The sequence below is a fragment of the Acinetobacter sp. UBA6571 genome, from assembly GCF_002434085.1.
In the GTDB taxonomy this organism is placed as follows: Bacteria; Pseudomonadota; Gammaproteobacteria; order Pseudomonadales; family Moraxellaceae; genus Acinetobacter; species Acinetobacter radioresistens.
Genome location: NZ_DJJJ01000060.1, coordinates 1 through 57671, shown reverse-complemented (window position 1 = coordinate 57671; position 57671 = coordinate 1). Strand labels below are relative to the sequence as shown.

Genomic DNA, 57671 nt, shown 5'->3' with positions numbered 1-57671 from the left:
TATTACGGAAGGATAGATGGATACAAGTATGATTCCTACAAATTTTATGCTAAAAAAGGGCAAAAGTTAAAAGTGAGGTTGACTGGAGGAAATGTTGAAACTTACTTATGGGGTAATCAATTAAAAGACTCCATCAATCTTGGAGAATATTCTCCAGAGCTTGATGATAATGGTATTTATATTTTACCTGCTTCAGGTGAGTATGAAATTAGAGTATTACAACCTAGATCACAGGCAAGAAAAGATAAAAAACCTCAATACTGGATGAGTATTAACATTAAATAAAGACTTGCTAGATTCGTTTAAACTTTTATACAAGGGTTCAAAAACTATTGCCAGTTAAACGGAGCGTGATTTTTACGCATATGTTTTTATGTTATTAAAATGATATAGATTACTTGTTTAATAACCCGAGGAATAATTTAATCTTGCTGTGCGTTAGTCACGTTTCTTTTTTTCAAAAGTTGATTATATCTTTCAACGTAACCGTCGAGATATTCAAACTCTTTTGATAGGAATTTGAAGGGGAAGAATAGGCGAAACTTGTCATAAATAATGGTAATTCCTTATCTTTAAAATAGAGAACGCCCGATGAAATTCATTAGGCGTTTACTTTAAAAAAGTGTCAGCTTATTTTATAACTAGATGTACTTGTCAATGACGATTCTTTTTCTCAATTGCCTTAAAAAAAAACAATCTTGCTATTTTTGACTTTTCACACCATTTTGTTCAATTTGTACTGCGGCTTGCCAGCTAGGTAGTTGGCTTAAACCTGCTACATAACGTTGGATATGGGGATAATTTCCACCTTGTCCCATATGATAAACTAAAGCATGTAGTCCAAAGCCCATCATAAAGTCAGCACCGGTTAAACGGTCTGCCACTAGAAATTCTTTATCTTTTAAATATTCATTTAAATGGCCAAATACTTTATCGAACTCAACTTGAGTATAATTTTCTAGAAATACCAACTTCGTGCCCTGCTTGGTTTCTATCGCATTAAACGTTTTTAACAAAAATGGCAGCATGGCAGAGCTTTCTGAGAAATGAATCCACTGTAGATAATCGACATAGGTAGGTTCATCCATATCTGGTGCTAAATCCGGCGCAAGTTTCTGAATTAATAACTCAACGATTGCGCCTGACTCTGCAATAACTTTGCCATCCCATTCCAATACTGGAGATTTCCCTAAAGGATGAATGGTTTTTAAAGAGTCAGGGGCCAAATGCGTGTTTGAGTCACGATAATAGCGTTTCAGCTCATAGGGCTGCTTGATTTCTTCAAGTAACCACAAAATGCGAAAAGAACGTGATTGATCTAAATGATGTAGTGTGATCATGATAATTCCTATTTTTTTAGATTTTTACAACCACTTTGCCAAAGTTTTCGCCTTTCAACATACCATTGAAAGCATTGATCGTGTTATCTAAACCTTGCACCATATGCTCTTTATATTTGATTTTTCCGTCTTTCAACCATTCAGACATTTGCTGATAGAATTCCGGATACTGACTGCCATAATCATCAAAAATAATAAAGCCTTGCATGCGAATACGCTTTTTTAAAAGGGTGGAAATAAAGCCCGGTAAACGGTCTGGCCCTTGTGCTTGCTCGGTAGCGTTATACTGGGAAACCACACCACACACCGGTACACGTGCCGCAGAGTTAAGCAATGGCCATACCGCATCAAACACTTTACCCCCCACATTCTCATAATAAATATCAATACCGTTGGGAGCTGCTTGTTGTAATTGCTCTGCAAAATTTTCATCATGATGATTGATACAAGCATCGAAGCCTAGTTCTTCTACAGCATAACGGCATTTTTCAGGCTCACCTGCGATGCCAACCACGCGACAACCTTTAAGTTTGCCAATCTGTCCAACCGTAGCACCAACAGGTCCCGTTGCAGCTGCAACGACTAAAGTTTCACCGGCTTTAGGCTGACCAATGTCCAACAGCCCCATATAAGCAGTAAATCCTGGCATTCCCAAAATACCCAATGCCCAAGATGGATGTTCAGGTTGCATACCTAAGCTTTGACATGCAGTCCCATTAGAAATTGCGTAGCCCTGCCAGCCATTTCCTGAAAGAACCCACTCGCCTTCTTTGAATTTTGGGTTTTTAGAGGCCACCACTTGACTGACTGTTCCACCGACCATCACTTCACCAATTTCAACCGGTGCTGCATATGAAGGAGCATCACTCATGCGACCACGCATATAAGGATCGAGTGACAAGTAAATGGTTTTTAACAATATCTCGCCTTGTTTAAGTTCATTGAGCTCAACTTGCTCAATACGAAAATCGCTGTGTTTTGGCTCACCCACTGGCCGTTTAGCTAAAACGATGCGTTGATTAATAACTGTTTTCACACATATAACTCCATGTTTTATTTAAAAGTATTTCTCTTCATAATCAAAAATTATGATTAAAATTTCTTTACATCCATTGTAGATGAGTTATAATAAAAAACAATACGACTGGTCTATTTTTTATAATAGAGTAAATAATTAATATGAAGCCTACTCCTATTAAAAAGTCTGAAGCGAAGCGCTTACACATTCTTAACACCAGTTCAGACCTGATTTTGCATAAAGGTTTTACTGGCGTAGGATTACAGGAAATTTTACAGAGCTGTGAAATCCCTAAAGGCTCGTTTTATCATTATTTCCAATCCAAGGAAGCTTTCGGATGTGAATTGGTACAGCATTATGTAGATAATTACCAAGTCCGTTTAAATGATGTATGGCGTAGCGATAAATCCCCTTATCAAAAGCTGATTGAGTATTTTAATTTATGGATAGAAGATCCTGAAACACAGTGTGGTTGGGCGGATAGCTGTTTAATTGTGAAACTTGCCGCAGAAGTTGCCGATCTATCTGAAGATATGCGCTCCATTATGTCCGCTGGCGTCGATGATGTAATCCAACGGATTGCTGCTTTAATTGATTTGGGAAAACAGGATCAGTCTATCCAAGCAGATACTGAGGCCTCGACGTTGGCACAAGTACTTTACCAAATGTGGTTAGGTGCAGCATTACTGAGTAAGTTGCAAAAAGATAAAACACCATTACATCAAGCTCTGAGAGCAACTAAATTTCTATTAAAAAGTGAAGATTCATAAAAATTAAATATCAACTACATAATTAACTTTTCATGATAGCAGTCCAATGATTACTTATTCATGTATTGCTATTAGATCGATTTACAATCCATGAGTATAGCGCACAATGAATTCTCCTTCTAAAGCCCTCATGACTCGTATTTTAGTCGAATATTTAGGCTTATATCCCACGCTATTACTGGTACTCACTTTATTAAAGCCAATTACTCAGCATCAAAGTTTCCCGATGATGGTGTTGATTGAAGTCATAGTATTTGTGCCAGTAACGCAACTGATTTCTTTCCCACTGGCAGGTTGGCTCATTACACAGCTAAAAAATTTTAAGAATTTGTTTTAACAAGAAATTGTGCTGGCAACAGCAATCCTAAGCCCTTATTTTGCCAACCACAAAGGTTGGCAAAATAACTCACTTAGTCGAGATTAATCTGCGTAAGCTGGATAATCAATATAGCCTTTTTCCGTCCCACCATACATAGTGCTTGCATCTACTGCATTCAATGGCCAGCCATTGGCGATGCGATCGGGTAAATCTGGATTCGCAATAAATGGGCGTCCAAATGCAATTAAATCGGCCAGTCCTGCCTCTAAAATTCGAGTCCCTCTTTCTGCCGTATATCGACCTGCATAAATAATCCGACCACTGAAAGTGTCTCTGACATCTCTACGAAAATCATGAGGAAGTTCTGGTGCATTATCCCAATCAGCTTCTGCAATCGATAAATAGGCAATCCCAACTTCTTCAAGTATTTTTATGGCTTCAATATAAGTCACATGTGGATCATCTTCAACCAACCCTATGTAAACACGATCTTCCTCTGTACTTTCAAATAGCGGGGCAAAACGCACTCCTAAACGATCTGCACCAACCACCTCAGCAACTGCCTCTACTACTTCACGTAAAAAACGCAAACGATTGTTTAGTGATCCACCATATTCATCTTCACGGTGGTTACTATGTGCAGAGATAAATTGATTCACCAAATAACCATTTGCACAATGAATTTCAACCCCATCAAAACCAGCAGCCAAGGCATTGCGTGCTGCTTGAGCATAGAGTTGCACTAATTCTTTAACTTCTGCATTGCTTAAAGCACGTGGCATTGAAGGATCAGCCAAGGCCCCTGCATTGGGCCCGGTCTCAATAAACACTTTAACGTTACTATCAGCCCTAATAGCCGAGGGTGCGACCGGTGATGCATGATTGGGTTGCAAAGATGTATGTGAAACACGCCCAACATGCCAAAGTTGTGCAAAAATAATGCCTCCTTTAGCATGCACTGCTTCCGTCACTTTACGCCATCCAGCAATCTGTTCAGGGCTGTAAATACCAGGAGTCCAAGCATAGCCTTGACCACGTGGCTCGATTTGCGTACCTTCGGTGACCATAAATCCTGCCCCGGCACGCTGTTGATAATAGGTTGCCATTAATTCATTTGGAATATTCCCTGGCTGAGTACTGCGCGACCGCGTTAATGGTGGCAATACAATATGGTTTCGCAAAACATAAGGGCCTAAGCTTAAGTTTTGAAAAAGTTTGCTGTCTTTCATTTCATTGTATCCAAGTCATCATGACTTAATTGATCTAAATTAAAAAAATACCCTTCCTTCCTGTATATAGAAAAATAAAGGAAGTAAAGCTATTCACTCAGGCCCTTCACCATTAAATGAGGGTTATTTTGCTTATTGCGCCAGTTGCTCAGAGTCAGAAGTTTTATTCACTGCTAAGCACCACAACACACACTAGCTACTCTTTATTTCAACAATTGAAGTAATGCTGTAGCGGTTGCAGCAGAAGAGGCTGGATTTTGTCCAGTAACCAGCAAGCCATCTACTTGAACATATACTTGCCAATCATCCACTTTAGAATAATGACCACCGTTTTGTTTAAGCATGTCTTCGACTAAAAATGGTACAATTTCAGTCAAACCTACAGCGGCCTCCTCAGTATTGGTGAAACCAGTCACTAATTTACCGCTAACTAAAGGCGCTCCATTACTCGCTTTCACATGACGAAGAACACCCGGGGCATGACACACTGCTGCAACAGGTTTGCCAGACTGAATCGCCTGTTCAATCAGAGAAATTGAAATCGGATCTTCTGCTAAATCCCACAATGGGCCATGCCCGCCTGGATAAAACACTGCATCATAATCAGCTACAGAAATTTCGCTAAGTTTATGCGTCTGTGTTAATGCTTGCATTGCAGTTGGATCTGCTTCAAAACGATGAGTGGTTTCAGTTTGAGCATCGGCTAAATTACTTTTCGGATCTAGTGGTGGCTGCCCACCTTGAGGCGACGCCAGCGTAACTTCAGCACCAGAGTCAATAAAGGTGTAATACGGTGCAGCAAGTTCCTCTAACCAAAAACCTGTTTTCTTACCAGTATTGCCAAGTTGATTATGTGAGGTTAAAACGATTAAAATTTTCATGTTATTTCTCCGATAATTTTCATGATTGAGGAGCATTGTTACAGGGTCAGAGCATGCCAGATACGCGCATTTAGCTTAGATGCTCATCTCGAGAATTTGGCGACTGAGCTCTAATGAAACATTTTTATGTTCGCCTAGCTGTGTAAGATTATGTGATTTAAGTTGCGTAATGATGATCTCAATATCTGTCTCCCCCAGTCCATAATCGCTAAGACGAGTCGGCAATCCAAGTTGCTCAAAGAAGGCTCGAGTACGAGCAATAGCAGTATCAATACGTTGTTCTTCATCACCTTCGACAATCTGCCAGACTTGAGCTGCATACTGTAGTAATTTTTCTCGCTTCTCTTGACGACGCACTTGTAGATTGGCCGGCAACACAATGGCCAAGGTACGAGCATGATCAATACCATGTAAAGCCGTGAGCTCATGCCCAATCAAATGGGTTGACCAATCTTGTGGTACACCAGCTCCAATTAGCCCATTCAGTGCCATGCTAGCAGCCCACATCAAATTCGCACGCGTGTCATAATCTGCTGAATCGTCCAAGATTTTCGGTCCAATCTCAATCAGAGTTTGCAATAGACCTTCGGCAAAACGATCTTGTACTTGTGCATTGACAGGGTAAGTTAAGTACTGTTCCATGACATGAACAAATGCATCGACTACGCCATTTGCTAATTGGCGCGTCGGCAAGCTAAAAGTTTTATTCGGATCGAGTACGGAAAATTGCGGAAAAACAAAGGGGCTGCTAAATGACAATTTGGCTTGGGTCGATTTTCTGGTGACTACCCCACCGCTATTCATTTCTGAACCAGTTGCCGGAAGGGTGAGTACACTCGCAAAAGGCAAAGCTTGAGTAATTTTAGTACCATGGGTTTCTAAAATCTCCCATGTATCCCCTGTATAATTGACTGCTGCTGCAATAAATTTAGTACCATCAATTACCGATCCACCACCGACAGCCATCAAGAAATCAATCTTTTGTTCTCGAATCAGCTCTACAGCTTTCATGAGGGTTTCATAACTCGGATTCGGCTCAATTCCGCCAAATTCATGAATTTCTCTTGCACCTAATCCTTCACGCACTTCAGCTAAAGTACCATTCTTACGTGCACTTTCACCGCCAAACAACATTAATACTTTTGCTTCTGTAGGCACATAGTCATTGATTTTAGCTATTGTATCGCCACCAAAAATAATGCGGGTCGGATTATAAAAGTTAAAATTCAGCATATTTTTATCCTAGGATAATCAGTTAATTGATTTGAAAAACCACCGTTATTCATCAAATAAACTTTAAAAAATTGGACAATACTGCGGCTTTTGAATGCACTATTTGCTAACTATACATAAAAATAGACCAGTCGTCTATTTTTTATAAAAAATTATTTCAACTTGGCGACTTGAGTGATGGTTAAACACATTCAGGCTTGTTCTATACCACTTTTATTATTGATGTATTTTCACGAGCGATTGTTGGATGGAAGGTATAAACATGTATGACTATTGACATGGTCGTGAACGCATTGGCTAAAACAGTGAATGGCTCATACAAAATAGCAATGATTGAATATTTTAAAAGCAGATTGGCACGGTTTAGCAGATGTACAAATGCGACAGTAAATTAGATAGATTGGTTCAATATAAAGCATGTAAATAGTTGCATTCGTTTATTTACCCTGCCCTGTTTTGGATATTGACCCATTTAAATGATGAGATTAAGCCAATAAATAAAGTAGCCCAACTTGAATAAAAAGCCTCTGACAAACCTCACAGCGATAAAGTGCTGCCTTTCATTCAAAATTTCAGGCAGCACACTCATACATTTAAGCGTCGGTTTAACCTGGTAGTTTACTCGCCAAAACATCTACTTTCTCAATAGACGGTGGCTCTGAAAATAGATCATCGGCCTGAGCCATCAACGCAGCTGCAACCTTGCCAGATAAATGTGCTTGGCGACCCGCCTCATCAGGAAATGCATCAAAAATACCAAATGTTGTAGGTCCAAGACGTAAGCCAAACCACGCAACTGTCGCAGGTTCTTCCATTACAATAGGTAAACCGGCTTTAAGGAAAGCTTCCACTTCGTCTTCTTTACCTGGTTTAGCTTCAAGGCGGACATATAAAGCTGTTTTAAGCATGACTAAAACTCCACAATTGATTAGAATTCAAACTGATTCTGACATTGCTAATGTATGCATGTCAGAAAGTTTTGTTGTATAAAAGTTAAAAAAAAATCCCATAGCTGAGCCAAAATTTAGGTTTTTATTTCGACATAATGCTATGAATTTATTCAAGTTAATATCATTAACATTTGAATCAAAAAATCAAGATATGAGATGATTAAATTCAATCTTAGTTATATAAGGACCAATTGACTCTACCTTAGATTTATAAGCTGATCTCTTCATCTGGAAATTATATTGCTCAAGAAGCATTCAAGAACAATATTGTACATCCTCATATCTATGAAAGTTATTTAGCTAGGAATTTGCTGTGAAACTCTATATGTTTCTCTATAAAGCTCGCAATGAAGTAATAGCTATGGTCATAGCCTTCTCTTAGGTTAAGTGTAAGAGGATATTCTTGTTCCAAACAAATATCACTAAGAAGCTTAGGCCTTAACTGTTCTTCAAGAAAATCATCAGCTGTTCCCTGATCGACTAAAATAGGTAAATGAACTTCTGCGTTTTTGATTAATTCAATCGCATCATAGCTTTTCCATAAAGTTTCGGTTTCACCTAGGTAGTGTGTAAAAGCCTTTTTCCCCCAAGGTACTTGGCTAGGTGCAACAATTGGTGCAAAAGCAGAAATACTTTTATACAGCTCAGGATTTTTTAACCCAATGACTAATGCACCATGACCACCCATGCTATGACCCATAATACTTTGGACTTGATTGGTCGGAAAATTTAGGTCAATCAGATTTCTGAGCTCTTCCACAATATAATCATACATTTTGAAATGCTGTGACCAGGGTGCTTGTGTTGCATTCACATAGAATCCTGCACCTTGGCCTAAATCATAATCTGCATGATCTGGTACATCCTCTCCACGTGGGCTGGTATCTGGTGCAACAATAATGACTTTATGTTCAGCCGCATACTTTTGTGCTCCGGCTTTAGTAATAAAGTTCTGTTCGTTGCAAGTCAGTCCTGATAACCAATATAAAACTGGCAACCGCTCATCTTTGTCATGAGGTGGCAGATATATTGAGAATTTCATTGAACAGTTTAATGCTGTTGACTGATGGCGATACACTTCTTGCGATCCACCAAAAGAAGCATGTTTCTCAATTATTTCCATAATCAATTACCTATGTTGAGCAAGACTTCATGAGAAATCGAGTAAACAAAGAGTCTGACATTCTCCACAGAGAATAGTGATAAAGAATTAAAATGTAGGCAGGTTTATTGAACCTATACACGATGCCTACACAGATAAATCTGTTTACAGATAATGTACCGTTTTAGAGGATTCCATGCATGTCAATCATGATTCACATGCATGGAAAAGCATAAGGTCTGACGCAATTATTCGTAATGAATTACAGTACGAATTGACTTACCTTCATGCATTAGATCAAAGGCTTCATTGATCTGATCCAAGCCCATCGTATGTGTCACAAATGGTTCTAATTGAATTTTACCTTTCATGGCATCTTCAACCATTCCTGGAAGTTGCGTACGACCTTTTACGCCACCAAAGGCAGAACCTAGCCATTTACGACCAGTAACCAGTTGGAATGGACGGGTAGAGATTTCCTGACCTGCGCCAGCTACACCAATAATTACGGATTGTCCCCAGCCACGGTGTGCACTTTCAAGGGCTGCACGCATCACATTCACGTTACCAATACACTCAAATGAATGATCTACACCCCAGCCAGTCATTTCGACAATTACTTGCTGGATTGGTTTATCGTAGTCTTTAGGATTCAAGAAGTCCGTTGCACCAAATTCTTTTGCCAGCGCAAATTTGTCTGGATTCATGTCAACCACAATAATACGTCCTGCTTTAGCTTGACGTGCGGCTTGTACGACTGCCAGACCAATACCCCCTAAACCAAAAACCGCAACACTATCACCTTCTTGTACTTTAGCCGTGTTGTGTACTGCACCGATACCCGTTGTTACCCCACAACCCAGTAAGCATACATGTTCATGATTGGCTTCAGGATTGATTTTAGCCAATGATACTTCTGCCACTACCGTGTATTCACTGAACGTTGAGCAGCCCATATAGTGATAAATCGGTTGACCATTGTAGGAAAAACGAGTGGTACCATCTGGCATTACACCTCTACCTTGAGTTTCGCGAACGGAAATACACAAGTTCGATTTTCCAGATTTACAGAATACGCACTCGCCACATTCAGCAGTGTAAAGTGGAATAACATGATCACCTGGTTTGACGCTAGTCACGCCTTCACCAACCTCAACTACAACACCAGCACCTTCATGCCCGAGAATAGCCGGAAAAACACCTTCAGGATCATCGCCAGATAAAGTAAATGCGTCTGTATGACACACACCGGTATGGGAGATCTTAATTAATACTTCACCTTTCTTCGGTGGTGCAACATCAACTTCAACAATTTGAAGAGGTTGACCAGGACCAAACGCAACGGCAGCACGTGACTTCATGGAATAATTCCTTATACAGATCTATTTTAAATATGATTTTAGAATCTTGGCGATTTCAGCCAGTTCTTCTTTTCGTTGTTGTTCTGTGGTTTCACCTGATACTAAAGTGTCCTTTAAATGAACCTCTAACATCTCATTCATTAGACCATTAATAGCACCACGCACAGAGCATATTTGTTGCAGAATCGCACCACATTCCACATTGTCTTCTAGCGCTTTTTCAATCGCTTGTGTCTGACCTTTGATCTTTCTGACGCGTAGAAGAATCTTTTTTTTGTCTTCGACCTGATTAGGCATCAGACCTCCTTATTTTCTAGCATTGATACTATAGTACCCCATAGTATAAAAAAGAACAATATTTTTTATAAACCTTAAAAATTTAGGTAGTTTTCAAAAAGTATGCTGAGATTAAATGAAGTCACTATTGGCTCTGCAACTGGATGCTATAATTAACTTTCCGAATCTTTACAATAGCTTATAAAATTAAACTTCTGACATACTCCCCCCACTTTCGACTAACTCTTTACGAAACATGTTTCTCAGGGATTCTAAAAGCAAAAGCTCTTAGGCGACTTCCTCACGGATTTCGCATGCTTTCTGCTTCACAGAGCGACCTTTACCGCATCTTCCCTCCACAGACAAAGTGGTATGTCCTACCGCTAAAATATTGCGAGAAGCATTAATATCCGTATTTCGCTAAAGCCACACTCAATACTGAACTAATACATCTAATCCGATGCCTTATTTTGCAATTATTTCCTTCAATACCTATAGTGAAAAACTTACCAATACTTTGCTGACAGTCTTTAAATGTAGTGATAAAACTATCCCATTGATTACTTGAAATTCGGGTATAGTGAATACCTAACTGTTTCAACTTTTCCTTCAGTCGTTGGACTATAGCTATATCTCTTTTACCCCAAACATAAGTAACAATTTCTCCTGTTTTTTCAGCACACATCACCTCTGTCGGAATGATGAATCACATTCTTTGGCATGCCTCGATCCTGCAATGCTTGCTCTAATGCATCGAGCACCATATCGGTATTCATTCGTGTAGATACTTTCCATCCAACAATGGCTCGTGAGAACACATCAATCATAAAGGCGGTATACACCCAGCCAGAATTAGTTTGAATATAGGTAAAGTCAGCAACCCACAAGTGATTAGGCTGATCAGCTCTAAAATTCCGTTTCACCAAGTCAGGTGCTCGTTTTTGATCATCTCTACTACATGTGGTTTGTTTGTTCTTACCCCGCCAAACACCCTGTATACCCAGCTTTTGCATCAATCGAACCACAGTACAACGGGCAATCACATAGCCTTCACGTTTCAGTTGTTGCCAGACCTTACGCACACCGTATCGACCTGAACTTTCTTTCCAAATTCGCTTAATCTCCTCAGCATGATGCACATCATGTAAATCTCGTTTCGCTCGATGTTCTGGATTTACTGTGAGATCTAAAGTCCGGTAATAGGTTGAAGGTGCGATCGGTAAAATTCTACAAATCGCCTCGACTCCGTACAGCTCTTTATTATTATGGATAAAATCCACCATTATTTGTGTGGGCGGTCGAGCTCCGCCTGGGCGAAAAAAGCGGCTGCTTTACGTAGAATCTCATTGGCGCGTTGCAGTTCTTTATTTTCGCGTTCGAGTTGTTTGATACGTTCTTGGTCTGAAAGCTGCTGTACTTTAACTGGATTTTGTTTATCTAAATATTTTTGATACCAAACACTTAGTGTTTCAGGAGTACAACCTATCTTGGGAGCAATAGCAGTGATCGCAGCCCAATTCGATGGATAATCTTTTTCAGATTCAATCAATAATTGAACCGCTCTTTCTCTGATTTCAGGGGTATATTTTAATTTTGTCATCGGGATAGTCTCTCAGAATATTGTCTCTCCGACAAACCCGGTACAGTTCAATCGGAGCATAAATTCCCCCCTTTTTAGTATGTGGATTAACTTACTGTTGATGAAAATAAAAAGCCTACTTAATTGCTGCTAATCAAGTAGGCTTTTTAATTCACATTACATTGTTCTAATTGTTAAGTTCTTGGAATGACTAAATTATATCATTAAAAATTTAAATGAAAAGTATAGTAAGTATAAGTAATGTGTATGGAGATGTTTGCCTTAAGTTATTATTTATTAAAGACTTGGTTGGAAAATAATCAAATATAGATTTTACTGCCCTGGAATGTTATCAATGCTGAATTCATTGTCATATTTAGCTTCAACAGATTCAGATAAATTATTAAACATTCGTTGATATTTTTCCGCCATATTGCTCGCCTCTTTTATTTGCTTAGTAGCATCAGCGACAATGAGTAATAGTCTTTGATTGTCTTCCCTTAACTTTTCATTCTCTTGTGTAGTAGCCACGAGTAGTGACCTCAACTCTTCCATAGAAAAAACATTCATGATATTGATCCATTCTTTTCTAAAGAATAAAGCAATTCTGGACATTAAAATAGCTCCCTCAAAAAAACAAAGTATTGCTTTTTTCTTAATAATTAAAAGCCCACTTAATCAAAAGATTAAGTGGGCTAATGTTGCAGTCATTTTCTTCGTCTTACAGGCGTTTCTTTTATTCGCAGACTTAAAGTAGCACTTAAAACTTAACCTAACAATATATAAAATATAGATAAAATGTTTAATTCTGTTAAGCTTAAATAGTCTTGTTTCCGTGAAATAAATTTTAATTTGGAAAAGTCTATTTTTCGATGACATATTTATATTAATTATCTTAAGAGAAGGCTAAGAACAGGGTTACCCCAAGCAAGCAAATATTTGAGTAAGATGTAAAAGATAAATAAAAAAATAGTAAGTCGTTCTACTCTAAAAATCTAATGATTTATCTCTGAATAGACTCACTCAATAAAATTACTTTTAGGATTAAAATCAGGAACAAGTTTTAAGTTAATTATCGGACTAGAACCAAGTTTTCCATAAACCCTATGCGGTGCTTCAACTTTAAATTCCTCAGGACTGCCTTCATACAAAGTTCTAAAATATTCAATTTTATTGTTAAATTTATTTTGACTGGATAGCCTAAATTTTATCCACAGAAATTGGGGATATTTTTGGCCTGGGGAAGACCGAGAATATTGGGGAAATATCAAATTTAATTATTTTTTAACCGATTTTATCGGCGGAATGTATTAAAACTGCTCATAAAAAGCCGACTTGTTTTCAAGTCGGCTTTTCTAGTTTTTTGCGCTACATTAATTTTATCACAATGCATTGATATATAGATGTTTTTTTGAATGCTGTTATGTTAGTGTTATTCCCAAGTAGAAATGTCCTACCTAATAACCAAATAGAAATGTCCTATATGGACATTTCCAAGTCAAGCACAGGATTCAGATTTCGCTGTTGAATTGCTGTTTTCTGTGCACGTCTGCTTGGCATCTTTTGAGAACGATTGCGTTTGTTTTGCTGTTCCAGTTCTTCATGCTGCTGTTGGATATGATTCAGAACAGCACCCAACCGTTTATTCTCAACAATCTCTCGCTGGTTCAGCTGACTTAATTTATCGAAGATGCTGTAATTGATCTTCCGACTTTCATGCATGATGGCCACAGTACCATCCGGGTATTCTAGAAATTCAAGATACTTGCCGATCAACCTCTGATTTTCTTCTGTATTCTCCAAGAGATATACACATTTATCATAAGTAATGGTCAGGCTTTTCGTCACTCTGCGTGGTTCACGCCAGGTAAAAACATCATCTAACTCTTCGGCTGTTTCAGTGACAGTCCGGTGTAGATCCTTGGGATTAAAAGCCATCTTGGCAAATTTACGATTAAATTGCTCAATAAAGCAGGGCAACCACTTATTCGCATCTGCAATCGAATTGATACCTTCCAGGCGCATCTCCTTAATCAGACGATCCTGAAGTGTTCTATTCGCTCGTTCCACACGACCTTTGGCCTGGGGTGAGTTAGCGAAGATGATATCGATTTTGAGGGTACTGAGTACGCGTCCAAACTGGGTAATCCTGATGTCTTTCTTACTGCTTTGATTTACCCTAAACACTGAATGTTTATCGCTGTAAAACGCTAAGGGCTTACCGTGCTGTTCAACATACAGGCGTGTTGAAATCATATAGTCAAAGGTTGATTCTGATTCACAGAAGCGTAAATGCTGCAATTTTCCTGTGGCATCATCAATAAACACCAGTAAACAGCATTTAGCTGCACGTCCTTCAAACCAGTCATGATGTGAGCCATCAATTTGGATCAGTTCACCATAACAATCCCGGTTATATCGAGGCTGATACGGGCGTTTCAGGCGCTTGGCGCGAGGAATCCATAAATCGGCTGCAATCATCCAGGAACGCAGGGTTTCTACTGAACGATCGAATCCATGCACGGTGGTGAGCTTTTCATGCGCTAAAGTGGGTCCGAAACCATAAAGTTGATCTGAAACAATATTGAGGCACTTGAGTCTGATCTCTTCAGGAAGTTTAGAATTGCTGGTTTGGCCACGACCGGCATGGGCTAATGCAGTGGGACCTTGAGCTTTGTATTTTTGCAGTAAGCGTCTGATCTGACGTTCTGAAATATGCAGTAGCTGAGCAGCTTGGGATTGAGTTATGCGTTGATCACAGATTTCCTGCAAGATCGACAATCGTTTAAGTTCTTTATCCGACATAGACACCAACATATCAAACCGTCCGCTAAGGAAATTGCAAAAGTGCATATTCTAAAAGCGGACATTTTTACTTTGGAGAAACCGGACATTTCTATTTTGGGCTTACAATAATTTTCAAAGTCTATCTTTCAACTCTTTATGCAACAAAGCCGAACTGAATTAAAAATAGAAATGTAGTTGAGCTGATGCTTGCTCATTTCTTTATTTTTAGTAATTGAGGTGAACATACTGTCAGTACATGGTAGTTATAAGTAACGTGTAACTTTGTTCGCACAAAGATTTGAATTATGCCAAGTGATGGATTGATTTGTACTTAAAATTTTAAGCTTATCCACTTGCTTTGCAAGCCACTACACTTTATTTACAATCCTATGTTGTGGAAGTAAGGGATCTTGTACTCGCCCAGTATGTTCAACTTGATTATATCTAAAGGACTATTAGGCTTCAATCAAATCAATTTTCCAATTATTCGACTGAATTAACACATTTAAATCACGTAATTTAAGACTAATATCATCAGCTTGTTTTTGTAGTGATGAAACTGGAATAACTTTATGCCACTTTATTTCCCGCGTACTATAACGATCAGATTCACGAGATGTATTACTTATTGCTGCAGTTAGGGTTTTGTGCTGTTCTACAAATTCATCACGCAAAGACAATAAAGCAAGTAGAGAACGGCCATCATTTAATTTTGTTAAAGCATTAGTTTCATGAATTGCATAACTTAATTTTTGAAATTCTTGAATTAAAGAAAATACTTGTTTTAATAGTTCATTTGGATCTTCAGATGGTTTATCACCATCTTGTACCAATACATTTGCATTGATACGTTGTTTTAATGAAATAATTTTTTTTTGTTGATCACTTCGAAGTAAGAGAGCTTCTGCTAATTTCATTTTTCACCTATTAACCAATTAGAATTAAGTTTTAAGCAGCTAAGTAATTTTACAAATACTATATCCTCATTCTTTAAAGATCAAAAAAATTGCTTTTTTATCTAACTAAAAGGTGTCTACAAAATCGGTAGCTATTCAGTATGGCCGACTCACTAAGATAGACAAGCTATTTACCTTTCGCGAAGAATAATCAAAGGCGGTATAGATATGGCTAATCAAGATGATGATAAAAATGCATCAAATCGTGGATTTTCTCAGTGATACTAGACGCAAGATTTTAATCGGATCCTGCATGTTGAAAATTACCGGAGATGATGAAAAGGCTAGAGCCAAATTAATTACACAAATGGATAAGTATTTAACAGAAGAACGTGATCGAAAATTGTTTAATTTACCCCTTCAATGAAAATTAATTCACCTGAAATAACGTATCAGTAGGACCGTAATATGAGACTTTTGGTTGCTTTAATTTTTCCCTGGCTGCTGTTTTTTACGATAGGTCGTCCATTTGCAGGAATGATTTGTTTATTTCTTCAGATTACGATTTTAGGGTGGATTCCGGCCGCAATCTGGGCTGTATATACTTTATCGCAGTATAAGACAGATAAAAAGATCAGGAAAGCATTGCTCTACTAATTTCTGTGAAGAGGAAAATTAACTATTTTTTTCTTTTTAGACCTGAGACTTTCTCCAAATTGACCACACTTTTAATTGTGGTTTTTTATTTTTACCTAGCCTAAAGATATCATTTAGAAAAGAACTCATTCTTTATGAATTATAGTAATAATGATGGAACATAATGATATTGCTTAATAATGAGTATAATTTTATATTAAAAAATATAGAAAACTAACTATAGGATTTTATTAAGTTTAATAAAAAAGCTTATGAGTAATAAAAATGAAATATTGGAATATTATTTTAATAATCTCAATAACCATAATGTTATGCCTAACATTTTTCGTACTGTGTGTAGGACGCAAAGTTTGGAAAAATCTTATAGTTACCTTGATAATATCCACTCTCATTAGCTTCCTTATTTTATGCACTATAAATTTTTTATTTGGACATGGCATATATATTCCGTGGAGTGACCATAGCCATTGGACAGAGATATTAAGTATAGAAATAATACTCATGAGTTTAGTAATAGGGGGAGTTAGTACCTCTATGATTATGTTAGGGACATTTATTTCTAAAAATAATAGATAGCACAGAATTAATAATCTATAAGTTATAGAAATTACTAGATTTTTCTTTAATTCTGTTCTTTTCTATTCATTCGACACATAAGGTCACGAATTACGTAAACCCTATATAAGTTTATTTTTTAAACAGTTGAATACCTTATTTCATACATTAATTTACAGCGTGCTGTTTCATCCTAAGGCTCTAATACAAGCGTTTTTTAATTCTTGGCAGCCTTGCTACGAGTCTGTTTAATGTTGAGCTAGAAAGAGGAAATCCGCATGCGTGCTCTTACCTATCATGGTGCTCGGGATGTACGAGTTGAATCTGTTCCAGATCCAGTGATTCAGGAACCAGATGACGTTATTTTAAGGGTGACAGCCACCGCCATCTGTGGCTCAGATCTGCATTTATACCGGGGAAAAATCCCGGCCACTGAAGACGGTGATATTTTCGGCCATGAATTTATGGGAATTGTAGAAGAAGTCGGCCCACAAGTAACCGAAGTCAAAAAAGGTGATCGGGTAATTATTCCCTTTGTGATTGCATGCGGTCACTGTTTTTTCTGTGAACATGAACTAATGGCTGCCTGTGAAAATACCAATACCGGCCGTGGTGCAATTCTCAATAAAAAACAGATTCCACCAGGGGCAGCTTTATTTGGCTTTAGCCATCTGTATGGTGGTATACCGGGTGGTCAAGCTGAATATGTGCGGATCCCCAAGGGCAATGTCGGACCATTTAAAGTGCCAGGCTCCCTGCCTGATGAAAAAGTATTATTCCTGACCGATATTCTACCAACCGCCTGGCAAGCAGTAAACAATGCCCAAGTTGGTCGAGGTTCCAGTGTGGCGATTTATGGTGCTGGCCCAGTCGGTCTGCTGGCTGCTGCCTGTGCGCGGATGCTCGGTGCCGAGCAGATTTTTATGGTCGATCACCATCCTTATCGTCTGCGTTTCGCACATCAAACCTATGGAGTGATTCCGGTCAATTTTGATGAAGTCGATGCCGCTGAATTTATCATTCAAAATACCACGGGTTATCGTGGAGTCGATGCCGTCATTGATGCGGTCGGTTTTGAAGCCAAAGGCAGCATGCTGGAAACCATAATGACTAACCTGAAATTAGAAGGTTCGAGTGGTTCAGCGTTAAGACAATGTATTGCAGCGGTCCGCCGCGGCGGTGTGGTAAGTGTACCTGGAGTTTATGCCGGTCCAATTCATGGCTTCCTGTTTGGTGATGCCTTTGACAAAGGTTTAACCTTTAAAATGGGACAAACTCATGTGCATAATTACTTGCCGCAGTTGCTAGAACATATTGAAAATGGAGATCTGTCTCCAGATCTGATTATTACCCATCGCATGAAACTGGAAGATGCTGCGGAAGGTTACCGTATTTTTGATAAAAAAGAAGAAGACTGTCGTAAAGTGATTCTGACGCCATAAATATGATTAAAGGAAAGCGCCGTCAGGCGCTTTTTTATTTTTTATCATCATTTTATCAATCCTCTTTTTCTTGTTTTTAAGGGCTTTGTTGCACAAAGATTTGAAATGCAAAGCGCCCCTAATTGAGCCAAATTTAAGGCGTAACTTGGGTAAGTGGTCGACCTAATTCCGTAAATCTGTTAAGGACTGCTACACGTGCATGGATCTCATTCACTTGGCTATCAAAACTCCTTGCACTGAGTTTATCTCCTAATAATTTAATGCAGTGCATCTTAGTTTCAACCAAACTTCGCCGATGATAGCCTGACCATTTTTCCATAGTGTCCTGCCTAAACGCTTAACTGTTCGAAGTAATTCATTTCGCTCTAGCGAGCTACTCTTTGTATCTTTCCATGGTTTCGCATTTTCTCTAGGTGGAATCACCGCATGCGCTTGCCGATCTGCAATGACCTGACGGCATTGCTTGGTGTCATAAGCTCCATCGGTATAAACAGAGTCAATCCGCTCATCTTGTGGAATCTGATCAAGTAAATCACCAAGCACCTGTGAATTACTGACATTATTGGTTGTAAGCTGAACTGCTCGTATTTGTAGGGTTTTAGAATCTATGCCAATATGAAGTTTACGCCATTGGCGACGATATTCAGGTCCATGTTTCTTGCGTTTCCATTCGCTCTCACCTAGAAACTTCATGCCTGTAGAGTCCATGAGTAGATGCAGCCCATCGCTACTTTTTTGGTAGCTGATTGCAATATCAATATGCTTTTGTCTTCTACAAATGGTGGAATACGAATATCACTGATATTCGGGGCTGCTCAGCTGCAAAGTTTAATCAGACTTTGCACAAAGCCAGTGACCATGCGTAAAGACAGACGGAATAAGGATTTAATCATTAAGCAGCATTGGATGGCTGCGTCGGAGTATGTTTGATTTCGCCCTTGTTTGCCTTTTGATGGAGCATACCATTGCGTAGTAGGATCAAACCAAATGGCAATATCTCTGCGACTCATGAGTGCTCGGTTATATGCGGGCCAATTGGTTGTGCGGTAGATTTTCTGTGTAGGCTTCTTCATTTGAAAATTATATCGCTGAAAAAGCCATTACAGATAGGTTTGTGCAACAAAGCCCTTAGTTGAAAAAAACTTTTAGATTTCATGCTGACACACCACCTAAAACAAAAAAATATCTGATTGATTTTACAGGCTTTTAATTTAAGGTTTTATTCTACCCACTCGCAATATCAACGTTTAGTATCACGACTCACTAACTCATTAACTAAATATGGAGCAGTACGGCTATCTTGATTTTCTGTTATTTGTTTTGGTGTTCCTGCCACAACAATATTCCCACCAGCATTTCCAGCACCTGGTCCCACATCAATCACCCAATCTGCTTGTGCAACGGCACGCATATCATGCTCAATCATAACCACGGTATTACCCGCATCGACTAATCGCTGCAATTGAACTAACAATCGATCTACATCTGATGGATGCAAACCTGTAGTTGGCTCATCAAGTATATACAGTGTATTTCCACGCTGATTGCGTTGCAGCTCGGTCGCCAATTTAATACGTTGCGCTTCTCCACCAGATAATTCAGTCGCTGGTTGCCCTAAACGTAAATAACCAAGGCCAATTTCCTTTAATAATTGTAGTGAACGAGCAATCGAGACCTCTCCATCAAAAAAATCACGTGCTTCATTGACGGTCATTCCTAATACTTCAGCAATATTACGTCCATTCCAGCGAATTTTCAGAGTGTCATCATTATATCGAGCACCATGACATGTCGGACATGGGGCATATACACTTGGCATAAACAATAATTCTACACTGACAAAGCCTTCACCCTCACAAGTTTCACATCGCCCTTTAGCCACATTAAACGAAAAACGTCCAGCATCATAATGAGCTTGGCGAGCTTCAGGAGTCCCAGCAAATAACTTTCTAACATGATCAAATAAACCCGTATAAGTTGCCAGATTAGAACGTGGAGTACGGCCAATTGGTTTTTGATCAACCTGTACCAGACGCTGTATAGCCTCCACATCACCAGCCAGAGAACCCTGTGTAACCTCGGTAACCAACATTCCTTCATTTAAAGGATTATTTTCATTATTGTTTTCAGTTTCAGATTCATTGCCTAAATATGAAAGTACTAACTCGGGTAAAGCTTGAGAAACGAGACTAGATTTACCTGAACCTGAAATACCTGTAACTGCTGTAAGTACACCAAGAGGTATACGAGCATCAATATTATGCAGGTTATGTCGGTAAATATTGTTAAGTTCAAGCCAACCAGAGGGTGTACGTCCATAACTTTGAGTAACTGGGATTTTATTAAATAAATAACTTGCAGTACGTGAAGCTGAAATCTCACTTAAACCCTGAGGTACTCCACTATATAAAATATTACCACCTTGCTCTCCTGCATCTGGTCCAACATCCACTAACCATTGAGCACGACGCATGAGCTCTAAATCATGCTCTACAACAAATACGGAGTTTCCAGCGTCTCTTAATTTATCGAGAGAATCATATAATGACTGACTATCTGAAGGATGTAATCCAGCAGACGGTTCATCCAGTACATAAACTACACCAAATAGCATAGAACTTAATTGTGTTGCTAAACGCAAACGTTGTAACTCTCCCGCCGAAAGAGTCGGTGTGGCTCTATCTAATGTTAGATAACCAAGACCTAACTGGCGTAATTGATTTAAACGCCCCACCACACCATTTGCTAAACGCTGGGCAGCAATTTTCTTTTCATCTGAAAGTGCTGACGTACGTCTTACATCTGGAGATACAGAATGCACTGCTCTACCTGTTGTTGCTCGTTCAGATCTATCAAGTTGGGTTACTTTATTATTAGTCTTTTCTCCAGCATCATGAGCGTCGAAATTGCCAAGAACAATGGGCTCAAGCAGGCAAGTTAACTTATCCAAAGAAAGTTGCATAAACTCACCAATATCTACTCCAGCAAAGGTAATAGATAAGGCTTCTGGTTTAAGGCGTTTACCATGACAGGAAGGGCATATTTTTCCTTCCATAAAACGTGAAACACGTTTTTTCATCAACGTACTTTGGGTATTAGCAAAAGTATGAAGGACATAGCGACGAGCACCAGTGAAAGTGCCCATATAGCTGGGTTCTAGTTTACGTTTAAGTGCAGATTGAGTCTCAGCGGGGCTTAAACCAGCATAGACAGGAACTGTTGGGGTTTCTTCAGTAAATAAAATCCAGTCTCTATCCGATTGCGGTAAATCTTTCCATGGTCGATCAACATCATACCCTAGGGTTACTAGGATATCGCGTAAGTTTTGCCCGTGCCAAGCAGGTGGCCATGATGCGATAGCTCTCTCACGAATACTGAGTGTTGGGTCAGGAACCATTGTCGATTCTGTAACTTCATAAATGTGACCTAAACCATGACAGGTAGGACAAGCACCTTGAGGAGTGTTCGGTGAAAAGTCCTCGGCATATAACATTGGCTGATCGGCAGGATATGCACCAGCACGCGAATAAATCATTCGCACGAGATTTGATAAAGTTGTTACACTTCCAACAGAAGAACGGGTATTACTTGCACCACGTTGTTGTTGCAATGCTACTGCTGGTGGTAGACCATCAATAGCATCAACATCTGGTACTCCGGCCTGATCTATTAAGCGTCTTGCATAAGGTGCAACAGATTCGAAATATCTTCTTTGTGCTTCAGCAAAAATAGTTCCAAAAGCAAGTGATGATTTTCCTGAACCCGATACACCTGAGAAAACAACAAGTGCATTTCTTGGGATAGAAACATCTACATCCTTAAGGTTATGCTCACGTGCACCTCGAACTTCAATACAATTATTAGATAAAGTAATGTTATTGTGTTCACCAAAAGAATGTATTTTCATGTTTCTACGAGCCTGTAAATTATTTTGTGTAAGTCTCATTTTTTATAAATGATCTTTTAATCGATCATCGAACTGAATCGTAAACCAATTCATTGCTAAACGCCAATTTTGAATTGGCATGGTCCATTTTTTAGCAGCATTTGAAGTTGCTAAATAAATGACCTTTTTCACTGAATCATCAGAAGAGAAGATCTTTCTCTTTTTAGTTGAATGGCGGATCACGCTATTCAATGATTCAATTGCATTTGTTGTATAAATCGCATGACGTATTTCAGCAGGATAGCTAAAGATCGTTCGGATATTTTCCCAATTTGCCCGCCAGGATTCTCCAATTTTTGGATACTGGTGATACCATTGATCGCAGAAGATATCTAGGGACTTTAAAGCATTTTCCTTTGTACTTGCCTGATAGATCGCCTTCAATCCTGCTGTTACAGCTTTGTAGTCCTTCCAGCTCAAAAATCTCAGGCTATTGCGTACAACATGTACGATACACAGCTGGATATCAGTATGAGCGTAGACAGAGGCTATCGCATCAGGAAAGCCTTTTAGTCCTGAGAAGCGCTGCTTCGCAAGGCAGGCTACAAGAATATCTTGCACTCCTCGATTTTTAAGCTCTGTCATGACTGACAGCCAGAATTTGGAACCTTCTGTTTGAGCAAGCCACATGCCAAGAAGTTCTTTTTGGCCATCCAGGTTAATGCCTAATGCTAAATAAACTGATTTATTGATTACTGTTGAATGCTGACGAACCTTAACAACAATGCAATCTAAATAGACAACAGGATAAAGACTATCGAGTGTTCTATTTTGCCATTCTGTCACTTGTTCAATGACAGCATCCGTCACCTTACTAATAAGGGAGGCAGATACATCGGCATCGTACATTTCTTTAAAAAAGCAACAATTTCTCTATTTGTCATTCCTTTCGCATATAGCGAAAGAATTTGATCATCCATGCTAGTAATGCGTGTTTGATGCTTCTTAATAATCTGTGGTTTAAAAGAGCCGTCACGATCACGAGGGATATCTAAAGCAAGCTGCCCATCTTGTGTTAGAACTGTTTTGGAGCTAAAACCATTACGTGCATTAGATCCTTTCTTAGGTTGATGCTTTTCATAGCCTAAATGTTCAGAAAGCTCAGTATTCAGAGCGGTTTCGATCATGAACTTTTTAAATATGGCTGTCATTTGGTTTAAATCTTCAGGAGTTTTTAAACCTTTAGCTAATTCAGCTGCCATACTTTTGATTGTAGCTTCATCCATGTGAAGTACCTCTTTTTATTATCCTCAGTAGGATAAATGAAAATTAAGTACTTACACAAAATTTAGAACAGTCCCACAACTCATTTTGTTGAACTATATCTGTACAACAACTCTACCTCGAATTTTTCCATCTAAAATTTCATTTGAAATATTTAAAGCATCTGTTAACTGAATTTCAGTCGTTACTGTTTCTAATTTTGTTTGATCTAATTCTGTAGCCAAACGTTCCCATGCTTCTTTTCTTAATTCGATTGGTGCCATCACGCTATCAATTCCATATAAGGTAATCCCTCTTAGAATAAATGGAGCAACTGTTGCTGGAAAATCCATTCCGCCTGCCAAACCACACGCAGCAACTGCACCACGATATTTTGTACTAGCACATGCATTGGCTAAAGTATGGCTTCCAACAGTATCAATTACGCCAGCCCAAACTTCTTTGTTTAATGGCTTTCCTGGGGAAGATAATTCAATACGATCAATAATTTCACTCGCACCTAGATAGGTTAAATATTCTGACTCTTGAGGTCGACCAGTTGAAGCTGTAATCTCATAACCAAGATGATTCAAAATAATAATGGCAATACTACCTACTCCACCATTTGCACCTGTCACTAAAATTTTTCCATCACTTGGTTTAATACCATGTTTTTGTAAAGCCATGACACACAACATTGCGGTATAACCTGCTGTACCAATAACCATCGTATCTTTAAAAGAAAAAGCAGAAGGTTTTTGTATGAGCCAATCACCAGAAACAGTGACTTGCTCGGCTAGCCCTCCAAAATACTTTTCACCCACTCCCCAACCATTCAGTAGAACTTCATCTCTTTCTTTCCATGCTGGATGTTTTGATTCAATCACAACACCCGAAAAATCGATGCCTGGGGTCAAAGGAAAACTACGCACCACTGGTGAACGCCCAGTAATGGCTAAAGCATCTTTATAATTGAGTGTTGAATATTTGACTTCGACTCTAACCTCTCCTTCTTGTAAAGGCTTTGATGCAATCTCAGTAATTCGTGATGTGTAACCTGCTTCATCTTTAGTAATTACAATACCTTTGTACATAGAACTTCCTCTCCATTTAATTAGACTGCTTGTCTAGAATTAATTAAAAAATAAATACAGACGTCTGCATTTATTTTTTAATTAACTTTTTACGTGATTTTGTTGTTTTACAGCTAAAGTAAACAAGCGATAAAATGCATCTAAGGGACTTGTTGATTTGACCAAACGTGCTCTTAGAACTGCACCTTCCCACCCAATCCAAAACTGATAAGCAGCTTCATCGCAATCAGCTAGGCTATATTGTGAATTTGACTGATGTAGGCAATCAGAAACTAATTTCTCCCATACCTTAAAGATACTTTCGATTCGGGCAATGATTTCTTGTGGCAAATACGACACTTCTTGTCCTAAGTTACCTAAAATACAACCTCGTTTAAAATCATATTTTTGCATTTTTTCACCCGCATCTTTTACAAAATTTTGCAGCTTTTCTAGTGGGGAAAGATCAGTTTGACTTAAAAACTTATTCAATCGCTTCACAAAATAAAGTTCATAAGCATCTAAGACTTCTAAAATAAAAGCCTCTTTATTTACAAAATAATGGTAGAAAGACCCTTTAGGAACTTGGATTGATTTCATGAGATCGTGCAAGCTCATAGCATTCATTCCACGTTCGGTCAGTAACTCGATACCTCGGTGGATTAAAACTTCTTTAGTGTCTGCATAGTTACAACCGTGTTTGGTTGGTCGACCACGTGGTCTTTTGGGTGAGGAAGAATAATTCATATAATAAAAATAGACTATGTGACTAGAAATAACAACAATAAGATTATTTGATTGAAAATTTTATCTAAACGTCATCTAGTTCTCTTTTTTCACAGTACTTAGTCATTCATATAAATGCTCTTAAAAATCCTATAAGTTCATGTACTAATTTTTTATAAATTTCTATTATTTTTCTTCAAAATATTGAAATTAATAAATATATTGTAAAAATAATTTATAAACTAGATTTTAGGTAAACATAAGTTAAATGCGGGGATAAATAAAAGAATTGAAAATATATCTAAGATTTACTAAGATATATCTTAGTAAATCTTAGATATACCAACTTATGAATGAAACAACTGACTCTTTGCTGATAAATTCAGATAAGCCATCACGTAAAAGCCGTTTATTTGAATCTGGCCATATGAAATTGCTAGTGCTTTCTTTAATTGAACAAGCGCCTAGATACGGTTACGAAATTATTAAAAGCATTGGTGAGTTGGTAGGTGGTGGATATAGCCCAAGTACAGGCACAATTTACCCAACCTTATCTTATCTTGAAGACATGCAATTTGTTTCTATTGAAAAACCTGATGGTGACCGTAAGCAGTACAAGATTACAGTGACTGGTATTAACCATTTAAATGGTCAAAGAGAGCATTTAGAACATATCCTTGGCCGCTTAGAGACGCGACGTGAAATTCAAAATAATGATCAATATCTAGATATCTATCGTGCAATGGCAAACTTAAAAACATCATTGCGACTTAAATTAAAAAATAATGCACTGACTGAAGAAACAATTCATCAAATTGCTAAGAGCATTGATCAAGCTGCTGTTGATATTAGCTGTCTTAAAAATGAGGTAGTCCGATGAAACAACATAAATATCAAATTAGTGTAAAGCATCTTGTAGATCCAAAAGGACAGCCTTCAACTTACACTGAAGATCTTGTTTTTACTGCTTATAATCACGATGATATTTTCAAAGTTTTAGAAAAATTGCAGCAGAAAAAAATTATAGATGAAGAATCAATGAAATCTTTTGCCGTAGGATTAAAGCTTATGGGAGAAGTGTTATTAGAAAATAAAGATATTCCTTTATTTAAAGATTTTTCGCCGCAATTTATTGAATTTATTAAATCAATCAAAAAACTTTAACTTACGGAGTTAGTCCATTTAAATCTATTCCTTTGAGTTAATCCGATATGAAAAATATTTAAGGTTAAATTATTTAATTTTCTTAAAATTAACATAATACACCTTATACGAAATCAACATGTTAGAACCCATTTAAAGTGTCTATATTCTCACCAATAAAAATGTCTGGTTTATGATGGTTTTTATCACCATGGACTGGATATAAAATATAGATGCTGATCACTATGTCTGATAAAGAAATTCAACGTCTTGCAGTTCTGCAAGACGTTAGAGATCATCGTATTACCCAGGTCCGTGCTGCTGAAATCCTGAATCTTTCCACCCGTCAAATTACCCGGTTATTGCAGAAGCTCAATCAAGATGGTGTCTCAGGTATGGCACATGCCAGTCGTGGTCAACCGGGTCATCGTCGCCATGACGTCCTGTTAAAATCAGAATGTCTTTCCATTATTTCTGAACATTTACTTGGCTTTGGTCCTACATTGGCTCATGAGAAGCTCAGCAGCATGTTTGGCCTGCATATCCCGGTAGAAACGGTTCGTCGCTGGATGACTGCAAATGACCTCTGGATTCCTCGATCCAAGCGCCTGAAACGTCCATATCAGCCTCGATACAACCGTGATTGCTTCGGTGAGCTGATCCAGATCGATGGCTCATATCATGACTGGTTTGAAGGTCGAGCTTCCAAATGCTGCTTGCTGGTTTATATCGATGACGCCACTGGAAAGCTGTTGCATCTGCGCTTTTGTGAGGCTGAAACGACCTTTGATTATATGCTTTCAACCCGAGCCTACATTGAGCAATACGGCAAGCCTTTAGCGTTTTATAGCGATAAACACTCGGTATTCCGAGTGAATCAGAAATCGAGCCAAGATAGCCAGATCACGCAATTTGGGCGGATTCTGAATGAGTTAAATATTGATATTATTTCGCCAACTCACCCCAGGCCAAAGGCCGTGTGGAACGTGCCAATAGAACACTCCAGGATCGCCTGATCAAGGAAATGCGCCTAGAAGGTATCTGTTCAATTGCCGAGGCAAATGCCTGGCTGCCCTGCTTTATTGAGCATTTCAATCAGAAGTTTGCCAAGTGTGCGCGAAACTCAAAGAATTTACATCGGCCATTAACCGAATCTCATCTTGAACTGGATGATATTTTTACCTGGCAGGAACCGCGTAAGGTCACCAAGAATCTGACCCTGACCTATGACAAATGTATTTATCTGCTTGAACCGACAGAGCTGAATCATAAGCTTGTTGGGCAATATATTTCATTTCTGGAGTACCCGGATGGGACTGTGGCCCTCATGCACGAGGGACGAAAGCTCAACTACAGCATTTTCAATAAATTAGCTGGGCTACAGCAGAATGAGATCGTTGAGAATAAACGGTTAGGTACAGTTCTGGCACATATTCAGCAACAGCATGAAGAGTTGGAAAAACAGAATAAACGTTCCCGTCTCAAGAAAAGTATGCCGAGTCGTAAAGCTCAGAAAGCTGTTATTGAACAAAGAAAGTTAAATCCTGTGCTTGACTCTTGTGGTTAAAAACAGGACATTTTAAATGGTTTATCGCATAGACATTTTAATTGGTGAATAACACAACATGTAAGCCCGAAATAGAAATGTCCGGTTTAGGTACTGTACTAGCAAATCTTTAGTGAGCGGATGATATTTATTATTCATTATTTAGGAATTATTAAATCCTATAAATATCATTTATTGGATTAATTTACTTTGGTACTGTGCACATCATCCCCCAGTTAAAAATAAGGAACAATTATGAATAAGATGATGAATGCTCTTATCCTAGAAAATTTTGGTGATCATGAATTTACACGTGTAGAACTCCCTATACCTCAACCAGAGGCTGGGCAAGTTCTAGTACGTATTCATGCTAGTGGTGTAAACCCTATTGATTATAAAATTCGTCTTGGTGAAGCACCATATGCTATGCCAGAGCTTCCTGCCGTGTTGGGAACAGATATGGCTGGGGTTGTAACTGCTATTGGTGAAGGTGTCACTCACTTCAACGTCGGAGATGAAGTTTACGGTCTGATTGGTGGCGTTCGTGGTCTTCAAGGATCTTTAGCAGAATATGTTGTAGCAGATGCTGATCTGATCGCATTAAAGCCACGGAATATCTCTATGCGCGAGGCAGCAGTACTACCATTGACGTTCCTCACCGCTTGGGAAGGTTTAGTGGATAATGCTAAGGTCCAACCAGGGCAAACTGTACTGGTTCAGGGTGGTGCTGGTGGCGTTGGTTATATGGTTGTTCAGCTTGCAAAAGCACTTGATGCAAATGTTTGGGCGACTGGTCGTACAGCTGATCAATCACTGATTTCAGAACTCGGTGCAACACCTCTCGATTACACAACAGCATCTTCCGATGACATTATTGCTGCAAGCCCTGAGGGTCAAGGTTTTAACATTGTTTACGACACTGTGGGTGGTCCAGTACTCGAAGCTTCACTTTCCATGACAACTCACTATGGCCACATTACCAGCTGTGCTGCATTTGGTAATCATAATTTAGCGATTTCATCTCTACGGTGTGCCACACTGTCTGGCGTATTCGTCCTATTGCCGATGTTAACAGGCAATCGCCGTTCTCATCATGGTGATGTCCTTAAGATCGCCACTCGTCTCGTTGAGGAAGGTAAACTGCGTCCTATTGTTGATCCTCGTCATTTTACACTAGACCAAGCGATTGAGGCTCATGATGCTGTTCAAGATCGCTCTGCCAATATTAAGGTCGTTATTGATGTCATTTAACGCACTTCAGGCCAAGACTTGGCGCTTCAATTGTATTGGAGATACAGATGTTCTGACATTAGAAACACTTCCTGTGGCTTTACCAGCCGCAGGAGAAGTTCTAATACAGATGAAAACGATCGGACTCAACCGGGCTGATGTAATGTTTCGGCGTGGTACTTATATTCAAAAAGCAGTATTCCCCTCTCGTCTGGGATATGAGGGAGCAGGCGTAGTTCTTGCGATAGGTGAAGCTGTACGTCAATTTTCTCCAGGAGATGCAGTATCGATTCTTCCGACTGACAATCTAGCTAAATATGGGACATATACGGACAAGCTTCTGATTCCAGAAACTTTTTTAGTTCACAAACCCGACAGTTTAAGCTGGGAAGAAGCTTCTTCAATCTGGATGCAGTATTTGACGGCTTGGGGTGGTGTAATCCATGCTGGTGGAGTTTCGAAAGGAAAAACGATCTTGATCACAGCAGCTTCAAGTAGCGTAGGACTAGCTGCGATACAGATCGCTGAAGCAGCGGGTGCTAAGGTAATTGCAAGTACACAGACGATAGAGAAAAAGCAACGTTTACTAGATCTCGGTGTTAAAAATGTTATAGCCAGTGAAGATGAACCAGATTTGTATGAGGCGCTTGTTTTACGTTTGGGTGGAGAACATCTTGATGTCGCCTTCGATGCTGTAGGAGGGCCACATATTGAACAGATTGCAAAAGCGATGTCTGTGGGAGGAACTATGGTCATGCATGGTGCACTTAGCCCGGAGATCACACCATTTCCCCTTAAAGTTGCATTACGCAAGAGCTTAACCATGCGAGGTTTTTTGTTCCTTGAGGTTCTCCATGACCCTGTTCTAAGGGAGCAAGCCAGACGATTTATTCTTAGCAGTATAGGTGCAGGATATCTTCGTCCAGTGATCGACTGTTGCTTTAACTTTGAGGACATGCATGACGCTCAGCGCTATCTTGAATCAAATCAGAAAATAGGAAAAATTGTAGTTACTCTAAATACATGATGGTCTTATCTGATTTCTACTTTCTAGAAAAAAGGTTAGTTCCATCTGATTCAGGTTTCTATATGGCCCAACACTTCCGCTAAGTAATCAAACAATGCTCGGATTCGCAAAGGTGTCGGGCCCCGCTGTGGACGATATAAATACAGGCGCCAAACTGGAGAGGTTTCCTCATGAAGTATCTGAATGAGCTTACCACTCCTAAGCCACGGCAAAACTAGAAATCCAGGCATGTGTCCGAATCCAACTCCAGCGAGAATAGCTTGAAATTCAGCTTCTAGATCATCTGTAATAAAACGAGGCTTTGATGGCGTGAAGCTTCGACTTTCGGTGAATGTCCATGGCCAGTAACGCCCTGTTTTATGATCGAATAGTGCTGTTAGAGGGTATTTATCAAGGTCAATAATTTTTTTGGGCATTCCAACCTTATCAATTAACTCTGGCGTACCCACAGAATAAAAGTTCACTTTCGCCAATTCCCTTGCCACATATCGATTGTCCGGCAAAAATCCAAATCTGATCCCGATATCTATTCGCTCATCGATCACATCCGAGTGTGAATCTGTTAGCACACAATCCACGACAATATCTGGATAACGTGTGGCAAATTCTGCTAGTGCAGGTACTACCAATTTACGCCCTAACACTGACGACACAGTAAGACGGACGGTCCCACGCATTTCATCTCGTTTTTCCTTGGTGTCTTTTACAAGCAGAGCATCAATCGATCCCACCGCAAAACGTGCTTGCTTTGCCAAACGCTCACCATCAGCAGTAATTTTAATTTGTCGAGTACTCCTGTAAAACAGAATCTCTCCGCGCTGCTCTTCTAGCTCTTTTATTGCCCGTGTCACTAGCTGCGGAGAAATCCCCAGCTGAGTTGCTGCCTCTTTAAAATTGCGAGACTCTGCTGCGACACAAAAGATACGCATCATTTCCAATTTGTTCTGCATGTCCAATCCTGTGTTCTGGTAATTATTCCGTAAATAGGAATTCTGAAAGATAATATTATTCATTTATTATACCTAACAAGGCTGTAATACTTAATCGATCAAATATGATTGCCAGATAGGTTGAAGGTTACTTGTATGAATAATATAGAAAATAAAGTTATTGTTATCACTGGTGCAAGTAGCGGTTTAGGTGAAGCTACTGCTCGTTTACTTGCTAAAAAAGGTGCAAAGGTTGTACTTGGTGCTAGACGTACTGAAAAATTAGAGGCTATTGTTCACGACATTCGTGCTGAAGGTGGTCAAGCTGAATTTATTGGTATGGATATAACCAAACCACAGGAAGTACAAGCACTTATTGAAAAGGCATTAAGCGCATTTGGTCAAATCGATGTATTGGTAAACAATGCTGGATTAATGTCTATTGCACCATTAAGTGAGCTAAAAGTTGATGAATGGGATCGTATGATCGACATTAATATTAAAGGTGTTCTTTATGGTATAGCAGCTACCCTACCTGTTTTCCAAAAACAAAACTTTGGACACTTTATTAATCTCGCATCTGTTGCAGGGATAAAAGTATTTAGTCCAGGAGGTACTGTTTATAGCGGTACTAAGTTTGCTGTAAGAGCCATCTCAGAAGGACTTCGTCATGAAGTTGGGGGAACAATTAGAACGACTACTATTGAGCCTGGTGCAATTGAGTCAGAACTAAAATTCGGTTCTTCTCATAAAGAAAGTTCAGAGTTTGTTACTGATTTCTACAAGCAAGCCATACCAGCTGACTCAGTCGCTCGAGCAATTGCTTATGCAATTGAACAGCCTGCGGATGTAGATATTAATGAAATTGTTTTGCGCCCAACGAGCCAAGAGTTCTAATTATTGAATAACATAAAATGGGAGCACTTCGCTCCTATTTTTACTATATTTTTTTAAAGTTAAGGACAAATCTATGAAAGCCGTATCGTATGTTATCAATAACCATGATGATTTTAAAAATTCATTGGTAGATATTGAAAAAGCGAAGCCTACGCTTAAGGAGCGTGATGTACTGGTAAAAGTTCAGGCAATCTCTGTGAATCCAGTTGATACCAAAGTGAGAAAAAATTCGTCTGAAGCAAATAATCGTATTTTAGGTTGGGATGCCGTTGGGGAAATTATCGAAGTTGGCTCAAAAGTTACCTCGTTTAAAGTAGGAGATTCTGTTTGGTATGCTGGCGATTTAACCCGAGATGGTAGTAATGCTGAGTTTCAAGCAGTCGATGAACGAATTATCAGTCTTAAACCAATTACAGTATCTAATGCAGAAGCAGCAGCATTGCCATTAACTGCAATAACGGCATGGGAAATGCTGTTTGATCGGTTTCAAATTTCAGAAACAGAAGTTGGCAGTATTTTAATTATTGGTGGTGCAGGTGGTGTAGGATCAATCGCTATCCAACTCCTAAAAGCAAAAACAAATCTGACCGTTATAGCAACAGCTTCACGTGAAGAAACAAAATCTTGGGTGGAATCACTGGGTGCCGACCATGTCATTGATCATAGCAAAGATTTAAATGCACAAATCGAGACACTAGGCATTGAAAAACCAAAATACGTATTCTCTACCAATCATACAGAAACCTATATCAAGCAAATAGTTTCTCTGATTGCACCACAAGGCAAGCTTGGATTGATCGATGATCCACAAACATTTGATATTATGCCGTTTAAGACTAAATCTATTTCTATCCATTGGGAGTTGATGTTCACCCGTTCAATGTATGAAACCGATGATATTGAAAAGCAGGGTGATCTGTTGCAACAGGTTGCCCAATTAGTTGACCAGCAAAAAATTAGAAGTACCCTCAACCAAAATCTAGGCAAAATTAACGCTGCACACTTGGAGAAGGCGCATAAGTTGCTTGAATCAGGCAAGTCAAAAGGCAAAATTGTACTAGAAAACTTCTAAAACAAATTCAAGGTGAAATAATGACTATTTCAATAATTGCGAACTTTAAGGCAAAATCAGATAAAAAAGAAATGTTAGAAGCGATTTTAAAAAGTGTAATAGAGCCTACGCTTCAAGAAGAAGGATGCTTGAAATATGAGCTTTATATTAGCGAAAATGACTCGAGTAGATATTTCTTCTTAGAAGAATGGCGTAGCAGGGAGGATTTAGATATCCATATAGCCTCTGATTATATTCAAAGTTTATTTGGTAATATCCAATCGCTAATTGAATCAAGTGATATTATAGAAATCAAAAAAATATAGCTGTATTCGGACATTATGATGAAGTATTCTTCAAATTAACATAGAGACTTAGAAAGCTAACATAAAAATGAGAGCTCTAAGCTCCTATTTTTTCTGGTTTTTTTCATTTTTAGGGCTTTGTTGCACAAAGATTTGAAAGGCAAAGCGCCCCTAATTGAGCCAAATTTAAGGCGTAACTTGGGTAAGTGGTCGACCTAATTCAGTAAATCTGTTGAGGACAGTTACACGTGCATGAATCTCATTGACTTGGCTATCAAAGCTCCTTGCACTGAGTTTATCTCCTAATAATTTAATGCAGTGCATCTTAGTTTCAACCAAACTTCGCCGATGATAGCCTGACCATTTTTCCATAGTGCCCTGCCTGAGAAGCACTGCTTCGCAAGATTAACTGTTCGAAGTAATTCATTTCGCTCTAGCGAGCTGCTTGTTCTTTGTATCTTTCTATGGTTTCGCATTTTTTCTAGGTGGAATCAGCGCATGCGCTTGCCGATCTGCAATGTCCTGACGGCATCGTTTTGTGTCATAAGCACCATCTGTATAGACAGAATCGATTTGTTCATCTAAAGGGATTTGAGCAAGTAAATCTTCCAGTACCTGTGAATCACAGACATTATTTGCGGTGAGTTGTACAGCACGTATTTGAAGGGTTTTAGCATCGATACCAATATGAAGCTTACGCCATTGGCGGCGATATTCAGGTCCATGTTTCTTACGCTTCCATTCACCTTCACCTAAAAACTTTAGGCCAGTAGAGTCTACGAGTAAACGGAGACCACCACTACTTTTTTTATAGCCAATTGCAATATCGATATGCCTTTGTCTTCTGCACAGTGTGGAGTAGGAATATCACTCATATTCGGGGCTGCTCAGCCACAAAGCTTAATCAGTCTTTGGACAAAGCCTGTGACCAGTCGCAAAGACAATTTAAATAAAGATTTGATCATTAAGCAGCATTGAATAGCCGTATCGGAGTAAGTTTGATTTCGTCCATGTTTTGCTTGCGGATGAGCATACCATTGAGTCAAAGGATCAAACCAAATGGAAATATTGCCTAGATTAATTAAGGCGCGGTTATATGTGGACCAATTGGTTGTACGAAAGATTTTGGATGTAGGTTTATTCATCTAGGAATTATACTGCGGAATAAGACCTTATCGGTAGGTTTGTGCAACAAAGCCTCTTAAAACTGAAAAATGGAAATTTTAACTTGGTAAATTTCAAATAGCTGCCAATTTTAAAGACTAGACTGCCACCACTCTCCCACCATACTAATTAGTACGTATGTATTTAGTTGTATAAATAATACTCTTCAACCGCCCTCGCCAAGTTAAAAACACCTTTATTAATTAGATCAGCACTGATTGACCCAAACCCCAAACGAAGGAAATGTTTCTGTTTGTGATCATCTAAAAAGAAAGACTGCCCCGATTCAATGAATACGCCTAAATTTGCGGCATAATGAGACAAAACCGTAGTATCAATATCTGCTGCGGTATCAATCCAACATGCTGAACCACCATTCAAAGCATAAGGTTTCCATGTTGGAAGATATTGTTTTAATGCCTTATTGAGTATTTCGCCCCGTTGTCGGTGTAACTGGTACTGACGGCGTAGCATGCTATGGTAATAGCCTTGATCGATAAACAAAGCAAAGACACGTTGATTGAATACATTTGGATGTCGCAATATCAGACGGCGTAAATGTCGAAGTTCTTGTATTAATTCGGGTGCAGCAACGATATATCCTAAACGTAACCCCGGTGCCAATGGCTTAGACAGACTTCCAAGATAAATGACGCGACCATGTCGATCTAAACTTTTTAACGCGGGGATCGTCGTATTTTGTACCAGCACCTGAGCATCATATTCATCTTCAATAATTATGCTGTCGTTTTGTTCTGCTAACTGCAATAAATTTTGTCGGCGCTGTGGTGACATGGTTACACCTGTTGGACATTGCCGTCCTGGCGTAACAAATAAATAATCGCACTCGCTTGCTCGAGTTAAAGTTACCCCCTCATGATCTACAGCTAAAGGAACAATATTCTGGGTTTGTAGCATGAATATATTACGTGCATCTGGATAACCAGGTTCCTCAACCCCTATCACATGATTCTGCCGCATTAATAACGTGGCCAACATATATAAGCCATGCTGACTCCCCACGGTTAGCAATATTTCATTCTCTTGAGCCATGATGCCTCTAGTAGGCAAAATATGCTGACGGATTGCATTAATGAGATAGGCGTCGTCCCCCTGTTGAGTAATGTCTTGTGACCATATTGAGGCATCTTTGGCAGATAAGGCACGTAATGCACATTCCCGCCAAGCTGAGGCAGGAAAGCTTTCCTCATCTGGCTGACCATAAATAAAGGGATAGGCATAATTCATCCAATCACTGGGTTTGGTCAAATGCCTTTGTGCTGAAGGTCGTATACAAAAGCGAGCCTCCCAAGTCGTCGCTTTTGACGTGGTCCGAATGGTTTTATTCTCACTACTATCAATCTGGAAATTTAAACAAACAAAATGTCCACTCCGCTGTTTGGATTCCAAAATTCGCTCAGCAACCAATTGTTGATACGCAATGGTAACCGTATTTCTTCCAACACCCAATTGATCAGCTAAATCTCGGCTAGAAGGTACTACCATACCTGGTTTTAAATAACCTTGTACTAAAGCCGAAAACATCATACGGCAGATTCTGCCCTGTAAATTCAAACCGCTCTGTGCCGTATTAGAAAATAATGCTTGCCAAACTGTAGCTGAAATTGCTGAAGTCACTAATTAATCCTTATATCTGTGCATTGCTGCGATCCATTTTGATGCTTGCCTACTCAAACTGGTGCAAAGCTCATGGTTTCAGTCCATCTTTAAGCTAAAACTGGACTTACTTGATATAAAGCAAAAGGCATTCCACTCTTATTAATTTAAGATATCTATTTAAAAACAATAACTTAATAATATTAATTATTGGCTCCATAAAAACTCTAAATCTGGTACTACGCCATATTTCAGTATTTCCGTACATTCATTTCATCAGTTTATAAAACCTAATTTTGGAGCAATACAAATGCAGCAAGCACAATTAATCCAACTTCTTACCGATTTTTCAACAGCTTGGAATCAACATGATGTTGAACAACTCATGGCATGCATGCATCCAGAATGTCGGTTCGAAACTGTGGCTGGAGATGATGTTTTTGGAACCAGAATTGAGGGCTTAGATGCAGTTCGTCAAGCATTTAGCAATACCTTTCAAAGTTTTCCAGATGCTCAGTGGCGTAACGGTAAACACTGGATCAGTGATAACGCGGAGTTCGGTATTTCAGAAACAACTTTTACAGCAACGACTGCTGATGGCGGCTGGATTGAAGCCAATATGGTTGATGTCTTTACATTTAAAGATGGAAAAATTCTCGTCAAAAATGCATTCCGTAAAAATAGACCTGTGCAACCAATCGCATAAGGAGTCATTCAATGAATCAATCTGTCCAACATGCAAGTTCATTTCGCGAACGCCTAGAACCGCATAAATCTATACCGCCACAGAGTTTTAAAAGTTACAACTCACAGTTTGACCCTTTAACCACTCCTGTCCTATCAGGTAATGAAAATTATGCGCCAACTTATTGGGTCGGCACAGCAGGTACGCCACCCGAAGATGATGGGCCATTAATGGGTGACACCGAAGCGGACATTGTCATTATTGGTGGAGGCTTCACTGGGCTATCGACAGCACTAACACTGGCTGAACAATTTGGTGCCGCACCTCTTGTGCTTGAAGCAAACCGTACCGCATGGGGCTGTACCAGCCGTAACGGTGGGCAAGGTCAAAATGCGTCGGGTCGTCTGTATCGCTCCCAATGGATTGAAAAATGGGGATTAGACACCGCCAAACGTCTTGATGCCGAAATTCGGGAGGGCTTTGACTACTTTAAAGACCTCGTGAGCGGTATTGAATGTGATGCACAAGATGGTGGACATCTTTATATCGCCCATCGTGCAAAAAAAATGGCTTTCCTTGAAAATGAAGGTCGCGTCATGAAAGAGGCGTTCGGCTATCAGACTCGTATGTTGAGCCGTGAGCAACTGCATGAAGAGTATGTGGCTGATCAGGAAGCTGCCGGAGCCTTACTGGAACCCGATGGTGTTGGCGTACACCCCCTAAAACTGGCTTTTGGCTATTTAAAACGTGCCCGTGCTGCTGGTGCCAAAGTACATACTTCAAGTCCGGTACTTGGATGGGAAACGCACAATGGCATCCATTATTTACGTACTCCAAATGGTATTGTCAAAGCAAAACGTGTGGCAGTTGCAACAGGTGGCTATACGCCTAATGGCTTACACCCGCATCTTTCTGGAAAAATCATGCCGATTTTATCCAATTCTATTGTGACACGCCCTTTAACAGAAGCGGAACGTGCTGAGGCAGGCTTACACAGCACCACATTTATTACGGATACTCGAACTTTACGTCACTATTATCGCCTACTCCCTGATGGATCCATGCAATGTGGCAGTAGAAGTTCCTTAACCGGTGCAGATGCAGATAATCCAGTCCATCTCGAACGTTTAAAAGAAGGGCTTTATCGCAAATTTCCAAGCTTACGTGGCATACCTATTGCTTATTCTTGGTGGGGTTGGGTCGATGTGAGTCATGACATGATGCCTCGTATCGTACAACCCAACCCTGAGGAAAGCATTTATTATGCTATTGGTTATGGTGGTAATGGTGTGTCTTTCTCCGCGATGGCAGGACTCCGTCTTGCAGAACGAGTGATGGGAATACACCGCCCTCAATTTGAGCTTCCGATTTATAAATCCCCTTTGCCTTCACATCTGTTTCGACCATTCCGTCGACTCGGGCAAGCATTGTTATATCGCTGGTACCACTTAAGAGATGAAGTGCTTTAAGCGCAAATTCAGTCATCTGTAATGATTCGGTTATAAAAATATAAGAGGGAATCCATCATGTATGATTCAGATTCAAATCAAAGTTTAAAAAGTGCTTTAAAACCTCGTCATGTCCAAATGATGGCACTCGGCGGTGTTATTGGAATGGGACTATTTGTAGGTAGTTCTGTAGTGATTCAAGCTGCAGGTCCAGCCGCAATTTTGTCCTTTCTGATTACGGGTGTGTTGATTATTTTAGTGATGCGAATGCTTGGTGAACTTGCAACCGCCTCTCCTGTATCAGGCTCCTTCTATGCATATGCACGCCATGCTTTCCAAGATTCGCCCTATTTATCTCGACTCGCAGGCTTCATGACAGGATGGATGTATTGGTATTTCTGGGTCATCGTGATTGCATTAGAAGCGATTGTCGGTGCAAAACTCTTTGCTTATTGGTTACCTGATACACCACAATGGATCGTCAGTCTGGTTTTACTCGCCCTATTAACAGCAACGAACTTATTCTCAGTCAAATCCTTTGGTGAATTCGAGTTTTGGTTCTCATCTATTAAAGTTGCTGCGATTGGTCTTTTCATTTTCCTTTGTTCTTTATATATGTTCGGTCTTTGGCCAAACCATCAAGCCGCTGGATTTGGTGAATTGTTAAATCATGGTGGTTTTATGCCAAATGGTTGGGGACCAGTCTTATCGGGTGCTGTTGCCGCAACTGGATTTTACTTTGGTGCTGAGATCGTTACGATTGCTGCTGCAGAAACCAAAGACCCCGAAAAATCTGTTGCCAAAGCAACTCAATCTGTAATTTCACGTGTACTTATTTTCTATGTTTGCTCAATTTTATTAGTGGTATGTATCGTCCCTTGGAATAGTCCAGAAATTGCGACGCCTTATGTAAGTGCATTAAAAGTTCTTAATATTCCGTTTGTTGCAGACATTATGAATGTCGTAATTCTCGTAGCGGTGCTTAGTTGTTTAAATTCTGGTGTTTATGCTGCGAGCCGTATGTTGTTTGCGTTAACCCAAAATGGTGATGCACCTCGTAGCTTAACTAAACTTTCAAAAAATGGTGTTCCAATTCGTGCCATCCTATTTAGCACATTGTTTGGTTATCTATCAATTCTAGCTTCATACTTCTCACCAGATGCTGTTTTCCCTTTCTTGGTCGAATCTTATGGAACTGTAGCCTTATTTGTCTATATCGTGATTGCATTCTCGCAAATCCGTTTGCGTCGCCACTTAGAACGTGTAGCACCTGAACGTTTAAAAGTTCGTATGTGGTGTTTCCCATACCTCAGTTATTTTGCAATCATCGGCATGCTTTCCATCTTTGCTGCCATGGCTTTTATTCCTAGTCTTCAAAAAGCGTTCTGGTTCGGTATCGCAAGTGCAGGCATCCTGTTCTGTATCTTCATTATTCGTGATTACATAGAGCTGATTAAATTACGTCATCAAAGTACACAACTGAATACGCTCATCCCTGCCAAACAAACCAAAATTTAATCCTCAAACACAATGACCTGTACCAAGTACAGGTCATCCACGTCTTTAGGAAATTACATATGCTTTTAAAAGATAAACTTGCTGCCTTCGCAGTCGTGTTCATCTGGGGTATTAACTTTTATTTTATGAAAGTTGGCGTCAGTGAGATACACCCTATGCTCCTCGGATGTTTACGCTATCTACTGGTTTTATTGCCTGCCCTCTTTTTCATTCGTATTCCAAGCATCGGGTGGAAATGGTTATTACTTTATGGCTTTATTAGTAACTTTTCTCAATTTGCTTTTATGTTCAGTGCAATTGCGACAGGAATGCCTACAGGTTTAGTCGCTTTAGTTGTGCAATCCCAAGCCTTTTTTACTGTCATGATTGCAGCATTTTTTTTACGCGAACAAGCCTTTTGGAACCAGTGGCTGGCTATCGCGATTGCCTTTATGGGCTTAATGCTGATTGCCTTTGGTCAACAACATAGTCATGTTCCATTAATGGGTTTGGCATTGGTATTATGCTCAGCAATTTCATGGGCCTGCGGTAATATCGTAGTCAAAAAAATGGGGCCTGTTCACCCAATTGGTTTAGTCGTATGGGGCAATATTCTTACCCCTTTATGGTTTTTACTTTTAGCGGTACAGAATATTGGCTGGCAAGGTGTGGTTGCGGATTGGCATGCACTGACTTGGAAAGGATTCGGCGCCGCCGCATTTCTCGCCTATTTCGCCACGATTATCGGATATGGCTTATGGATCTACCTACTGACACGTTATCCTGTTGCTAAAATTAGCCCATTGTCACTTTGGGTACCTGTTATAAGTATGATTTTTGCCTATTTATTTTTAGATGAACAATTAAATACTTTGCAGTGGTTGGGTTCATGTATTGTTATGCTGGGTTTAATGGTGCATTTATTGGGGCAAAAAATTCAAACTCTATTGTTAATGCAAAGAGCATCAAACACTTAAATAATTATAATTTTCCCATATACACTCAAAGGCTTACTCAAAAGAGTAAGCCATATTCTGAACAGCCATTCATTCGAGTTAATCCTGTCCTTTTGAGAATCATCTTAGTATAACAATAAGTAAAATTTCAGAACTTACAGAGATGGCGTCAATTGAACTCAGATCCTAACCAACTAATTCTAAAGATCTTTTATTGAATAAAAAAATTCATTGACCCAATTTTGACCCAAATCAGATTTATTGTATTGAATCACGAAGTAGTTTTGTTCAAATCCCAATTCAGGATTTGAAATAGTGTACCGATTGTAGCATCGTTACAATCTAGTAAAAATATTATATTATAACATATCGTTTATTTGATATTCTTTTTTGATGTATTATTCTTTTAAACACATTTAGGGACAAAGTAATGTTTGAAATTATTGATGATTTAAAAAATAAATTAGATCAGCATCGCCCCCTATCCCCAGCAATAGTAAAAAATTTACAAGAAGATCTTATTTTACGATGGACTTACCACTCGAATGCTATTGAAGGAAATACCCTTACTCTTTTAGAAACGAAAGTCGTGTTAGAAGGCATAACTGTCGGTGGGAAAGCATTAAGAGAACACTTCGAGGCAATTAACCATAGAAATGCTATTTATTACGTTGAAGATATTATTAGAAAAGAAGAACTATTTTCGGAATGGCAAATTCGCAATATCCATCAACTCATTTTAAAAAACATTGATGATGATAATGCTGGCCGTTATCGCCAACAAAATGTTCTAATCTCTGGTGCCACGTCTACCCCACCTGATTACACATTATTAAATGACAAGATGGCTCAGCTAGTTGATTGGTACAATTCAGAGGCACATAAGCTTCACCCCATTGAACGTGCAGCTAAAGTACATGCTGATTTTGTAGGTATCCATCCATTCATTGATGGCAATGGCCGTACATCACGCCTATTGATGAACCTCGAATTGCTTAAAGCTGGTTATCCACCTTGTGTGATTACTGTAGAGAATCGTTTAGCTTACTATGAAGCATTGGATCAATGGATGGCTTATGGAAAAACTGAAGCTTTTATTCAGTTGATTTCCAAAGCAGTGGTCGAAGGATTTAAACCGTATCAGGTGGTTTTAGGTCTTTAACTTACGATTTTATAAATAAAATTTAGATATTAACTTTCATATATCCATTGAGCATTCGGCCATTTTTTCTCATCAATAGATTGCTCAACACAACCAATAATTTCGCGTGAAATAATCCTAATATGCTTGGGGATATTTCTTGTAGAGTGCGTTGCTAAAGTAATCACACGAGAAAATGAGGGGTCTAAAATTGGAGTAACTTTAATTAATCCTGCCCTATACTCATTTATTACAGAAACTAGGGGTAAGATTGTATAACCAAAGTCCTGGATAACTAGCTGTTTTTGTATATTCAAATCATTAGTTTCAGCATAAATCTTTAAGTTAGCTTCATTTTGCTTATAAGCCTGCTCAATCAGAGATCGCAATCGATGAGGGTGAAAAGGTAAAATTAATGGAAATGGCTCTATTTTTTTAAGTTCAAGGACTTCATTTTGCTGAAGTGTAGATTGAGCCGATCCTATTAAAAATAGTGGCTCTTTTACCAACGGAGTCAAATCAATTAACTTAGAAGGTGTAGTGTCATACATTAAAGCTAAATCAATATCTCCAGCCTCTAACCATTCTTTTAAATGCCCAGAATATCCCACTGATATTTTCACTTGTACTTCAGGATACTTCTCCTTGATCAACTTCATAATCAAAGCAGAAAGTAATTCACTAATACTCGACAATACACCGATATGAACTTTCCCTCGTATCATTCCTTTATTTGCGGTTAATTCTAATTTGGCAGTCTCAACTTCTTCTAAGATTCTTCTTGCATAAGGTTCTAGTAACTTACCATCCTCAGTCAAAGCCATCCCATGACGGGAACGGTTAAATAATTTCACTCCTAATTCTTCTTCAAGCATTTGAATCTGACGTGATACAGCAGGCTGCACAATATTTAGCATAGCTGCAGCCTTAGTAAGGTTTTCTACTTCTAATATTGTAACGAAAGTCCGTAATTGTTTGATGTCCATTTCAATAATTTTCTAGCATGACTTCCATCAGAATATACTATTTTAAATTATTTTACATAACAATATATGATCAAAAATATAAAAGGGATCATGATAAGGCCATTCAAATGAAAAGCACTTTTAATAACTACCAAGAAATCCGTGAAGCTGTTCGTGCATTATGTGCGCAATTTCCAGATGAATATCATCGCAAAATTGATGAAGACAAAACTTATCCTGAAGAGTTTGTAGATGCCTTAACTAGTGCAGGCTGGTTGGCAGCAATGATTCCAGAAGAATTTGGCGGTTCAGGATTGGGCTTGGCTGAAGCATCTGTAGTTATGGAAGAAATTAATCGCAGTGGCGGAAACTCAGGCGCTTGTCACGGTCAAATGTATAACATGAGTACACTGTTACGTAACGGCTCTCAGGTACAGAAAGAATTTTATTTACCTAAAATCGCATCTGGTGAATGGCGTCTACAATCTATGGCAGTGACAGAACCTACGACGGGTACAGATACTACAAAGATTCGTACCACCGCAGTAAAAAAAGGTGACAGTTATGTGATTAATGGTCAAAAGGTGTGGATTTCACGTGTGCAGCATAGTGATTGGATGATTCTTCTGGCACGAACAACGCCTTTGGCTGAAGTGAAAAAGAAATCTGAAGGCATGTCTATTTTCATGGTTGATATTAAAGAAGCCATGAAATCAGGCATGGCGGTGCAACCTATTCCCAATATGGTGAATCACGAAACCAATGAATTATTTTTTGAAAACCTAGAAATTCCTGAAGAAAACTTAATCGGTGAAGAAGGTAAAGGTTTTAAATATATTCTAGATGGCCTGAATGCAGAACGTACTTTAATTGCTGCAGAATGTATTGGTGATGGTTATTGGTTTATGGATCGCGCAACCAAATATGTAAAAGACCGAGAAGTATTTGGCCGTCCAATTGGTCAAAACCAAGGTGTGCAGTTCCCGCTTGCTGAATCTTTCATTGAAATCGAAGCTGCAAACTTAATGCGTTTCCGTGCTTGTGAACTGTTTGATCATGGCCAGTCTTGCGGTGCTGAAGCAAATATGGCGAAGTATCTGGCTGCTAAATCAAGCTGGGAAGCAGCAAATCACTGCTTGCAATTCCATGGCGGTTTTGGATTTGCCAATGAATACGATATTGAGCGTAAATTCCGTGAAACCCGCCTGTATCAAGTTGCCCCTATTTCGACGAATTTAATTCTCAGTTATGTTGCTGAACATTTACTTGATTTACCGCGCTCATTCTAAATAAAGGCTACAGCATGGAAAAAGTACAAAAATCTGCACGCTCTTATCTTTTTGTACCGGCTAATCGTGTAGAACGTTTTGAAAAAGCGCTCAGCACATCAGCGGATGCAATTATTATCGATTTAGAAGATGCGGTTCCAGTGAATTTAAAAAATTCAGCCAGAGAAACTTTAAAATATTGGCTGATGGAGCATCCACAAAAAAATATGATGATCCGTATCAATTCAAAAAACAGCGAATGGTTTGCGGACGATATCCAGTTGGCAAAATTCAGCAATGTGCAAGCGATTGTGTTACCCAAAACTGAATCTGTTGCAGATATTGATGCTGTGACTGCTATTCGTGCAATGGATATATTCGCACTGATCGAAACCCCGCTTGGATTTGTCAATATCCGTCAAATTGCTCAGGCAAAATCGGTTAAGGCACTGATATTCGGTTCAATTGATTTTCAGTTAGAAATGAATATGCAAGGCGGTTATGAGGAGCTTTTGTCATTTCGTAATGAATTCGTATTGGCTTCTAAACTTGCAGGAATCGAGTCTCCTATCGATGGGGTTACTGTTGACTTCAAAGACGAAGCTTTAGTTGAAAAGGAAACCTTACAAGCCAAGAATCTGGGTTTTGCAGGAAAACTTTGTATTCATCCAAAGCAGATCGATATTGTGAATACTGCATTTAGTCCAACAGATGTTGAAATTCAGTGGGCGCAGCGTGTTTTGGATGCTATTAATCAAGCCCAAGGCCAAGCCATCAGCCTAGATGGAAAAATGATTGATTTACCCGTCATTTTGAGAGCGCAAAAGATTTTGAAGCAAGCGGGTTTAAACGCATAAAGGATTAAGGAGTGGTCATGGAAAACTACAGTAATTGGATTGGAAAAAAAGAAGTACTGGATGATTATTCAGATCATCGTCCTGTAGCAATGATGCAGGCTTTACTCAATGAAGAAAATAAGTTACCGGCTGATTTACCGCATTTATATCATTGGTTTTATTTTCTACCTTTGGTTAACGGACAGGATCTTGCTCTAGATGGACATCCTAAAAAAGGCGGATTCTTACCCCCTATTCCTTTTCCTAAGCGTATGTGGGCAGGCAGCCGCTTAGAGTTCATCAAACCCATTGCCGCTCATCAATCCATATGTCGTGAATCAGAAATTTTAAAGGTTGAGTTCAAACATGGAAAAAGCGGTGACATGTATTTCGTTACCGTTCAGCATTCAATTTATGCAGAAAATGAATTGGCCATCATTGAAGAACAAGACATTGTGTATCGTGATGTAAGCAACCAAGTACAACGTGCTCCTCAGAAGCAGCCTGAAAATGCAGAAACAAAAGCATTCGATTATAAAAAATCGTTCCCTATCGATCCTGTGACGCTATTCAGGTATTCGGCTGTGACATTCAATGGACATCGTATTCATTATGACCGTCCTTATGCCACCCAAGAAGAAGGTTATCCTGGCCTTGTGGTGCATGGCCCACTTTTAGCCACTCTTTTAATTCATCATTTCAAACAAGAATATCCAGATAAACAAATTACTCATTTTGAGTTTCGTGCGGTGAATCCAGTCTTTGATTTTGATGATTTTCAAATCTATGGCAGTATTAAATCCACGCAAGGAGAATTATGGATTCAAAAAGACAATGGTCAAATTTGCATGAAAGCAAAAATTTCTTTTAAGGAATAAGTCCAATGCTTCCTTTAAATGATATTACCGTCATTACACTCGAGCATGCAATTGCTGCACCATTTTGTACACGGCAACTCGCAGATTTAGGTGCACGGGTAATCAAGATTGAGCGTCCAAATATCGGTGACTTCGCACGAAAATATGATGAGCGTGTCGATGGAATGTCTTCGCATTTTGTATGGGCCAATCGGTCTAAAGAAAGCTTAACACTGGATATTAAAACTCAAGCGGCTCAAGATATTCTCAGGCAGCTTGTATTAACAGCAGATGTACTGGTGCAAAACCTTGCGCCAGGTTCTGCTTCCCGGCTTGGTCTGTCTTTTGAAGAATTGTCTGCAATCAATCCGAAAATTGTTGTCTGTGATATCTCAGGGTATGGTGATGATGCTGAAAATCCCGGTCCTTATCATGATAAAAAGGCCTATGACTTACTGATTCAGAGTGAATCCGGATTTTTATCGATCACTGGCACCGAAAATGAGTATACAAAAGCAGGCTGTTCTATTTCTGATATTGCTGCCGGTATGTATGCCTATTCCAATATTTTGGCTGCCTTGATTGAACGCGCTAAGACAGGTAAAGGAAAACGTATTGATATTTCGATGCTTGAAAGCATGACTGAATGGATGGGCTATCCGCTCTATTATGCGTTTCGTGGCAATACCGCGCCTCAGCGGACCGGAGCCTCGCACGCAACCATCTATCCTTATGGTCTTTTCCATACGGGTGATGATAAACAAGTCATTTTAGCGGTTCAAAATGAGCGGGAATGGAAAGCCTTTTGCAAATTTGTATTGCAAGACGTTACACTTTCAGAAATGCCTGAATTCATAAACAATACATTACGCTCAAAAAATCGTGAAAAACTACAAGCTATTATTTTAGATGTATTTAAACATTTAACTCAGACAGAAGTGATCAATCGTTTAGATCTTGCCAATATTGCCAGGGCGAATGTGAATGAAATGAAAGACGTCTGGCATCATCCACAATTACAAGCACGACAGCGCTGGACTGCGGTAGACACCCCGGTTGGTCGAGTTCCGACACTTAAACCCGTCGGATGCAAGAATGATAAAGATTACCAAATCGGTCCTGTACCAGACCTGGGAGAACATACCCAGGCAATTCTAGAGGAATTAGGCTATAGCAGAGTTGCCATTCAAGAATTTATTGACCAAGCCATCATTTAGGATTTTCCGGTTTTCCAGCATCATATAGGCCGTGATGTTGGATTTTTTGAAAATATCGATATCCCTTAGGTGCCGTCAATACAGGACGCTATTCTCCTTACGGCTCTTCATTTAGTGTTTTGGGTCACCTATCCCTAATGGAATGATTTAAAAATACATACCAGCAACCTCACTTTGGTCTAACAATAATCACATTTCATATATAGTGAAAAAATGAAATACTTTTGACTTAATATCAATTCAAGTAAGTATTGCTGCGAATAATCTTTTTTAATTTTAATAATTTCACGCGAGTAAACCTGTGAACTTTGATTTAAATGATTTCAGGCTGATTCTGAATATCGCCGAGACTCAAAATTTAACTCGGGCTGCTGAAAAAACCTTTATTTCGACACCTGCAGCCAGTAACCGGATTAAGAATCTAGAACAGCAATTAGGCCTAAAAATTTTAGAGCGCTCATCTCAAGGTGTCAGACTAACTGAAATTGGCCAGATTTATCTCAAATACGCAAAATCTTTCCAGCATGAAATTGAATGCCTGAAAGGTGAATTGTCTCAATTTAACAACCTAATTCAGGGCAAATTAACCATTGCCGCTAACACCACGGCCATCACTGAATATATTCCTAATGCACTGTCGGAATATTTAATTACCCATCCACATGTCGATGTAAATCTGAAAGAGATGACCAGTGAAGAGATCATTCATGTGGTCGCAGACCGGCAAGTGGATTTAGGCATTATTTCAGGCGATATCGACACCGATCATTTACAGACTTTACCTTTAATTTCTTCTCAACTCGTTTTGATTACACCGAAAATGCACCCTTTACTGGAAATTGAAAATATCACTTTAATCGATATTATTGAGTATTCTGTAGTGACCTTAAACGAAGGCAGCGCCATTCAGCAGTTCTTATATAAGCTTGCCCTTCAACTAGACAAAAAAATCAACATCCGAGTTCAGGTTTCAAGCTACGATTCCATCTGTCAAATGGTCGCTGCCGGTGCCGGCATCTCCATCATTCCGCTGGCGGCATTTCAGCGCCTCCAGCATATTCATCCCCAGCTTACCTGCACCAAAATCAATGAAAAATGGGCGCAGCGCAGCTTTAAAATCTGTTCAATAAATTTCAATCAAATAAGTCAATTTTCTAAAGATTTTATCCAGTGTTTACAAGCACACATTCATTAAGTATTTGATTTTTTATGCTGAATTTTGCGTTAACTAGAGGTTAACACAGATTTCAAATTATAAAATTGTGCCAAACACTAGAATGTGTGACCTTACTATTAAGTATAAGAAACTTGAATTTTACAAGGTAGTAAGATGATCAATAAAATCTTCAATTCGGCAAAGGATATTGTCATAGACATTCAAGATGGTTCAATCATTGCAATTGGTGGCTTTGGTGGATCTGGTATGCCCAATCAACTTATCGATGCACTCATTGAACAAGGTGCGAAAGATCTAACTATTGTAAGTAATAATGCGGGGAATGGTGATCAAGGTCTTGCAGCACTACTCAAAGCTAAACGCGTCAAAAAACTAATTTGTTCTTTCCCTCGCCAAAAAGACGCATATGTTTTTGAAGAACTATATCGCAATAATGAAATTGAACTTGAAGTTGTACCTCAAGGTACGCTTGCAGAACGTTTAAGAGCTGCTGGTTGCGGTATCGGTGGGTTTTATACACGTACAGCTTATGGCACCTTACTTTCAGAAAATAAAGAGACCAAAGAAATAGATGGTCAAGGTTACGTCTTTGAGAAAGCTTTGGCCGTAGATTACAGCCTGATTTATGCCAAGGCAGGCGATCGATGGGGCAATCTAATTTACAACAAAACTGCACGTAATTTCGCTCCTATTATGGCTATGGCTGCAAAAACTACTTTAGTCGCTGTAGATCAAATCTGTGAACTTGGTGATTTAGACCCAGAAATCATTATTACTCCTGGAATTTTTGTCGATCGTGTGACACTAAAAAGTGAAATTGGAGCATAAGCATTATGGATATCCAACAAAAAAATAATCTTGCTCAACGTGTGGCTCAAGATATACCAGAAGGTTCATATGTCAATTTAGGTATTGGTTTACCGACTCTAGTTGCAGACTATTTCACTGATAAAGAAGTGATTCTACAAAGTGAAAATGGTGTTTTAGGTCAATGGACTCAAGCTGAAAAGGGTAAAGAAAATTGGGATTTGATCAATGCCGGAAAAGAAGCGATTGATTTAAAAAAAGGTGGTGCCTTTTTTCATCATGCGGACTCTTTTGGAATGATGCGCGGTGGACATTTGGATTACTGTATTTTAGGTGCATTCCAAATTTCAGCCAACGGTGATCTAGCCAATTGGCATACAGGACATCCAGATGCCATTCCTGCTGTAGGTGGTGCAATGGATCTTGCTTCAGGCGCACAAAATGTTTACGTCATGATGGAACATTTAACCAAGCAAGGCCAAAGTAAAATTTTAGAAGAATGTAGCTATCCATTAACTGGATTGGCCTGCGTAAACCGTGTTTATACAGAGATTGCGACTTTTGAATTTATTAAAGGCCAAGTATTTGTAATTGATATCGTTTCACCTCATACACCCGAATATATCCAAACTATTACAGATGTACCGCTGGATTTTTCAAGAATGAAATAAATTATAAATCGATTTTACAAAGGAGATGTAAATGGGAATGTTAAATTGGTACAAGGAATCGGATTCCAACCAGAAAAAGACATTTTGGGCATGTTATGCAGGATGGGCTCTTGACTCTTATGACATGCAAATTTTTAGTTTTTTATTACCCGTCATTATGGCAACTTGGGCTCTTACCCAAACTCAGGTTGGCCTGATTGGTACAGTTGCCCTGATTGTTACTGCCATTGGTGGATGGATCGCAGGTATTTTGGCCGACCGTTATGGTCGTGTAAAAATCCTGATGTTTACTATTTTATGGTTTACATTTTTTGGCATACTGGCAGGATTTGCACAAAACTATGAACAGCTTTTAGTCGCAAGGACGCTACAAGGTCTTGGTTTTGGTGGCGAATGGGCTGTGGGTGCGGCACTCATGGCCGAAGCTGTTTCTGCAAAACACAAAAATAAGGCTGTCGGCTTTGTCCAGTCAGGAATGGCTTTAGGTTGGGCAGGATCGGTGATTGTAGCCACAATACTTATTACGATGCTACCACCAGAATGGTCTTGGCGTGTGGTTTTTTGGACTGGTGTCATTCCCGCTTTAATTGTGATTTATATTCGCCGTAATGTGAAAGAATCAGTTAAATTCGTTAATGATGTGGCTAAAAATAAAGAAAATATTGAGAAAGCATCTTTTAGTTCTATTTTCAAAAAAGAATATTTACGTTCAACCATTTTCGCAAGTTTACTCGTTATAGGTTTACAAGCAGCATGCTATGCCATTCTTATTTGGATTCCGACCCTGATGAATGAGCGTGGACTGAGTCCAAGTTCTAAAATTGTCACGATTTTAATTATGGCTGCAGGAGCATTTGCAGGCTTTATGTTTACAGCTTATCTAGCTGATAAATGGGGTCGTAAACAGACTCTGATTGGTATGTCTATTTTGAGCTGGATTGTGACCGTGGTGTATATGTTGATTGCAATGAATCAATACATCACCTTGGCACTGGGCTTCTTTGTCGGTTTCTCTTCAATCGGTATGTTTGCAGCACTTGGACCATTTTTAACAGACTTATTTCCGACTCATATTCGTACCACAGGTATGGGCTTTTCCTACAATGTCGGAAAATCATTTGGTGCTCTATCAGTCGTTGGTGTGGGTATTCTTGCTGAATCATTAGGTCTTGCTCCCTCGATCGGTTTGTTCTGCTTAACAGCTTACGGCTTAGCAACAGTCTCTATTTTACTCATTAGAGTGCCTAAAGATGAACCTAACTTAATATCTCATCATTATCAAAAACAGGGAGTTTAAATATGATCCGTATCCTTTATTTACTTGCTAAACCAGAAGACATGAGTAAAGAAAAATTTGATCAAGAATGTCTACGCCACTTTGAAATGTCAGCCGGTATTCCAGGTTTATATAAATATGAAGTTCGCTTGATTGCTTCAGAACCTACCGATATTCATGTTCCCTTCTTTGATGTGCCGGATGTCGATGCTATTGGAGAATGCTGGTTCGAAAATGAACAACAAATGCAAACTTATATGAACTCTGAAATTCGTAAAAACTGGTTTGAACATGGCAAGACTTTCATTGGCAAGTTGAAGCCATTTATAACCAAAGACGTCGGATAAGACTTATTCATCAAATATTAAGGATAATAAATATGCTTTTTTGTGTAGAAATGACTGTAAAAATTCCATTAGATAGTGATCCTGTAAAAATGGATGAAATTAAACGCGCTGAAAAAGAACGTGCTATTGATCTACAGAAAGCAGGTAAATGGCCACATTTATGGCGTGTCACAGGTAAATATTCCAACATCAGTATTTTTGATGTTGAAAGCAATAATGAATTACATGATTTACTGATGAGTTTGCCTTTATTTCCCTATATGGATATTAAAGTGACAGCATTATCTCAACACCCATCTTCAATTCACTAACGCTGAATACCTTTTAAGATCAAGGATGATCATCATGGAAAAGATATACGATATTTCTCAGCTTGATTTATCCAGCTATGTTCGACATGGTGATCGCGTGGTATGGGGCCAGGCTCAAGCTGAGCCCATACCGCTTACTCAAAATTTAATTCAAAATCGTAAAAAAATTGGGAAACTTAAAGTTTTTTTAGGTATTAGCCAGTTTCCTACTTGCCTACCTGAATACTCCGAACATGTTGAATATCTGAGCTATTGTGGTGCAGGACATAATCGAACCCTTGCACAACATCAGGTTTTAGATATTGTGCCTGTGCATTATTCGCAACTTCCCCGTTTAATCGAAGATCAACAGCTTAAACTAGATGTTGTATTGATTCAGGTTTCAGCAGCAAATGCTCAAGGACAATATAGTTATAGCTTGGCACAAGATTATTTAAAATCTGCCCTCCGACATGCTCGAATTGTGATTGCAGAAGTCAATCAGCAAGCACCTTGGGTGTATTCGGATGAATATTTAACTGAGGCTGATTTTGATGTGATGGTGTATACCGACCGGAAAATCGAAGCACAACATAGTGCTGATTATTCAGCAACTACTCAAAGAATTGCTCAAAATGTTGCCTCTTGCATCCCCGATCATTCAACTTTACAACTTGGAATTGGCTCTATTCCCGAGGCCATTATGCAGGCTTTGGATCAACATCAACATTTAGGTATTCATTCAGGCATTATTAGTGATGGTGTTGCAGAATTGATGCAAAAAGGGGTGATTACCAATCAGAAAAAAAGTATTAATCCTGGAAAAACCATCACAGGTTTAATTGTAGGTTCTTCTAAATTACATCAATTTGTTCATCAAAATTCAGGCATTGAACTGCGTTCAACCGAATATACCCATCATGCTGCGACTCTTGCTGCTATTCAAAAATTTATTGCGATCAACTCGGCAATTGAAGTTGATTTAACAGGTCAGGTAAATGCTGAGATTGCCAATAAAACCTATGTGGGCGCTGTAGGTGGAGCTTTAGACTTTATTCGTGCAGCCAATCAGTCTCATGGGGGCGTTTCAATTATTGCCCTGCCTGCTTCTGGAAAAAGTTTTAGTCGTATCGTAAGCAAGCTACAAGGCCCCGTGTCTACACCGCGCAGTGATGCCGGGCTGATTGTGACTGAATATGGAATCGCCGATTTACGCGGTTTAAGCATTCCCCAACGCATTAAAAAAATGATTGCAATTGCACATCCCCATTTTCAAAAAGAACTTGAACAACAGGCTATGGATTTGGCACTAATTTAAAGGAATTCAAAATGAAAGACGCTTATATTATCAGCCCACTGCGTACCCCAATTGGTAAATTTGGTGGTGTACTTGCCTCTTTAACTGCAGTCGATCTCGCTGTAAAAGTCATTCAATCCATCGTAGAGAAAACTGGAATAGATACTAGCACTTTAGATGACGTCATTATTGCGCAGTCATACTCATCTAGTGAGGCACCTTGTATTGGACGCTATGCGGCTTTAGCTGCAGGACTTCCAATTGAAGTTCCCGGTTATACATTAGATCGACGTTGTGGTTCAGGCTTACAAGCGATTATCAATGCAGCAATGACCATTCAATCCGGAAATGCTGAAGCTATTATGGTTGTTGGTGTAGAAAGTATGAGTAATATTGAATATTACTCTACCAATATGCGTTGGGGTAGCCGCGCAGGTAATGTCACTTTCTTTGATCGACTGGAACGTGGTCGTGAAAGATCTCAGCCGATTGAACGCTTTGGAGCTATTTCAGGCATGCCAGAAACTGCTGATAATCTGGCCCGAGACTATAATATTGGTCGTGAAGAGTGTGATGCTTTTGCTCTACAAAGTCATCAAAAAGCCCAGCAAGCTTGGGATACAGGAAAGTTTAAAGAGGAAGTGATTCCGCTTGAAGTGAAATCCAAAAAAGAATCCAAAATTATTGATTTTGATGAAGGTATTCGTGCAAATAGTACTATTGAAAGTTTAGCTAAACTAAAAACCTTATTGCCAAATGGTGTCACCACCGCAGGTAACTCAAGTCAACAAAACGATGCTGCTGCAGGCTGCCTAATTGTAAGTAAAGAATATTTAGAAAAACATCATTTGCAACCGATAGCCAAAATCACCGGCTGGAGCGCGGCAGGTTGCGATCCAAGCCGAATGGGTATTGGCCCTGTATCTGCGGTGAATAAACTACTTAAAAAACTAGATATGTCTCTTAAAGAAATTGATTTGATCGAAATCAATGAAGCCTTTGCAGCTCAAGCCTTAGCAGTAATCAAAGGCTTAAATATTACTGATACTTCTCATATCAATGTGAACGGTTCAGGAATTTCTCTGGGTCATCCTATTGGTGCAACAGGACTTCGTATCATGACGTCTTTAGTACATGAGATGAAACGCCGTAATGCTCGATATGGTTTAGAGACTATGTGTATTGGTGGTGGACAAGGTTTAGCTGCCCTATTTGAACATGTTTAAGTATTAAATTAAAGAATATTTGTTAAGGAGTGACCCATGATTGAATCAAGAATGATTGGTGAAGTAAAAGTAACCCGTATTCATGAATATGCTGGCCCGAGCCATGATCCAAAATTTTTATTTCCGACAGCAGATCAAAGTCTGTTAGAAGAGCATAAAGATATGCTTGCACCACATCATTGGATTCCACAAATGAATCGTCTTATTGTCAGTATTCAATTTTGGGTGGTTCATGCGGGTAATAATATTATTGTGATTGATACCGGTGTTGGTAATTTCAAACAACGTCCAGAAATTCCTCGGATGCATATGCTGAATAACTTGATCACTGAGTGGATGACAGCTGCTGGCGCACCTCCTGAAAAGGTAACTCATGTGGTGATTACCCATTTACACTCTGACCATGTTGGCTGGAATACGATTTGGAAAGACAACCGCTGGACACCAACCTTCCCTAATGCCAAATACTATTTACCTAAAGAGGACTTTGATTTTTGTCATGAAGGAAAAAATAAAGAACCTGGCGTTATCGATGTTTTTGGTGATTCCTTCTTCGATAGTGTAATGCCCGTATTTAACGAAGGTCTGGTTGAGTTTATAAAACCTCACACTGAAATTGCCGATTGCTTAGTTGTAGAGCCTGCACCCGGTCATAGCCCAGGACAAGTCACTTTTCGTGTTAGCTCTCAAGGAGAAGAAGCAATCTTTTGTGGCGACGTATTCCATAGTCCACTACAAATTGTTCGTCCTGAAATCAATTCAGGTTATTGCATTTGGCCGGATATCGCACGAAAAACTCGGCTTGAATGCTTGGAGCGTGCTGTAAGCCGAGAAGCTTTACTCTTGCCTGTTCACTTTGGTGACCCGTATTGTGGCTACATTCGTAAACAAGATAATGGATTTATCTTTGAACCTTCAGATACTTGGGATCGTGTTTAATTGATCCCCTCAACTGTCTGAATAATTATTTTTAATACTTAAAAGGATTTAAAAAAATGAAAAAACCAGTAAATAAAAATTTACTGGTTATGGGTACTCTTTGCCTATCCATAACCAGTATCAATACAACTCGGGCTGATGTTATTGATGATACAAAATTTAATGTGCTAGCAAAAAACTATTATTTCAATCGCGACTTTCGTAAAGGTGAATTTAATTCTGCCGGACAGAATGCTCAATTACCTGTATCTGAACGTAAAGGTTATCGTGAAGAATGGACCCAAGGTTTCATTGCCAACATAGAGACAGGTTGGACAGATACGCCTATACAGTTCGGTTTAAACGGTTATGGCCTGATTGCTTTAAAACTCGATAGTGATGGATATCGAACTGGTACAAATAATTTAGAAGTCGACTCGACAGGAAAACCTAAATCGGCAACCGCCGAATTTGGCGGTGCCTTACGGGCAAAATATAAGGAAACTGAAGCAGTACTAGGTAATCAATTCCCGAACAATCCTATTCTTGGAACCAATTATTCGCGTCTACTTCCTTCAATGTCGACAGGTCTATCGATTAAGGATCAGAGCTTTGAGAATCTCAATTTAGATTTTGGTTATTTTACGCAGATGAGCCCTGTTGATTCGACCGATCGCTTAAACTATTTTAATACTGATTACAATAATGGAATTCAAGGTGATTATGTTGCCTATATAGGAGCAACCCATAAACACGATAATATTGAAACTTCTGCTTATATTTCAGAATTAGAGAATGTCTGGATGCAATATTATTTAGGAGCAAAATATAAACATCAAATTGATGCTCAATCAAATTTCAATCTACAAACAAATAACTATATTAACCGAGATACAGGTGATGCCACGGGCGGAAATATTAGTACAAGTATTGTTTCAGTAATGGGAACCTATAAATTATCTAACCACAATTTCAGTTTAGCTTATCAACAAGTATTAGGTGACGAGCCCTTTGACTGGATAGGATTTAACAATAATGGAGGAATTCCTAGTACCCCCAATACTGTGCAGTTCTCAACATTTACTGAGGCCAAAGAAAAATCAGCTCAAGTTAAATATGAAATCGACTTCTCACCTTATGGAGTTGATGGTTTATCATTTATGACTCGTTATCTATATGGCTGGGATATGGATAATACAGGGAGTGATAATGTTTTTTACACCAAACGTCATGTTTATGACCAGAGTATAGATAACAAACATTGGGAAAGAGATATCGAATTACGTTACAAAGTTAAGCAAGGCATTGCGAAAGATCTTGATGTTCGTCTTCGTCAAGCCACTCATAGAGCAACTAAAGGCTATAGATATGGGAATATTGATGAAGTCCGTTTAATTCTTGAATATCCATTTTCATTCTAATAGAGCTTAATATACGAGGAAATTAAAATGCCTTATGTTGTAGAAACCTGGGACAAAATAGACCATCAACTTCTTAGAAAAAAATTAAGACAGGATCATTTAGATTATCTAAATCAAAATCTTGAACTACTTTTAGCTTGTGGCGCAAAGTTGGATGATAATGGCCAAGACTTAGGCGGTGGAATTTATATTATTGATGTAGCTTCAAGAGAAGCTGCTCAAAAATTTATTGAACAAGATCCTTTTTACATTGGAGGTCTATTTCAGAAAATCAAAATAGACCGCTGGAGAAAGGCTTATTTGGACGGAAAATTTTGCTTATAAAAATATGGAGAGCATGGTTTTACCATGCTTTTTTTACAAGGAATGTAATCATGTCAAAAATTAATAAAGTTCTCATCACAGGCGGTGCTCGAGGAATCGGTGCTGCAATTGCTCAACAATGTAAAAAAAATGGATGGTATCCAATTATTTTAGATAAAGAGAGTGCGGATATAGAAGTCGATTTATTAGATGTAGAAGCAACTGCCGCCGCACTGAAAAAGCTTCTAAAAGATGGCCCCATTACTCGCTTAGTGAATAATGTTGGAATGGTCAAACCAGACAATATTGAGAATCAAAGTTTAGACGATTTTAATCAAGTACTTAGTCTCAATGTACGATGCTCCTTACAGTGTATTCAAGCCCTACTTCCAAATATGAAATCAGAAAACTTTGGACGTATTGTTAATATGTCTTCTAGAGCAGCTTTAGGTAAAACACAGCGAAGTGCTTATGCAGTGAGCAAAGCTGGCCTTATTGGCTTAAGTAGAGTAGCAGCGCTAGAACTTGGTGTTTATGGTATTACTGTAAATTCGATTGCACCGGGTCCAATAGAAACAGAGCTTTTCACCGCAGCTAACCCACCCGATTCACCCGTAACGCAACAGATTTTACAAAGTATTCCTGTAAAACGACTGGGACAACCTTCAGATATTGCACATGCATGTTCATATTTTTTAAGTGATGAAGCAAGTTTTGTTACAGGCCAGACTCTATACGTGTGTGGCGGTATGAGTATCGGAGCAACTCCAGTCTAAATAAATTTCCTAAGGAAAAAGTATCATGAGAAGATGGTTA

The 57671-nt window shown here is 39.1% G+C and carries 51 protein-coding genes, 8 pseudogenes and 1 other annotated feature (1 of these 60 running past the window's edge); of the genes and pseudogenes, 36 read left to right on the top strand and 23 right to left on the bottom strand.

What is annotated here, in order from left to right; all coding sequences use genetic code 11:
* On the top strand, positions 1–285 hold the 3' portion of the coding sequence (locus B3X18_RS12590; protein ID WP_005015390.1) for a PPC domain-containing protein. It extends 147 nt beyond the left edge of the window; the window shows 285 of its 432 coding nt (coding positions 148–432); the start codon falls outside the window, past its left edge; its stop codon occupies positions 283–285.
* Positions 286–701: 416 nt separating this feature from the next.
* Here the strand turns inward: B3X18_RS12590 and B3X18_RS12585 are convergent, their stop codons facing one another.
* Positions 702–1340, bottom strand: a complete 639-nt coding sequence (locus tag B3X18_RS12585) for a glutathione S-transferase family protein (protein WP_005015392.1) — start codon at positions 1338–1340, stop codon at positions 702–704.
* Between the two features lie 16 nt (positions 1341–1356).
* Positions 1357–2376 carry an NADP-dependent oxidoreductase gene (locus tag B3X18_RS12580; RefSeq protein ID WP_005015397.1) on the bottom strand — a complete coding sequence of 340 codons (1020 nt, stop codon included), beginning with the start codon at positions 2374–2376 and terminating at the stop codon, positions 1357–1359.
* A gap of 143 nt (positions 2377–2519) precedes the next feature.
* Between B3X18_RS12580 and B3X18_RS12575 the strand changes: the two genes are divergently transcribed.
* Together B3X18_RS12575 and B3X18_RS12570 are read left to right on the top strand one after the other, a co-directional pair.
* Positions 2520–3128 carry a TetR/AcrR family transcriptional regulator gene (locus B3X18_RS12575; RefSeq protein ID WP_004281836.1) on the top strand — a complete coding sequence of 203 codons (609 nt, stop codon included), beginning with the start codon at positions 2520–2522 and terminating at the stop codon, positions 3126–3128.
* A gap of 106 nt (positions 3129–3234) precedes the next feature.
* The gene (locus tag B3X18_RS12570; RefSeq protein ID WP_005015399.1) at positions 3235–3465 is read left to right on the top strand and encodes a hypothetical protein; all 231 of its coding nucleotides are present in this window, start codon (positions 3235–3237) and stop codon (positions 3463–3465) included.
* Between the two features lie 83 nt (positions 3466–3548).
* Here the strand turns inward: B3X18_RS12570 and B3X18_RS12565 are convergent, their stop codons facing one another.
* The 3 genes from B3X18_RS12565 to B3X18_RS12555 form a co-directional block, all read right to left on the bottom strand.
* Entirely contained in the window at positions 3549–4676 is a 1128-nt protein-coding gene (locus B3X18_RS12565; protein WP_005015400.1) for an alkene reductase, read from the bottom strand.
* A gap of 203 nt (positions 4677–4879) precedes the next feature.
* Entirely contained in the window at positions 4880–5557 is a 678-nt protein-coding gene (locus B3X18_RS12560; RefSeq protein WP_005015403.1) for a type 1 glutamine amidotransferase domain-containing protein, read from the bottom strand.
* A 75-nt stretch (positions 5558–5632) separates the two neighbouring features.
* A complete protein-coding gene (locus B3X18_RS12555; RefSeq protein WP_005015408.1) occupies positions 5633–6790 on the bottom strand; it encodes an iron-containing alcohol dehydrogenase in 1158 nt (385 codons plus the stop codon).
* A 185-nt stretch (positions 6791–6975) separates the two neighbouring features.
* On the opposite strand from B3X18_RS12555, the pseudogene B3X18_RS12550 reads away from it, so the two are divergent.
* Positions 6976–7310: pseudogene (locus B3X18_RS12550) on the top strand (IS3 family transposase); the annotation flags it as partial.
* Between the two features lie 85 nt (positions 7311–7395).
* Here B3X18_RS12550 and B3X18_RS12545 read toward each other — a convergent pair.
* The 9 genes and pseudogenes from B3X18_RS12545 to B3X18_RS12505 all read right to left on the bottom strand — a co-directional run bounded on the left by B3X18_RS12545 (position 7396) and on the right by B3X18_RS12505 (position 15762).
* Positions 7396–7698 (bottom strand): putative quinol monooxygenase, encoded by a 303-nt coding sequence (locus B3X18_RS12545; protein ID WP_005015410.1) that lies wholly within the window; start codon positions 7696–7698, stop codon positions 7396–7398.
* A gap of 334 nt (positions 7699–8032) precedes the next feature.
* Positions 8033–8863: an S-formylglutathione hydrolase gene (gene fghA, locus B3X18_RS12540; protein ID WP_004682262.1), complete on the bottom strand. Its 831-nt coding sequence runs from the start codon at positions 8861–8863 to the stop codon at positions 8033–8035.
* A gap of 227 nt (positions 8864–9090) precedes the next feature.
* Positions 9091–10203 (bottom strand): S-(hydroxymethyl)glutathione dehydrogenase/class III alcohol dehydrogenase, encoded by a 1113-nt coding sequence (locus B3X18_RS12535; RefSeq protein ID WP_000842149.1) that lies wholly within the window; start codon positions 10201–10203, stop codon positions 9091–9093.
* 21 nt (positions 10204–10224) lie between these two features.
* On the bottom strand, positions 10225–10500 hold the full coding sequence (locus B3X18_RS12530; protein WP_001133624.1) for a metal/formaldehyde-sensitive transcriptional repressor: 276 nt from the start codon (positions 10498–10500) through the stop codon (positions 10225–10227).
* A 430-nt stretch (positions 10501–10930) separates the two neighbouring features.
* Positions 10931–11152 (bottom strand): annotated as a pseudogene (locus B3X18_RS12525) (IS1 family transposase); the annotation flags it as partial.
* A gap of 13 nt (positions 11153–11165) precedes the next feature.
* Positions 11166–12079 (bottom strand): annotated as a pseudogene (locus B3X18_RS12520) (IS3 family transposase); the annotation flags it as partial.
* Positions 11688–11804 (bottom strand) — a sequence feature (AL1L pseudoknot). Its footprint overlaps the pseudogene before it by 117 nt.
* Positions 12080–12391: 312 nt before the next feature.
* Positions 12392–12673 (bottom strand): hypothetical protein, encoded by a 282-nt coding sequence (locus tag B3X18_RS12515; RefSeq protein ID WP_005015419.1) that lies wholly within the window; start codon positions 12671–12673, stop codon positions 12392–12394.
* 864 nt (positions 12674–13537) lie between these two features.
* On the bottom strand, positions 13538–14863 hold the full coding sequence (locus B3X18_RS12510; protein ID WP_079282529.1) for an ISNCY family transposase: 1326 nt from the start codon (positions 14861–14863) through the stop codon (positions 13538–13540).
* A 437-nt stretch (positions 14864–15300) separates the two neighbouring features.
* Positions 15301–15762, bottom strand: coding sequence for a DIP1984 family protein (locus tag B3X18_RS12505; protein ID WP_004733111.1), 462 nt, complete (start codon positions 15760–15762; stop codon positions 15301–15303).
* A gap of 259 nt (positions 15763–16021) precedes the next feature.
* Here B3X18_RS12505 and B3X18_RS12500 point away from each other — a divergent pair.
* The 3 genes and pseudogenes from B3X18_RS12500 to B3X18_RS12490 form a co-directional block, all read left to right on the top strand.
* Positions 16022–16168: pseudogene (locus tag B3X18_RS12500) on the top strand (mobilization protein); the annotation flags it as partial.
* Positions 16169–16209: 41 nt separating this feature from the next.
* Entirely contained in the window at positions 16210–16398 is a 189-nt protein-coding gene (locus B3X18_RS12495; protein ID WP_005015434.1) for a YqaE/Pmp3 family membrane protein, read from the top strand.
* A gap of 833 nt (positions 16399–17231) precedes the next feature.
* Positions 17232–18395 carry a zinc-dependent alcohol dehydrogenase gene (locus B3X18_RS12490; protein ID WP_005015436.1) on the top strand — a complete coding sequence of 388 codons (1164 nt, stop codon included), beginning with the start codon at positions 17232–17234 and terminating at the stop codon, positions 18393–18395.
* Between the two features lie 133 nt (positions 18396–18528).
* On the opposite strand, the pseudogene B3X18_RS12485 reads toward B3X18_RS12490, so the two are convergent.
* The 5 genes and pseudogenes from B3X18_RS12485 to B3X18_RS12465 all read right to left on the bottom strand — a co-directional run bounded on the left by B3X18_RS12485 (position 18529) and on the right by B3X18_RS12465 (position 25364).
* Positions 18529–19468 (bottom strand): annotated as a pseudogene (locus B3X18_RS12485) (IS5 family transposase).
* A 167-nt stretch (positions 19469–19635) separates the two neighbouring features.
* A complete protein-coding gene (locus B3X18_RS12480; protein ID WP_005015443.1) occupies positions 19636–22302 on the bottom strand; it encodes an excinuclease ABC subunit UvrA in 2667 nt (888 codons plus the stop codon).
* 42 nt (positions 22303–22344) lie between these two features.
* A pseudogene (locus B3X18_RS12475) lies at positions 22345–23567 on the bottom strand (IS256 family transposase).
* Positions 23568–23660: 93 nt separating this feature from the next.
* On the bottom strand, positions 23661–24638 hold the full coding sequence (locus B3X18_RS12470; protein ID WP_005015450.1) for an MDR family oxidoreductase: 978 nt from the start codon (positions 24636–24638) through the stop codon (positions 23661–23663).
* 81 nt (positions 24639–24719) lie between these two features.
* The gene (locus tag B3X18_RS12465) at positions 24720–25364 is read right to left on the bottom strand and encodes a TetR/AcrR family transcriptional regulator (RefSeq protein ID WP_005015453.1); all 645 of its coding nucleotides are present in this window, start codon (positions 25362–25364) and stop codon (positions 24720–24722) included.
* A 328-nt stretch (positions 25365–25692) separates the two neighbouring features.
* On the opposite strand from B3X18_RS12465, the gene B3X18_RS12460 reads away from it, so the two are divergent.
* The 5 genes and pseudogenes from B3X18_RS12460 to B3X18_RS12440 all read left to right on the top strand — a co-directional run bounded on the left by B3X18_RS12460 (position 25693) and on the right by B3X18_RS12440 (position 30289).
* Positions 25693–26223 (top strand): PadR family transcriptional regulator, encoded by a 531-nt coding sequence (locus B3X18_RS12460; RefSeq protein WP_005015457.1) that lies wholly within the window; start codon positions 25693–25695, stop codon positions 26221–26223.
* On the top strand, positions 26220–26507 hold the full coding sequence (locus B3X18_RS12455; RefSeq protein ID WP_005015460.1) for a DUF3861 domain-containing protein: 288 nt from the start codon (positions 26220–26222) through the stop codon (positions 26505–26507). Before B3X18_RS12460 ends, B3X18_RS12455 begins: the two co-directional genes overlap by 4 nt.
* A 212-nt stretch (positions 26508–26719) precedes the next feature.
* Positions 26720–28053, top strand: a pseudogene (locus tag B3X18_RS12450) (ISNCY-like element ISAba32 family transposase).
* 234 nt (positions 28054–28287) lie between these two features.
* The gene (locus B3X18_RS12445; protein WP_005015467.1) at positions 28288–29283 is read left to right on the top strand and encodes a zinc-dependent alcohol dehydrogenase family protein; all 996 of its coding nucleotides are present in this window, start codon (positions 28288–28290) and stop codon (positions 29281–29283) included.
* Positions 29273–30289 carry a zinc-dependent alcohol dehydrogenase family protein gene (locus B3X18_RS12440; protein ID WP_005404268.1) on the top strand — a complete coding sequence of 339 codons (1017 nt, stop codon included), beginning with the start codon at positions 29273–29275 and terminating at the stop codon, positions 30287–30289. Before B3X18_RS12445 ends, B3X18_RS12440 begins: the two co-directional genes overlap by 11 nt.
* Positions 30290–30339: 50 nt before the next feature.
* On the opposite strand, the gene B3X18_RS12435 is transcribed toward B3X18_RS12440, so the two are convergent.
* Positions 30340–31239 carry a LysR family transcriptional regulator gene (locus B3X18_RS12435; RefSeq protein WP_004647738.1) on the bottom strand — a complete coding sequence of 300 codons (900 nt, stop codon included), beginning with the start codon at positions 31237–31239 and terminating at the stop codon, positions 30340–30342.
* Positions 31240–31374: 135 nt separating this feature from the next.
* Here B3X18_RS12435 and B3X18_RS12430 point away from each other — a divergent pair, with 135 nt between their 5' ends.
* From B3X18_RS12430 to B3X18_RS12420, 3 genes are all read left to right on the top strand, one after another.
* Positions 31375–32115 carry an SDR family oxidoreductase gene (locus tag B3X18_RS12430; protein WP_005015484.1) on the top strand — a complete coding sequence of 247 codons (741 nt, stop codon included), beginning with the start codon at positions 31375–31377 and terminating at the stop codon, positions 32113–32115.
* A gap of 73 nt (positions 32116–32188) precedes the next feature.
* Positions 32189–33187 (top strand): zinc-binding alcohol dehydrogenase family protein, encoded by a 999-nt coding sequence (locus B3X18_RS12425; RefSeq protein WP_005015485.1) that lies wholly within the window; start codon positions 32189–32191, stop codon positions 33185–33187.
* A 20-nt stretch (positions 33188–33207) separates the two neighbouring features.
* On the top strand, positions 33208–33492 hold the full coding sequence (locus B3X18_RS12420) for a putative quinol monooxygenase (RefSeq protein ID WP_005015487.1): 285 nt from the start codon (positions 33208–33210) through the stop codon (positions 33490–33492).
* 165 nt (positions 33493–33657) lie between these two features.
* On the opposite strand, the pseudogene B3X18_RS12415 reads toward B3X18_RS12420, so the two are convergent.
* Both B3X18_RS12415 and B3X18_RS12410 read right to left on the bottom strand, forming a co-directional pair.
* Positions 33658–34616, bottom strand: a pseudogene (locus B3X18_RS12415) (IS5 family transposase).
* 163 nt (positions 34617–34779) lie between these two features.
* A complete protein-coding gene (locus B3X18_RS12410) occupies positions 34780–36273 on the bottom strand; it encodes a PLP-dependent aminotransferase family protein (RefSeq protein ID WP_005015494.1) in 1494 nt (497 codons plus the stop codon).
* A 289-nt stretch (positions 36274–36562) separates the two neighbouring features.
* Here B3X18_RS12410 and B3X18_RS12405 point away from each other — a divergent pair, with 289 nt between their 5' ends.
* From B3X18_RS12405 to B3X18_RS12385, 5 genes are all read left to right on the top strand, one after another.
* Positions 36563–36958, top strand: a complete 396-nt coding sequence (locus B3X18_RS12405) for a nuclear transport factor 2 family protein (RefSeq protein WP_005015496.1) — start codon at positions 36563–36565, stop codon at positions 36956–36958.
* Between the two features lie 11 nt (positions 36959–36969).
* Entirely contained in the window at positions 36970–38406 is a 1437-nt protein-coding gene (locus B3X18_RS12400) for an NAD(P)/FAD-dependent oxidoreductase (protein WP_005015499.1), read from the top strand.
* A gap of 57 nt (positions 38407–38463) precedes the next feature.
* The gene (locus tag B3X18_RS12395; protein WP_005406631.1) at positions 38464–39903 is read left to right on the top strand and encodes an amino acid permease; all 1440 of its coding nucleotides are present in this window, start codon (positions 38464–38466) and stop codon (positions 39901–39903) included.
* A 59-nt stretch (positions 39904–39962) separates the two neighbouring features.
* Positions 39963–40859 (top strand): EamA family transporter, encoded by an 897-nt coding sequence (locus tag B3X18_RS12390; RefSeq protein ID WP_005015505.1) that lies wholly within the window; start codon positions 39963–39965, stop codon positions 40857–40859.
* A 409-nt stretch (positions 40860–41268) separates the two neighbouring features.
* Complete coding sequence (locus tag B3X18_RS12385) at positions 41269–42000, top strand: Fic family protein (protein WP_005406674.1); 732 nt, start codon at positions 41269–41271, stop codon at positions 41998–42000.
* A 29-nt stretch (positions 42001–42029) separates the two neighbouring features.
* Here the strand turns inward: B3X18_RS12385 and B3X18_RS12380 are convergent, their stop codons facing one another.
* A complete protein-coding gene (locus B3X18_RS12380; RefSeq protein ID WP_005015513.1) occupies positions 42030–42965 on the bottom strand; it encodes a LysR family transcriptional regulator in 936 nt (311 codons plus the stop codon).
* Positions 42966–43072: 107 nt separating this feature from the next.
* Here B3X18_RS12380 and B3X18_RS12375 point away from each other — a divergent pair, with 107 nt between their 5' ends.
* The 16 genes from B3X18_RS12375 (at position 43073) to B3X18_RS12300 (ending at position 57631) form a co-directional block, all read left to right on the top strand.
* Positions 43073–44233 carry an acyl-CoA dehydrogenase family protein gene (locus B3X18_RS12375; protein ID WP_005015516.1) on the top strand — a complete coding sequence of 387 codons (1161 nt, stop codon included), beginning with the start codon at positions 43073–43075 and terminating at the stop codon, positions 44231–44233.
* Between the two features lie 14 nt (positions 44234–44247).
* Entirely contained in the window at positions 44248–45069 is an 822-nt protein-coding gene (locus B3X18_RS12370) for an HpcH/HpaI aldolase/citrate lyase family protein (RefSeq protein WP_005015518.1), read from the top strand.
* 17 nt (positions 45070–45086) lie between these two features.
* Positions 45087–45926, top strand: a complete 840-nt coding sequence (locus tag B3X18_RS12365) for a MaoC/PaaZ C-terminal domain-containing protein (RefSeq protein ID WP_005015521.1) — start codon at positions 45087–45089, stop codon at positions 45924–45926.
* Positions 45927–45931: 5 nt separating this feature from the next.
* Positions 45932–47122: a CaiB/BaiF CoA transferase family protein gene (locus tag B3X18_RS12360; RefSeq protein ID WP_005015523.1), complete on the top strand. Its 1191-nt coding sequence runs from the start codon at positions 45932–45934 to the stop codon at positions 47120–47122.
* Between the two features lie 301 nt (positions 47123–47423).
* Positions 47424–48317: a LysR family transcriptional regulator gene (locus B3X18_RS12355; RefSeq protein WP_005015524.1), complete on the top strand. Its 894-nt coding sequence runs from the start codon at positions 47424–47426 to the stop codon at positions 48315–48317.
* Positions 48318–48452: 135 nt separating this feature from the next.
* Complete coding sequence (locus B3X18_RS12350) at positions 48453–49127, top strand: 3-oxoacid CoA-transferase subunit A (protein WP_005015526.1); 675 nt, start codon at positions 48453–48455, stop codon at positions 49125–49127.
* Between the two features lie 5 nt (positions 49128–49132).
* Complete coding sequence (locus tag B3X18_RS12345) at positions 49133–49777, top strand: 3-oxoacid CoA-transferase subunit B (RefSeq protein ID WP_005015530.1); 645 nt, start codon at positions 49133–49135, stop codon at positions 49775–49777.
* Positions 49778–49808: 31 nt separating this feature from the next.
* Positions 49809–51074 carry an MFS transporter gene (locus B3X18_RS12340; RefSeq protein ID WP_005015535.1) on the top strand — a complete coding sequence of 422 codons (1266 nt, stop codon included), beginning with the start codon at positions 49809–49811 and terminating at the stop codon, positions 51072–51074.
* A gap of 2 nt (positions 51075–51076) precedes the next feature.
* Positions 51077–51400, top strand: coding sequence for an EthD domain-containing protein (locus tag B3X18_RS12335; protein WP_034688803.1), 324 nt, complete (start codon positions 51077–51079; stop codon positions 51398–51400).
* Positions 51401–51432: 32 nt separating this feature from the next.
* The gene (gene catC, locus B3X18_RS12330) at positions 51433–51711 is read left to right on the top strand and encodes a muconolactone Delta-isomerase (RefSeq protein ID WP_005015541.1); all 279 of its coding nucleotides are present in this window, start codon (positions 51433–51435) and stop codon (positions 51709–51711) included.
* Positions 51712–51745: 34 nt separating this feature from the next.
* Positions 51746–53008, top strand: coding sequence for an acetyl-CoA hydrolase/transferase family protein (locus B3X18_RS12325; RefSeq protein WP_005015544.1), 1263 nt, complete (start codon positions 51746–51748; stop codon positions 53006–53008).
* Positions 53009–53019: 11 nt separating this feature from the next.
* Positions 53020–54213, top strand: a complete 1194-nt coding sequence (locus tag B3X18_RS12320) for an acetyl-CoA C-acetyltransferase (protein ID WP_005015545.1) — start codon at positions 53020–53022, stop codon at positions 54211–54213.
* Between the two features lie 36 nt (positions 54214–54249).
* Positions 54250–55152: an MBL fold metallo-hydrolase gene (locus B3X18_RS12315; protein WP_005015547.1), complete on the top strand. Its 903-nt coding sequence runs from the start codon at positions 54250–54252 to the stop codon at positions 55150–55152.
* A gap of 56 nt (positions 55153–55208) precedes the next feature.
* Complete coding sequence (locus B3X18_RS12310; RefSeq protein WP_005015549.1) at positions 55209–56552, top strand: OprD family outer membrane porin; 1344 nt, start codon at positions 55209–55211, stop codon at positions 56550–56552.
* A 27-nt stretch (positions 56553–56579) separates the two neighbouring features.
* A complete protein-coding gene (locus B3X18_RS12305) occupies positions 56580–56876 on the top strand; it encodes a YciI family protein (protein ID WP_005015552.1) in 297 nt (98 codons plus the stop codon).
* Between the two features lie 50 nt (positions 56877–56926).
* Entirely contained in the window at positions 56927–57631 is a 705-nt protein-coding gene (locus B3X18_RS12300; protein WP_005015554.1) for an SDR family oxidoreductase, read from the top strand.
* The last annotated feature ends 40 nt before the right edge of the window (positions 57632–57671 follow it).

Bases quoted from the DNA above. Each gene is read 5' to 3' on its own strand.
- B3X18_RS12560 (WP_005015403.1), bottom strand. From the start codon at position 5,557: ATGAAAATTTTAATCGTTTTAACCTCACATAATCAACTTGGCAATACT.
- catC (WP_005015541.1), top strand. From the start codon at position 51,433: ATGCTTTTTTGTGTAGAAATGACTGTAAAAATTCCATTAGATAGTGAT.
- B3X18_RS12420 (WP_005015487.1), top strand. From the start codon at position 33,208: ATGACTATTTCAATAATTGCGAACTTTAAGGCAAAATCAGATAAAAAA.
- B3X18_RS12395 (WP_005406631.1), top strand. From the start codon at position 38,464: ATGTATGATTCAGATTCAAATCAAAGTTTAAAAAGTGCTTTAAAACCT.
- B3X18_RS12535 (WP_000842149.1), bottom strand. From the start codon at position 10,203: ATGAAGTCACGTGCTGCCGTTGCGTTTGGTCCTGGTCAACCTCTTCAA.
- B3X18_RS12345 (WP_005015530.1), top strand. From the start codon at position 49,133: ATGGATATCCAACAAAAAAATAATCTTGCTCAACGTGTGGCTCAAGAT.
- B3X18_RS12365 (WP_005015521.1), top strand. From the start codon at position 45,087: ATGGAAAACTACAGTAATTGGATTGGAAAAAAAGAAGTACTGGATGAT.
- B3X18_RS12405 (WP_005015496.1), top strand. From the start codon at position 36,563: ATGCAGCAAGCACAATTAATCCAACTTCTTACCGATTTTTCAACAGCT.
- B3X18_RS12495 (WP_005015434.1), top strand. From the start codon at position 16,210: ATGAGACTTTTGGTTGCTTTAATTTTTCCCTGGCTGCTGTTTTTTACG.
- B3X18_RS12340 (WP_005015535.1), top strand. From the start codon at position 49,809: ATGGGAATGTTAAATTGGTACAAGGAATCGGATTCCAACCAGAAAAAG.
- B3X18_RS12470 (WP_005015450.1), bottom strand. From the start codon at position 24,638: ATGTACAAAGGTATTGTAATTACTAAAGATGAAGCAGGTTACACATCA.
- B3X18_RS12390 (WP_005015505.1), top strand. From the start codon at position 39,963: ATGCTTTTAAAAGATAAACTTGCTGCCTTCGCAGTCGTGTTCATCTGG.
- B3X18_RS12455 (WP_005015460.1), top strand. From the start codon at position 26,220: ATGAAACAACATAAATATCAAATTAGTGTAAAGCATCTTGTAGATCCA.
- B3X18_RS12385 (WP_005406674.1), top strand. From the start codon at position 41,269: ATGTTTGAAATTATTGATGATTTAAAAAATAAATTAGATCAGCATCGC.
- B3X18_RS12300 (WP_005015554.1), top strand. From the start codon at position 56,927: ATGTCAAAAATTAATAAAGTTCTCATCACAGGCGGTGCTCGAGGAATC.
- B3X18_RS12440 (WP_005404268.1), top strand. From the start codon at position 29,273: ATGTCATTTAACGCACTTCAGGCCAAGACTTGGCGCTTCAATTGTATT.
- B3X18_RS12490 (WP_005015436.1), top strand. From the start codon at position 17,232: ATGCGTGCTCTTACCTATCATGGTGCTCGGGATGTACGAGTTGAATCT.
- B3X18_RS12585 (WP_005015392.1), bottom strand. From the start codon at position 1,340: ATGATCACACTACATCATTTAGATCAATCACGTTCTTTTCGCATTTTG.
- B3X18_RS12325 (WP_005015544.1), top strand. From the start codon at position 51,746: ATGGAAAAGATATACGATATTTCTCAGCTTGATTTATCCAGCTATGTT.
- B3X18_RS12530 (WP_001133624.1), bottom strand. From the start codon at position 10,500: ATGCCTAATCAGGTCGAAGACAAAAAAAAGATTCTTCTACGCGTCAGA.
- B3X18_RS12515 (WP_005015419.1), bottom strand. From the start codon at position 12,673: ATGTCCAGAATTGCTTTATTCTTTAGAAAAGAATGGATCAATATCATG.
- B3X18_RS12445 (WP_005015467.1), top strand. From the start codon at position 28,288: ATGAATAAGATGATGAATGCTCTTATCCTAGAAAATTTTGGTGATCAT.
- B3X18_RS12545 (WP_005015410.1), bottom strand. From the start codon at position 7,698: ATGCTTAAAACAGCTTTATATGTCCGCCTTGAAGCTAAACCAGGTAAA.
- B3X18_RS12460 (WP_005015457.1), top strand. From the start codon at position 25,693: ATGAATGAAACAACTGACTCTTTGCTGATAAATTCAGATAAGCCATCA.
- B3X18_RS12575 (WP_004281836.1), top strand. From the start codon at position 2,520: ATGAAGCCTACTCCTATTAAAAAGTCTGAAGCGAAGCGCTTACACATT.
- B3X18_RS12350 (WP_005015526.1), top strand. From the start codon at position 48,453: ATGATCAATAAAATCTTCAATTCGGCAAAGGATATTGTCATAGACATT.
- B3X18_RS12565 (WP_005015400.1), bottom strand. From the start codon at position 4,676: ATGAAAGACAGCAAACTTTTTCAAAACTTAAGCTTAGGCCCTTATGTT.
- B3X18_RS12505 (WP_004733111.1), bottom strand. From the start codon at position 15,762: ATGAAATTAGCAGAAGCTCTCTTACTTCGAAGTGATCAACAAAAAAAA.
- fghA (WP_004682262.1), bottom strand. From the start codon at position 8,863: ATGGAAATAATTGAGAAACATGCTTCTTTTGGTGGATCGCAAGAAGTG.
- B3X18_RS12400 (WP_005015499.1), top strand. From the start codon at position 36,970: ATGAATCAATCTGTCCAACATGCAAGTTCATTTCGCGAACGCCTAGAA.
- B3X18_RS12480 (WP_005015443.1), bottom strand. From the start codon at position 22,302: ATGAAAATACATTCTTTTGGTGAACACAATAACATTACTTTATCTAAT.
- B3X18_RS12380 (WP_005015513.1), bottom strand. From the start codon at position 42,965: ATGGACATCAAACAATTACGGACTTTCGTTACAATATTAGAAGTAGAA.
- B3X18_RS12425 (WP_005015485.1), top strand. From the start codon at position 32,189: ATGAAAGCCGTATCGTATGTTATCAATAACCATGATGATTTTAAAAAT.
- B3X18_RS12315 (WP_005015547.1), top strand. From the start codon at position 54,250: ATGATTGAATCAAGAATGATTGGTGAAGTAAAAGTAACCCGTATTCAT.
- B3X18_RS12555 (WP_005015408.1), bottom strand. From the start codon at position 6,790: ATGCTGAATTTTAACTTTTATAATCCGACCCGCATTATTTTTGGTGGC.
- B3X18_RS12305 (WP_005015552.1), top strand. From the start codon at position 56,580: ATGCCTTATGTTGTAGAAACCTGGGACAAAATAGACCATCAACTTCTT.
- B3X18_RS12435 (WP_004647738.1), bottom strand. From the start codon at position 31,239: ATGCAGAACAAATTGGAAATGATGCGTATCTTTTGTGTCGCAGCAGAG.
- B3X18_RS12370 (WP_005015518.1), top strand. From the start codon at position 44,248: ATGGAAAAAGTACAAAAATCTGCACGCTCTTATCTTTTTGTACCGGCT.
- B3X18_RS12335 (WP_034688803.1), top strand. From the start codon at position 51,077: ATGATCCGTATCCTTTATTTACTTGCTAAACCAGAAGACATGAGTAAA.
- B3X18_RS12570 (WP_005015399.1), top strand. From the start codon at position 3,235: ATGAATTCTCCTTCTAAAGCCCTCATGACTCGTATTTTAGTCGAATAT.
- B3X18_RS12430 (WP_005015484.1), top strand. From the start codon at position 31,375: ATGAATAATATAGAAAATAAAGTTATTGTTATCACTGGTGCAAGTAGC.
- B3X18_RS12310 (WP_005015549.1), top strand. From the start codon at position 55,209: ATGAAAAAACCAGTAAATAAAAATTTACTGGTTATGGGTACTCTTTGC.
- B3X18_RS12320 (WP_005015545.1), top strand. From the start codon at position 53,020: ATGAAAGACGCTTATATTATCAGCCCACTGCGTACCCCAATTGGTAAA.
- B3X18_RS12465 (WP_005015453.1), bottom strand. From the start codon at position 25,364: ATGAATTATTCTTCCTCACCCAAAAGACCACGTGGTCGACCAACCAAA.
- B3X18_RS12510 (WP_079282529.1), bottom strand. From the start codon at position 14,863: ATGTCGGATAAAGAACTTAAACGATTGTCGATCTTGCAGGAAATCTGT.
- B3X18_RS12360 (WP_005015523.1), top strand. From the start codon at position 45,932: ATGCTTCCTTTAAATGATATTACCGTCATTACACTCGAGCATGCAATT.
- B3X18_RS12375 (WP_005015516.1), top strand. From the start codon at position 43,073: ATGAAAAGCACTTTTAATAACTACCAAGAAATCCGTGAAGCTGTTCGT.